The 57,671-nt window shown below is 44.6% G+C and carries 59 protein-coding genes, 1 tRNA gene, 1 pseudogene and 2 riboswitches (1 of these 63 only partly in view); of the genes and pseudogenes, 15 read left to right on the top strand and 46 right to left on the bottom strand.

Annotated features, from left to right (window positions below):
- From P855_RS0102500 to P855_RS0102400, 21 genes and pseudogenes are all read right to left on the bottom strand, one after another.
- Positions 1 to 523 carry the beginning of a sodium:solute symporter family protein gene (locus P855_RS0102500; RefSeq protein WP_028782115.1) on the bottom strand. It extends 926 nt beyond the left edge of the window, so only the first 523 of its 1,449 coding nucleotides appear in the window; it begins with the start codon at positions 521 to 523; the stop codon falls past the left edge of the window.
- Entirely contained in the window at positions 513 to 2,150 is a 1,638-nt protein-coding gene (locus P855_RS20265; RefSeq protein WP_051353048.1) for an amidohydrolase, read from the bottom strand. Before P855_RS20265 ends, P855_RS0102500 begins: the two co-directional genes overlap by 11 nt.
- A gap of 32 nt (positions 2,151 to 2,182) precedes the next feature.
- Positions 2,183 to 3,514: an aspartate aminotransferase family protein gene (locus P855_RS0102490; protein WP_028782114.1), complete on the bottom strand. Its 1,332-nt coding sequence runs from the start codon at positions 3,512 to 3,514 to the stop codon at positions 2,183 to 2,185.
- A gap of 447 nt (positions 3,515 to 3,961) precedes the next feature.
- Positions 3,962 to 4,627 carry a 5,6-dimethylbenzimidazole synthase gene (bluB, locus tag P855_RS0102485; RefSeq protein WP_028782113.1) on the bottom strand — a complete coding sequence of 222 codons (666 nt, stop codon included), beginning with the start codon at positions 4,625 to 4,627 and terminating at the stop codon, positions 3,962 to 3,964.
- 20 nt (positions 4,628 to 4,647) lie between these two features.
- Positions 4,648 to 5,157 (bottom strand): histidine phosphatase family protein, encoded by a 510-nt coding sequence (locus P855_RS21460; protein WP_051353047.1) that lies wholly within the window; start codon positions 5,155 to 5,157, stop codon positions 4,648 to 4,650.
- Between the two features lies 1 nt (position 5,158).
- Positions 5,159 to 5,590, bottom strand: coding sequence for a bifunctional adenosylcobinamide kinase/adenosylcobinamide-phosphate guanylyltransferase (locus P855_RS0102475; RefSeq protein ID WP_028782112.1), 432 nt, complete (start codon positions 5,588 to 5,590; stop codon positions 5,159 to 5,161).
- The gene (locus P855_RS0102470; RefSeq protein WP_028783513.1) at positions 5,542 to 6,162 is read right to left on the bottom strand and encodes a histidine phosphatase family protein; all 621 of its coding nucleotides are present in this window, start codon (positions 6,160 to 6,162) and stop codon (positions 5,542 to 5,544) included. Before P855_RS0102470 ends, P855_RS0102475 begins: the two co-directional genes overlap by 49 nt.
- Positions 6,114 to 6,884, bottom strand: a complete 771-nt coding sequence (gene cobS, locus P855_RS0102465; protein WP_028782111.1) for an adenosylcobinamide-GDP ribazoletransferase — start codon at positions 6,882 to 6,884, stop codon at positions 6,114 to 6,116. Before cobS ends, P855_RS0102470 begins: the two co-directional genes overlap by 49 nt.
- On the bottom strand, positions 6,885 to 7,418 hold the full coding sequence (locus P855_RS0102460) for a bifunctional adenosylcobinamide kinase/adenosylcobinamide-phosphate guanylyltransferase (protein WP_028782110.1): 534 nt from the start codon (positions 7,416 to 7,418) through the stop codon (positions 6,885 to 6,887).
- The gene (cobD, locus tag P855_RS0102455) at positions 7,415 to 8,494 is read right to left on the bottom strand and encodes a threonine-phosphate decarboxylase CobD (protein ID WP_028782109.1); all 1,080 of its coding nucleotides are present in this window, start codon (positions 8,492 to 8,494) and stop codon (positions 7,415 to 7,417) included. The genes P855_RS0102460 and cobD overlap by 4 nt, the downstream gene beginning before the upstream one ends.
- A 12-nt stretch (positions 8,495 to 8,506) precedes the next feature.
- The gene (gene cbiB / locus P855_RS0102450; RefSeq protein ID WP_028782108.1) at positions 8,507 to 9,460 is read right to left on the bottom strand and encodes an adenosylcobinamide-phosphate synthase CbiB; all 954 of its coding nucleotides are present in this window, start codon (positions 9,458 to 9,460) and stop codon (positions 8,507 to 8,509) included.
- A complete protein-coding gene (locus tag P855_RS0102445; protein WP_419177261.1) occupies positions 9,461 to 10,420 on the bottom strand; it encodes an adenosylcobinamide amidohydrolase in 960 nt (319 codons plus the stop codon).
- Positions 10,421 to 10,435: 15 nt separating this feature from the next.
- A pseudogene (locus P855_RS22730) lies at positions 10,436 to 10,864 on the bottom strand (ABC transporter ATP-binding protein); the annotation flags it as partial.
- A gap of 64 nt (positions 10,865 to 10,928) precedes the next feature.
- Positions 10,929 to 12,008 carry an iron ABC transporter permease gene (locus P855_RS0102440; protein ID WP_037985578.1) on the bottom strand — a complete coding sequence of 360 codons (1,080 nt, stop codon included), beginning with the start codon at positions 12,006 to 12,008 and terminating at the stop codon, positions 10,929 to 10,931.
- Positions 11,956 to 12,957 carry an ABC transporter substrate-binding protein gene (locus P855_RS0102435; protein WP_235062599.1) on the bottom strand — a complete coding sequence of 334 codons (1,002 nt, stop codon included), beginning with the start codon at positions 12,955 to 12,957 and terminating at the stop codon, positions 11,956 to 11,958. Before P855_RS0102435 ends, P855_RS0102440 begins: the two co-directional genes overlap by 53 nt.
- Before the next feature lie 172 nt (positions 12,958 to 13,129).
- A riboswitch (cobalamin riboswitch) is annotated at positions 13,130 to 13,320 on the bottom strand.
- Positions 13,321 to 13,381: 61 nt separating this feature from the next.
- Positions 13,382 to 14,434: a nicotinate-nucleotide--dimethylbenzimidazole phosphoribosyltransferase gene (cobT, locus tag P855_RS0102425; RefSeq protein WP_152526168.1), complete on the bottom strand. Its 1,053-nt coding sequence runs from the start codon at positions 14,432 to 14,434 to the stop codon at positions 13,382 to 13,384.
- Positions 14,434 to 15,945 carry a cobyric acid synthase gene (locus tag P855_RS0102420; RefSeq protein WP_028782103.1) on the bottom strand — a complete coding sequence of 504 codons (1,512 nt, stop codon included), beginning with the start codon at positions 15,943 to 15,945 and terminating at the stop codon, positions 14,434 to 14,436. The genes cobT and P855_RS0102420 overlap by 1 nt, the downstream gene beginning before the upstream one ends.
- Positions 15,935 to 17,308, bottom strand: coding sequence for a cobyrinate a,c-diamide synthase (locus P855_RS0102415; RefSeq protein ID WP_028782102.1), 1,374 nt, complete (start codon positions 17,306 to 17,308; stop codon positions 15,935 to 15,937). The genes P855_RS0102420 and P855_RS0102415 overlap by 11 nt, the downstream gene beginning before the upstream one ends.
- A complete protein-coding gene (locus P855_RS0102410; protein WP_028782101.1) occupies positions 17,305 to 17,844 on the bottom strand; it encodes a cob(I)yrinic acid a,c-diamide adenosyltransferase in 540 nt (179 codons plus the stop codon). The genes P855_RS0102415 and P855_RS0102410 overlap by 4 nt, the downstream gene beginning before the upstream one ends.
- 148 nt (positions 17,845 to 17,992) lie before the next feature.
- Positions 17,993 to 18,135, bottom strand: a riboswitch (cobalamin riboswitch).
- 185 nt (positions 18,136 to 18,320) lie between these two features.
- Entirely contained in the window at positions 18,321 to 20,144 is a 1,824-nt protein-coding gene (locus P855_RS0102405) for a hypothetical protein (protein WP_028782100.1), read from the bottom strand.
- Complete coding sequence (locus P855_RS0102400; protein ID WP_028782099.1) at positions 20,144 to 22,087, bottom strand: efflux RND transporter permease subunit; 1,944 nt, start codon at positions 22,085 to 22,087, stop codon at positions 20,144 to 20,146. The genes P855_RS0102405 and P855_RS0102400 overlap by 1 nt, the downstream gene beginning before the upstream one ends.
- 274 nt (positions 22,088 to 22,361) lie before the next feature.
- Between P855_RS0102400 and P855_RS0102395 the strand changes: the two genes are divergently transcribed.
- Positions 22,362 to 22,928, top strand: coding sequence for a TetR/AcrR family transcriptional regulator (locus P855_RS0102395; RefSeq protein ID WP_028782098.1), 567 nt, complete (start codon positions 22,362 to 22,364; stop codon positions 22,926 to 22,928).
- A 224-nt stretch (positions 22,929 to 23,152) separates the two neighbouring features.
- On the opposite strand, the gene P855_RS0102390 is transcribed toward P855_RS0102395, so the two are convergent.
- The 3 genes from P855_RS0102390 to P855_RS0102380 form a co-directional block, all read right to left on the bottom strand.
- The gene (locus P855_RS0102390; RefSeq protein WP_028782097.1) at positions 23,153 to 24,511 is read right to left on the bottom strand and encodes an MFS transporter; all 1,359 of its coding nucleotides are present in this window, start codon (positions 24,509 to 24,511) and stop codon (positions 23,153 to 23,155) included.
- 84 nt (positions 24,512 to 24,595) lie between these two features.
- Positions 24,596 to 24,889: a Dabb family protein gene (locus P855_RS0102385; RefSeq protein ID WP_028782096.1), complete on the bottom strand. Its 294-nt coding sequence runs from the start codon at positions 24,887 to 24,889 to the stop codon at positions 24,596 to 24,598.
- Positions 24,890 to 24,905: 16 nt separating this feature from the next.
- On the bottom strand, positions 24,906 to 26,156 hold the full coding sequence (locus P855_RS0102380; RefSeq protein WP_028782095.1) for a flavin-dependent oxidoreductase: 1,251 nt from the start codon (positions 26,154 to 26,156) through the stop codon (positions 24,906 to 24,908).
- Positions 26,157 to 26,423: 267 nt separating this feature from the next.
- On the opposite strand from P855_RS0102380, the gene P855_RS0102375 reads away from it, so the two are divergent.
- Positions 26,424 to 27,476: a tellurite resistance/C4-dicarboxylate transporter family protein gene (locus P855_RS0102375; protein ID WP_037985576.1), complete on the top strand. Its 1,053-nt coding sequence runs from the start codon at positions 26,424 to 26,426 to the stop codon at positions 27,474 to 27,476.
- A 192-nt stretch (positions 27,477 to 27,668) separates the two neighbouring features.
- On the opposite strand, the gene P855_RS0102370 is transcribed toward P855_RS0102375, so the two are convergent.
- Positions 27,669 to 27,741, bottom strand: a tRNA-Val gene (locus P855_RS0102370).
- A 254-nt stretch (positions 27,742 to 27,995) separates the two neighbouring features.
- Here P855_RS0102370 and P855_RS0102365 point away from each other — a divergent pair.
- The 4 genes from P855_RS0102365 to P855_RS0102350 all read left to right on the top strand — a co-directional run bounded on the left by P855_RS0102365 (position 27,996) and on the right by P855_RS0102350 (position 30,552).
- On the top strand, positions 27,996 to 28,721 hold the full coding sequence (locus tag P855_RS0102365; RefSeq protein WP_028782093.1) for an alpha/beta hydrolase: 726 nt from the start codon (positions 27,996 to 27,998) through the stop codon (positions 28,719 to 28,721).
- Positions 28,722 to 28,838: 117 nt separating this feature from the next.
- Entirely contained in the window at positions 28,839 to 29,351 is a 513-nt protein-coding gene (locus tag P855_RS0102360) for a YjcG family protein (protein WP_028782092.1), read from the top strand.
- 4 nt (positions 29,352 to 29,355) lie between these two features.
- Positions 29,356 to 29,781 (top strand): GNAT family N-acetyltransferase, encoded by a 426-nt coding sequence (locus P855_RS0102355; protein ID WP_028782091.1) that lies wholly within the window; start codon positions 29,356 to 29,358, stop codon positions 29,779 to 29,781.
- Positions 29,782 to 29,877: 96 nt separating this feature from the next.
- Positions 29,878 to 30,552: a DUF421 domain-containing protein gene (locus tag P855_RS0102350; RefSeq protein WP_028782090.1), complete on the top strand. Its 675-nt coding sequence runs from the start codon at positions 29,878 to 29,880 to the stop codon at positions 30,550 to 30,552.
- Here the strand turns inward: P855_RS0102350 and P855_RS0102345 are convergent.
- The 5 genes from P855_RS0102345 to P855_RS21995 form a co-directional block, all read right to left on the bottom strand.
- Positions 30,549 to 31,460: an MBL fold metallo-hydrolase gene (locus tag P855_RS0102345; RefSeq protein WP_028782089.1), complete on the bottom strand. Its 912-nt coding sequence runs from the start codon at positions 31,458 to 31,460 to the stop codon at positions 30,549 to 30,551. The two genes, P855_RS0102350 and P855_RS0102345, sit on opposite strands and share 4 nt — an antisense overlap.
- A gap of 31 nt (positions 31,461 to 31,491) precedes the next feature.
- Complete coding sequence (locus P855_RS0102340; protein ID WP_028782088.1) at positions 31,492 to 31,764, bottom strand: hypothetical protein; 273 nt, start codon at positions 31,762 to 31,764, stop codon at positions 31,492 to 31,494.
- 72 nt (positions 31,765 to 31,836) lie between these two features.
- Positions 31,837 to 32,040 (bottom strand): hypothetical protein, encoded by a 204-nt coding sequence (locus P855_RS0102335; RefSeq protein WP_152526167.1) that lies wholly within the window; start codon positions 32,038 to 32,040, stop codon positions 31,837 to 31,839.
- Between the two features lie 136 nt (positions 32,041 to 32,176).
- Complete coding sequence (locus tag P855_RS0102330; protein ID WP_028782086.1) at positions 32,177 to 32,518, bottom strand: DUF1360 domain-containing protein; 342 nt, start codon at positions 32,516 to 32,518, stop codon at positions 32,177 to 32,179.
- A gap of 120 nt (positions 32,519 to 32,638) precedes the next feature.
- Positions 32,639 to 33,031: a hypothetical protein gene (locus tag P855_RS21995; protein WP_161628799.1), complete on the bottom strand. Its 393-nt coding sequence runs from the start codon at positions 33,029 to 33,031 to the stop codon at positions 32,639 to 32,641.
- 189 nt (positions 33,032 to 33,220) lie between these two features.
- On the opposite strand from P855_RS21995, the gene P855_RS0102320 reads away from it, so the two are divergent.
- Positions 33,221 to 33,676 carry a CotY/CotZ family spore coat protein gene (locus tag P855_RS0102320; protein WP_028782084.1) on the top strand — a complete coding sequence of 152 codons (456 nt, stop codon included), beginning with the start codon at positions 33,221 to 33,223 and terminating at the stop codon, positions 33,674 to 33,676.
- 51 nt (positions 33,677 to 33,727) lie between these two features.
- On the opposite strand, the gene P855_RS0102315 is transcribed toward P855_RS0102320, so the two are convergent.
- From P855_RS0102315 to mgtE, 5 genes are all read right to left on the bottom strand, one after another.
- On the bottom strand, positions 33,728 to 34,231 hold the full coding sequence (locus tag P855_RS0102315; protein WP_028782083.1) for a CotO family spore coat protein: 504 nt from the start codon (positions 34,229 to 34,231) through the stop codon (positions 33,728 to 33,730).
- A 133-nt stretch (positions 34,232 to 34,364) separates the two neighbouring features.
- A complete protein-coding gene (locus P855_RS0102310; protein WP_028782082.1) occupies positions 34,365 to 35,237 on the bottom strand; it encodes a DMT family transporter in 873 nt (290 codons plus the stop codon).
- A 156-nt stretch (positions 35,238 to 35,393) separates the two neighbouring features.
- On the bottom strand, positions 35,394 to 36,170 hold the full coding sequence (gene fabI, locus P855_RS0102305) for an enoyl-ACP reductase FabI (RefSeq protein WP_028782081.1): 777 nt from the start codon (positions 36,168 to 36,170) through the stop codon (positions 35,394 to 35,396).
- A 277-nt stretch (positions 36,171 to 36,447) separates the two neighbouring features.
- Positions 36,448 to 38,313 (bottom strand): monovalent cation:proton antiporter family protein, encoded by a 1,866-nt coding sequence (locus P855_RS0102300; RefSeq protein ID WP_028782080.1) that lies wholly within the window; start codon positions 38,311 to 38,313, stop codon positions 36,448 to 36,450.
- A 20-nt stretch (positions 38,314 to 38,333) separates the two neighbouring features.
- Positions 38,334 to 39,698 (bottom strand): magnesium transporter, encoded by a 1,365-nt coding sequence (gene mgtE, locus P855_RS0102295; protein WP_028782079.1) that lies wholly within the window; start codon positions 39,696 to 39,698, stop codon positions 38,334 to 38,336.
- A 1,086-nt stretch (positions 39,699 to 40,784) separates the two neighbouring features.
- On the opposite strand from mgtE, the gene prpE reads away from it, so the two are divergent.
- Complete coding sequence (gene prpE, locus P855_RS0102285; RefSeq protein WP_028782077.1) at positions 40,785 to 41,522, top strand: bis(5'-nucleosyl)-tetraphosphatase PrpE; 738 nt, start codon at positions 40,785 to 40,787, stop codon at positions 41,520 to 41,522.
- Here the strand turns inward: prpE and P855_RS0102280 are convergent.
- Genes P855_RS0102280 through P855_RS0102270 form a run of 3 tightly spaced genes read right to left on the bottom strand, consistent with a single transcriptional unit; the run spans position 41,519 to position 43,869 of the window.
- Complete coding sequence (locus tag P855_RS0102280) at positions 41,519 to 42,406, bottom strand: RluA family pseudouridine synthase (protein ID WP_028782076.1); 888 nt, start codon at positions 42,404 to 42,406, stop codon at positions 41,519 to 41,521. The two genes, prpE and P855_RS0102280, sit on opposite strands and share 4 nt — an antisense overlap.
- Positions 42,403 to 43,206 (bottom strand): NAD kinase, encoded by an 804-nt coding sequence (locus P855_RS0102275; RefSeq protein ID WP_028782075.1) that lies wholly within the window; start codon positions 43,204 to 43,206, stop codon positions 42,403 to 42,405. The genes P855_RS0102280 and P855_RS0102275 overlap by 4 nt, the downstream gene beginning before the upstream one ends.
- A gap of 33 nt (positions 43,207 to 43,239) precedes the next feature.
- The gene (locus tag P855_RS0102270; protein ID WP_028782074.1) at positions 43,240 to 43,869 is read right to left on the bottom strand and encodes a GTP pyrophosphokinase; all 630 of its coding nucleotides are present in this window, start codon (positions 43,867 to 43,869) and stop codon (positions 43,240 to 43,242) included.
- A gap of 149 nt (positions 43,870 to 44,018) precedes the next feature.
- Between P855_RS0102270 and P855_RS0102265 the strand changes: the two genes are divergently transcribed.
- The 4 genes from P855_RS0102265 (at position 44,019) to P855_RS0102250 (ending at position 47,283) form a co-directional block, all read left to right on the top strand.
- Entirely contained in the window at positions 44,019 to 44,591 is a 573-nt protein-coding gene (locus P855_RS0102265) for a CYTH domain-containing protein (RefSeq protein WP_028782073.1), read from the top strand.
- Positions 44,592 to 44,657: 66 nt separating this feature from the next.
- A complete protein-coding gene (locus tag P855_RS0102260; RefSeq protein ID WP_028782072.1) occupies positions 44,658 to 45,059 on the top strand; it encodes a globin in 402 nt (133 codons plus the stop codon).
- On the top strand, positions 45,056 to 45,955 hold the full coding sequence (locus tag P855_RS0102255) for a ClpXP adapter SpxH family protein (RefSeq protein WP_028782071.1): 900 nt from the start codon (positions 45,056 to 45,058) through the stop codon (positions 45,953 to 45,955). The genes P855_RS0102260 and P855_RS0102255 overlap by 4 nt, the downstream gene beginning before the upstream one ends.
- Positions 45,956 to 46,113: 158 nt before the next feature.
- The gene (locus P855_RS0102250) at positions 46,114 to 47,283 is read left to right on the top strand and encodes a tetracycline resistance MFS efflux pump (RefSeq protein WP_028782070.1); all 1,170 of its coding nucleotides are present in this window, start codon (positions 46,114 to 46,116) and stop codon (positions 47,281 to 47,283) included.
- Positions 47,284 to 47,489: 206 nt separating this feature from the next.
- Here P855_RS0102250 and P855_RS0102245 read toward each other — a convergent pair whose 3' ends face one another.
- On the bottom strand, positions 47,490 to 48,323 hold the full coding sequence (locus tag P855_RS0102245) for a cupin domain-containing protein (protein WP_327084769.1): 834 nt from the start codon (positions 48,321 to 48,323) through the stop codon (positions 47,490 to 47,492).
- Between the two features lie 334 nt (positions 48,324 to 48,657).
- On the opposite strand from P855_RS0102245, the gene P855_RS0102240 reads away from it, so the two are divergent.
- On the top strand, positions 48,658 to 48,843 hold the full coding sequence (locus P855_RS0102240; protein WP_037985574.1) for a hypothetical protein: 186 nt from the start codon (positions 48,658 to 48,660) through the stop codon (positions 48,841 to 48,843).
- 66 nt (positions 48,844 to 48,909) lie between these two features.
- Here P855_RS0102240 and P855_RS0102235 read toward each other — a convergent pair whose 3' ends face one another.
- The 5 genes from P855_RS0102235 to mecA all read right to left on the bottom strand — a co-directional run bounded on the left by P855_RS0102235 (position 48,910) and on the right by mecA (position 54,923).
- The gene (locus P855_RS0102235; protein WP_028782067.1) at positions 48,910 to 49,317 is read right to left on the bottom strand and encodes an NUDIX hydrolase; all 408 of its coding nucleotides are present in this window, start codon (positions 49,315 to 49,317) and stop codon (positions 48,910 to 48,912) included.
- A gap of 125 nt (positions 49,318 to 49,442) precedes the next feature.
- On the bottom strand, positions 49,443 to 50,471 hold the full coding sequence (locus tag P855_RS0102230; RefSeq protein ID WP_028782066.1) for a DUF3231 family protein: 1,029 nt from the start codon (positions 50,469 to 50,471) through the stop codon (positions 49,443 to 49,445).
- Positions 50,472 to 51,007: 536 nt separating this feature from the next.
- Complete coding sequence (gene pepF, locus P855_RS0102220; RefSeq protein ID WP_028782064.1) at positions 51,008 to 52,816, bottom strand: oligoendopeptidase F; 1,809 nt, start codon at positions 52,814 to 52,816, stop codon at positions 51,008 to 51,010.
- A 91-nt stretch (positions 52,817 to 52,907) separates the two neighbouring features.
- The gene (locus P855_RS0102215; protein ID WP_028782063.1) at positions 52,908 to 54,044 is read right to left on the bottom strand and encodes a competence protein CoiA; all 1,137 of its coding nucleotides are present in this window, start codon (positions 54,042 to 54,044) and stop codon (positions 52,908 to 52,910) included.
- A 189-nt stretch (positions 54,045 to 54,233) separates the two neighbouring features.
- Complete coding sequence (gene mecA / locus P855_RS0102210) at positions 54,234 to 54,923, bottom strand: adaptor protein MecA (RefSeq protein WP_028782062.1); 690 nt, start codon at positions 54,921 to 54,923, stop codon at positions 54,234 to 54,236.
- Positions 54,924 to 55,243: 320 nt separating this feature from the next.
- On the opposite strand from mecA, the gene P855_RS0102205 reads away from it, so the two are divergent.
- Positions 55,244 to 55,906 (top strand): TerC family protein, encoded by a 663-nt coding sequence (locus P855_RS0102205; RefSeq protein ID WP_028782061.1) that lies wholly within the window; start codon positions 55,244 to 55,246, stop codon positions 55,904 to 55,906.
- 39 nt (positions 55,907 to 55,945) lie between these two features.
- On the opposite strand, the gene spxA is transcribed toward P855_RS0102205, so the two are convergent.
- Positions 55,946 to 56,341, bottom strand: a complete 396-nt coding sequence (gene spxA, locus P855_RS0102200; RefSeq protein ID WP_028782060.1) for a transcriptional regulator SpxA — start codon at positions 56,339 to 56,341, stop codon at positions 55,946 to 55,948.
- A gap of 383 nt (positions 56,342 to 56,724) precedes the next feature.
- Positions 56,725 to 57,315, bottom strand: a complete 591-nt coding sequence (locus P855_RS0102195; protein ID WP_028782059.1) for a GNAT family N-acetyltransferase — start codon at positions 57,313 to 57,315, stop codon at positions 56,725 to 56,727.
- Positions 57,316 to 57,471: 156 nt separating this feature from the next.
- On the opposite strand from P855_RS0102195, the gene P855_RS0102190 reads away from it, so the two are divergent.
- Positions 57,472 to 57,657, top strand: a complete 186-nt coding sequence (locus P855_RS0102190; protein ID WP_028782058.1) for a hypothetical protein — start codon at positions 57,472 to 57,474, stop codon at positions 57,655 to 57,657.
- The last annotated feature ends 14 nt before the right edge of the window (positions 57,658 to 57,671 follow it).

Below are 57,671 nucleotides of genomic sequence, written 5' to 3'. Positions count from 1 at the left end.
ACGTTTTCAACGTTAAAAGTACCCATCCTATTAAAATCCCGGCAGTCATATTAAGGTCTATAGTCAAATTCAAAATGGTGGCGATTGCGACAAACTGCATACCTGTTATAGCAGAATAAGCGCAAAGAATACTGATAACCGTCGGAACCCTCGCACCTTCTCCGTAACGTAACGCCGTAAAGTCCCCTAATGTAACCATATTGTATTTCTCGCCAAGCAGACGAATCCGCTTTAATAAAAATGCCGCTATCACGATGGAAGTCAATGTGAATCCTATCGCAAGCCACTGCTGTCCCATCCCAAAGAGATACCCTTTTGTCATGTATCCAAGCAGAATCGAGCCCCCAATCGCCGTCCCTACAAAAGTCAATATGAGCGGCATCAATTTGGTAGAACGGCCAGCGACATTATAATCTTCATATGTTTTGGTACTCCGGTTGACAAATAAAGAAAGTCCAAATAAAAACACAAAATATACAGCGATGATCGTAATTAAAATCGTCTCTTGCTGGTTACTGAACAATAGACTCACCCTTTCGTGTTGTTGACTTACTATAAATCTTCTTACCTGCTAAGTAAGTTTCTTCTGTTTCGATGTCAAGCAGCTGTTCCGCTTCGATTTCCAGTGGATTTTGGGAAAGGACCATGAGATCAGCTTTTGCACCAGGTTTGATGACTCCCAGGGTCTGTTCTTCAAACGAACTGTATGCTGCGTCGATGGTAAAGGCTTTCAAGGCTTCCCATACACTTATTTTTTCTTCTGTCCCGGCGACTTGTCCATTCGCGGTTTTTCTAGTGACAGCACTATAGATGCCCATCCATGGGTTGCCATCGTTCACGGGTAAATCAGAATTTCCAGGTGCTACAACGCCTGCCTGTTTGAAGGACTGATGAGGGAATGCATGCTTCATCCGTTCTTCCCCTGCCTTAGCCAGGTAGTTATCACCGATATGGTAAAGAAATCCTATCGATGAGCCTGCAATTAGTTCGAGATCTTTCATTTTCCGGAGGTGCTCTGTGGTAGGAAATATGCAATGTTCAATGCGGTTGCGCATATGCTTGATAGGTGTCTTTTCGTTGATTCGTTCATAGGATTGGATGGCGACATCAATGGCTCGATCACCGATGGCATGGATGGCAATCCTTAAACCTGCTTCAATCCCGCGTTGTATAAGAGGAGCGATTTCCTCAACAGTGTTATAAAGGATTCCTGTTTCCTCTGTCCCGATGTAAGGTTTTGACACAGCTGCCGTTTTACCACCGACACTGCCATCAAGCATGAACTTCAATCCCTGGATTTTCAGCATGTCATTACCAAAACCGCTACGCAGGCCGACTTTCAAAACTTCTTCCATCGAGCCGTCGAAACCATTCTGATCAATCGCCCATATCCAGGGTCTGACCCGGACATTCAAGGTTTCCTGTTCTAATAAGGTTTGATAAACCTGCAAATCAGCGGTTTGCGTGGACATACAATGGACGGTAGTGACTCCCCAGGCGGCAAACTGGTCCTGGGCTAATTTCATTCCTCTTGCCATATCCTCCGGTCCATATTTTGGCGCTTTCAACAACCCCTGGGCTTTCTCCTGCAGCAGTCCTGTCAGCCTGCCTTGCTCATCCCGCTCGATATTTCCTCCTTCCGGTTTTGGCGTATCTTCTGATACCCCGCTTAATTCCAGTGCTTTGGAATTCGCGACAGCCATATGGGCGCATGCCCTTTTCAAGACAACCGGATGATTCGGCGCGGCCTGATCGAGATCCCAGCGCGTCGGATTACGCTTATCCACCATTTTGCTGTCATCCCAGCCCCATCCCATTATCCATTCTCCTTCCGGGGTATCGGCTGCTTTTTCACTTATTTTCTCTGTAATAGCCGCAATTGACGGAGTAGCTGTCGGCTTACAATCTACTTCTAGTAGAGTTAAACCATAAATGGACGGATGTATATGGCTTTCTATGAAACTGGGCATAAGCGTCTTGCCTGCCAAATCGATAACCTCTTTCTTTTCCTGCTTCCAGGCAAGCGCCGCTTCTGTTTCTCCGACATAGACAACTTCTCCATTTTTTACGACCACCGCACTTGCTGCAGGCGCCGTATCATCCATGGTCAATATAGTTCCGTTGATAAAAATCAGATCAGCTTCATCCATATTTCCTTCCTCCTCAGACATATTCATGTGCTTCATAGTTGTTTTTGTATGGATAAAATGGAATCATGCAGCTTATCCAATAGATCATTGATTTGCTGCTCCTTGATGATCAGCGGGGGTGCGAAGCAGATGATGTTACTGGATTCGTAGGTGACTGCTCTGCATATGACACCCCTTTGATGCAATTCCTCAATCACTTTCGGAGCCACTGCCTGATCTTTCGCGAAACTGTCATTCGTTTCCGGACCTTTAACCAGTTCGACAGCTCCCAATAATCCCTTGGCTCTTACCTCACCTACGATGTTCAAGTCCTCTTTGATCTTATTAAAACCTGCTAACAGCTTTGCTCCCATGAGCCTGGAATTCTCAACAAGTCCCTCCTTCTCGATCAGTTCAATATTTCTCAACCCCACAGCTGCAGCAGTTGGATGGCCGCTATAGGTGAATCCATGAAAGAGGGTACCTTTGGAATGGGCTTTGAGCACTTCATGAATCGAATCAGAAATTACCACCCCGCCAAGAGGCATATACCCACTGGTCACCCCTTTGGCGAAGGTCATAACGTCCGGCACAACGTCCGAATGTTCCAGCCCGAACATCTTTCCTGTCCGGCCAAAACCGGTAATGACTTCATCCGCGATAAATAAAATCCCATATTCATCGCATAATTGACGGATCTCAGGGAAGTAATCATCAGGCGGAATCAGTACTCCCCCAGCTCCCTGGATCGGTTCTGCGATAAAAGCCGCAACTGTTTCCGGACCTTCCGCTTCGAACTTTTCCCGTAACGATGCCACCGCTTCTTTCGTCGTACTTTGATAAGAAGTTTCCGCGTGGGTAAAATCATCCATCATGTGACCAGCCATCTCCCAGAACTCAGGGATACCCGTCGCACTGGTGGAGGCAGCAGCCACCCCATGATAGGCCCGCTTCAAGCCGACGATTTTCCTGCGGTTCGGCTCCCCTTGAATTTTCCAGTAGTGACGGACCAGCTTGATCGCTGTATCATTCGATTCCGAACCTCCGGAGGTGAAGAAGACAGCGTTCAAGTCAGCAGGAGCGATTGATGCTATTTTTTCAGCGAGCAGGATTCCGGGCTCATGGGTGAAGGTAGAAAATGCCGAACTGAACGCCAGCTTTTTCATCTGGGCCGCTGCAACATCCGCCAATTCCTCTCTGCCATGTCCGATATGCACATTCCATAGCGACGACATCGCATCAATATAAGCTTTTCCTTCCCTGTCTTTCAGATAAATCCCTTCCCCGCTTTCCACCAGCAGCTTGGCACCTTTCGTCTGCTGAGCCTGAATGGACGAAGTTGGATGTAAAAAATGCTTTCTGTCGAGTTCAATAAGATGATCCAAAGCACTACCTCCATTTCCTTTAGAAAACCTGTCTTGCAGCCAGGTACTTATAACGAAAGCCTTCGTACTTTCGTATACTTCAAACCTTTAAAGAAGTTAAACTTTCTTAAAGGGAAATAAAAAACCAGTCCTATGCACACGAGCAGTATTTTGAACATACTTATCTCCAGGCATAAAACTGGTTTCTTTCTAATGAAACGCTCTACTTTGAGCCAGTAGAGTCGATTAGAATAGACAGTTTTTTTACACTTCCTATGTAGTGTTTTTTATTCTAGCAAGATTCTTTTAACAGCGCAACAGATAATTCCAAATTTTCTAATAACTATACCGTGGGCGGTTTACATCTGCTATGTTACCGAATTGAATTTTTTGTTCAAAAAATAACAAAACCCCTAACCAATGCCTGAGCATCAATTAGAGGCTACCATACTTGCCTGCGACCTATAATTACTTGTTTGAAATCTGCCAGCTGCTATTATCTCCCCATCTATTTTCAAAAATAAGCTGATCTATATTGGCACGCTTTTCCCAGTTGGCTGTTTCTAAAATGGGTTTATCAGGGTAGGCATCTGTATATCCCACAGAAAGCAGGGCAATCGGGTCCACATGCGGTGGGATATCGAGAATATCCCTGATATCATTCTTTTTATAAAAACTCACCCACCCCATTGCCAGTCCTTCTGCACACGCAGCCAGCCACATGTTTTGAATCGAACATGCCGTTGATAATGCATCGGTTTCCGGAATGGAATTCCTTCCTAATACATGCGCCCCGCCTCTTGTCGGATCACAGGTTACACATATCGTCAAAGGTGCTTCTTTCAACCCTTCCACTTTCAAGCTAAGAAATTTCGATTCTTTTTCGCCTTCAAAATGGATAGCCATCGCACGTCTTTCTTTGTCAGCTGCCCAGGCTAATTTTTCTTTGATTGCTTCCGATGAAATCAGGATATAATTCCATGGCTGCATAAAACCTACAGACGGTGCATGGTGGCCGGCATGGAGAATATTTTCGATGACACTTCTCTCGATAGGTGTCTGCAAAAAGGTGCGTATATCCCTTCTCGTATAAATCACTTTATAAATAGCCTCTTTTTCTTCTTGTGTGAACATAACTCGCCCTCCTCTTTGTTTTATACCTGGACATTTATGAAACTACCATTGGAAATGACCTCACTGTCTGGTTGCGACTTTCTGTTTAGCACCTTTTCTATTTGCTGAATCACTAAACCATGCGTAACTACAATGACGGCGTCATTTTTGTATGTATGAATAAGGGCCTCCCATTCTTTTTTTACGAGCTTTTCCAACTTGTTTATTTCAATTCGATACCATTTTATAAACGTATGATTCGTTATTAACAGTTCCTTTTTTTGTCCATTCCACTGACCATAATCCAGTTCTGTAAAAAGAGGAGAAACGAAATGAGGGACCCCGGTATAGGCAGAAAGAATATGGGCTGATTCCCTCGCCCGCTGTAAGGGACTGCTGAGAATTACATCCCATCCTTCACCGACTAACCGCTCAGCACACTGCCTGGTCTGCCAGATACCAGTGGCATTGAGCGATGTCGCTGTATGACCCTGGAGTCTGCCTTCTCTATTCCAATCCGTTTCTCCATGTCTGACAAAACAAGCCCTCATCTTATTTCAACTTCCTCGACAGGCCATGCCAGCAATAATGGACAGATTCCGCTTTGTCTGCCGCTGCCTGTAGTATCCAGCCTGATAAGTCCCGCCAGGCCCGATCGCCTTTGGCCATGGGGACAACCCCACGACCCATTTCCAGCATGATCAAAATTATCGGCTGACAGGTCTGTTTTTCGAATTGATGCATATCTGACAATATAGATTCGAAATGATTTCTCACGGATTCCAGCTCGCCGGCTTTCTCCCGTTCCTCACGGATCCATACTTCCCATCCTTCGATTACGACAGGCAGACCAGCTGTTTTAAATTTTAATTTCCATTGATCCAGTGACTGGTTTTCATAGGCGGAAAGCCACTGACAATCAGGAAACTCTCTGTTCACGAATTTTCTTTTTCCACTATAGGCACCACCGACCACGAGCTGCATTTCCAGTCACCTCCTTCCTGGTTGAAAACCATACGAATGCCACCCCCGTGGGGGATGTTTGTAGCTGTAAAAGATAAACCTTGAATAAAGCCGTTCATGATTTCACGAATGACTCCGCCATGCGTCACTACTAACACGTTTCTACTGATATTATTTTTCAGTAATTCTATTAAAAATGAACGAACCCGCCTTCTGAACGAATGATAGTCTTCCCCATTTGGCGGGGACGATGTCTTCCACTGTGAAATCCAATGCTGATAACCATGGTCGTTTTGGAGTTCCGGATGCGTATATCCTTCCCAATCACCAAAATTCATTTCACGCAGGTTCGGATCGGCACATGCAACCTTTCCTTGAACAAGATACTCTGCCGTTTTTCGGCAACGTTTCAGATCACTTGTAAAAACCTGATCGAACGCCAGCCGCGATAACTTTTCCTTTAACGAAAACAAATCAGGCAAATGTTCCGGCAGCAGCGGCTCATCCGAATGACCGAGATAACGCTTTTCCTTATTCCATTTGGTCATCCCGTGACGAATAAAATAAATAGATATGTGATCACAAGCCCCCATAACTCTCCTCCTTCGATCGCGGTGCCCAGCATATCACCATTGATTCCGTTGAATTTGCTAAGAAACCATCTCCGTAGCAAAATGAAAAATAGTCCATAACCAGCCACGAGCAGCCAGGCATGCGGCACCGATACTGTGATGACAACAATCGGTATCAGACCAATGAGGACATCCGCAACAGAAAGGTGCTCCTGCCACGTGTAAGCAAGGCCTTCCCGTTTGACCGTCGGGGTCGTTTGTAGCAGGAGAATGGCCAGGTACCTGCTACAGGCCGGTATCAGTATGAACATCCCTGCAAGTTGAAGGTCCATGGAACTTGCGGTCACAAGTGCATAAAGGAGTGATAGTTTCCATAACAGATAAAAAATAGCTGTCAGTATCGCAAAGCTTCCGACGCGAGGGTCTTTCATAATTGCCAGCTTCTTTTCGACGGGTGCATTCGAGCCGGCAGCATCTGCTACATCCATCAGCCCGTCCAGGTGGAGCCCTCCTGTCAGCGCAGTCCAGACAGAAAGCAGCACAAGAGCCGCAAACCACCCCGGCAGCCAGCCAACTATGAGCGCATAAACCGCAATTACCAGGCTACCCAGGATAACCCCTACTAAACTGAAAGACTTTAATGCTCCCTTTAGAACAGCTTTTTCCCAAGGGACGGACATGGGCATAGGTATCCGGGTCAAAAATTGCAGAGCAAGCACCAACCCAAAACTTAAACCTTTCATTCAACCACCCTTCCATTTCACAGGAAGCCCGGCAATCACCTGATAGATTTCCTTTGAGCTTGAAATGATAAGCTGGTGCAGCTTCTCCAGCATATAAATATAGGAAGCAACACTGCGTGTCCTTGCCGGCATCCCTTCATTAATGTCATTGGACACCAAATACAGGTTCAATTGCCGAGCCCGGGCCGCCTGAAGCCAGCCGCCCACTTCCTGGCTGATGTCCTCCCAGTCTGCTTTATCGATGTAAAGCCTATTGCCGAGCCATACCGTCAGGCAATCGATCAGCACGGTACTTTCTTTTTGTAAATCAAGTAAGCCATCTTTTATATGTATCGGCGCCTCGATGGTCTGCCATTCTTCTCCCCGATCGTTGCGGTGGCGAGCGATCCGATCCTCCATTTCTTCATCAGATGGCAGCGAAGTTGCAATATAATACAAGTTTCCACCCTTCTGCCTGTGGTAGTTATCCTGAGCAAGCTTTTCTGCAAAGCTGCTTTTCCCCGAACGGGCCCCACCGGAAATAAATGTGATCACGGTGCTTCCCTCCATTTCCTCAGCACGTAAAGAAGGTAATCATTTTCTTCCGCACTCCTGACAGCAAGCCTTAAATAACTACCGTCCAATCCCTTGAAATTATCCGTATGCCTGGGAATGATATGATTTTCCACCAAAAAACGGAACAATTCCTCTGTTTCATCAGGTCTCTCGCCATCCTTCAGTAAATAGAAGTTGACGCTTGATACGGTATGTATAAACTTGAGAGCCGACAGGTTTTCCGCAAGCTTTTTACACTCTTTCTCCAGCCACGCTTTCGTCGCTGCCATATAGGATTTATCAGACAGTAACACGGGTAGTATGTTTGCCGTAATCCCATTCACGCTCCATGATGGCTGCTTTTCTTTCAATTTCTGAATATAGTCCTTAGAAGCCATCATATAACCTGCCCGCAGACCGGGAATGGCAAAGATTTTTGTTAACGACCGAAGGATGATCAGGTTGGGATAGAAAGCGAGCAGCTGCTTAACGGAAAGCTCCTCTTCAAAAAGAAAATGCACAAATGCTTCATCAATGACGAATGTTGTGCCTATTTCCATTCCGAGTTTCAGTAAATGTTCCAATTCTGTGAGAGGCAGTATCGTTCCCGTCGGGTTGTTCGGATAGCATAGGAATACGACATCCACATCAGGCATTACCTGTGCCATCGCTTCCACTGGAAAACGGAACTCCTGATTTAACCGGAGATGTGTCAGACCTATATTGAATGCCTGGCAGGCCCGCTCATATTCTGTGAAAGTGGGATTGATGGTCAACGCTTTTTTGCCTAGAAACAGCTGGGTGATCAGAAAAATGGCTTCCGCTCCTCCATTCGTCAAAAGCAGCTGTTCCGGATCCATTCCTTCATGTTTAGCCAGTGCCTCGTACGCCTCTAGATAGTCAGGGTCCGGATAGTACGCTACTTCTTCCATAAGCCGGGGGAGTTGCTCGGACAGCCAGGACGGCGGACCATTTGGATTAATGTTGGCACTGAAATCATAGACTTTCCCTTTCACTTCCATACCAAAAGAAGCGGCAATACGACCAGGCTGTCCGCCATGTGCAGGTAGTACCATAACGATTCCTCCTTAACTTACGATTAACCATCCGATTATAAATAGAACAAATACCAGCCAGCCACCATGCATGGTCAAGATTGACTGGGCAATATGCTCCTGTTTCAGTTCTGTTAATGGGTTGCCAAGTTTGTTGCCCTTCGATACTCTCCCTTTATATGTATTGATTCCACCAAGCTGCACACCGAGGAGGCCTGCCGTCATTGCTTCCGGCCAGCCGCTGTTCGGGCTTGGGTGCTTGCCGGCATCACGTAATGTGACCCGCCAGGCATTCCCTTTCTTCAGTGTGGGGTAAAACCAGGCAGCGAGCCACATACAAACAGCCGTAGCTCTGGCAGGAATCCAGTTGACGATGTCATCAAAGCGGGCAGAAGCAAATCCGAATTTTTCATATGGCTCCTGTTTGTACCCGACCATTGAATCCAGGGTGTTCACTGCCCGATAGGCCATGGCAAGAGGTGCACCGCCAATCAATGCCCAGAATATTGGAGCGGTAATGCCATCTACGGTATTCTCTGCAACCGTTTCTACAGTGCCACGGACAACCTCTTCTTCCGATAGGTCTTCCGTGTCGCGCCCCACGATATAGCCGAGTTTCATCCGCGCTAAAGGCAGGTCACCATCGCACAACGGTTTCCGCACTTCCTCACCTGCCTGCTGCAAGCCTTTGATAGCTATCGTTGAGGAGATAAAGTAAACTTCCAGCGCCGCTCCTGCCCAGAAAGAAATTCGTCCAGCGAGAAAAACAACTATGCCGATCAGTACATATGCCGACACGGTAACCACTCCAAGCAGCAGGAATCCTTTCGCTTTTCGGTGCCTGCCCCTGTTCCATTTTTCATCAAAAAAGGAAATCAATTTTCCTATCATCACAACCGGGTGAGGGAAAAATTCAGGATCGCCAATAACTAACTCGAGTACGATCGCTGCCACAATAAGATACAAATGATATTCCAAAAAATCCATCTAACCACTAATCCTATGTCGATAATTTTCAACCGCTTCGGTGACAGCACGGTAGACACTTTGTCCAATTGCCTTCCCAACCTTAGTCCCGGAACCTGCATACGGGGTTGATTCTCCTTGCTGTGTAGCTGCAATGGCAATGCTGTCGGTTGATGTACCAGTTGCCATGCTGCCTGTAGCCGGGTCGGTCACCTGCATGTCCGCAAGTGCCTTCGTTTTTGCTTCGGTTGCGGACTGGACTGCATTGACGAATGCCCCATCCGTCAAATGGACATCAAGAAACACCATGATATTAATGGTACCGACTTGCCATTCTTCCTCTGCCGGGTGATTTTCTGTAATATCTACTGCGTTTCCAACACCGCCGGTAACGACCGTGAAAACAGCCGTGTCCATGATTGTTTCCCTTACGAACGCCTGGTCAGCAAGTTTGACTGCTGTCATCATCCCCATTGTGTCACCGACAGAAATGTTCGCTTCTTCCAGCCACCCGAGGACATCGGCGGCAGGGTCCTCGCAATCGTAATTTTTTGGCACATGGAAATTACAAAAATGCCTGAACCACTGCAATCCACCGCCCACTACAGCATTGGATAGCACCCGGAGTGGACGAGGATAGGCAATACGAATGTACTGCTCGTTCTGCTCAACCTCAGCCTCGAAGGCAGGAAGTTTCGGATGCTCCATTTTTTCCGGAGCTACGAGCATCTGCGGTTTAGCTAGCGTGGGATGACTATGGTGCTTGATATCGACCTCATATACCTTTTGCAATAAGGTCTCATTTTTTAATACAGACAGGTCACCTTTTTTCATCAGCCGGCCTTGATGAAGAGCAGCAAACTTGTCGGCAAACAAAGCTGCCGTATTCAGGTCATGTAGGATGGCGATAATCGTCATTTTGTTTTTTTTCTGGTGTTCCTTCAAGTGCTGCAACATGTCGACGGTATGTTTGACGTCCAGATGATTGGTCGGTTCATCTAAAAACAGGATACTCGGCTCCTGAGCAAGTGCTTTTGCCAGCAGTACGCGCTGCTTTTCCCCGCCACTCAGCCACTTGAACGGCTTGTTTCGATAATGATAGACTTCCGTCTGCTTCATTACTTTTGAAACCACTTCCTTGTCTCTGGAGGAAATATGCTTAATCAGCCCTTTCTGATGTGGGTAGCGCCCGAGCATAACGATTTCTTCCACAGAAAAATCAAACTCCACATGAGAACTCTGTGCCAGAACCGCCATAATCTCGGCTTTTTTCCTGAAAGAGTAAGACTGAATCGGTTTTCCAGATACATATACGCTCCCATGGGAAGGCTCTAATGCTCCCGTCATCAGCCTTAACAGCGTCGTTTTGCCGCTGCCATTCGGTCCGATCAAGGCAAAAAATTCCCCTTCTTCTATCGTCAGGCTGATATCTTGCAGGATATCTTCCTTCTGGTAACCGCCGGACAGGTTCTTCACTTCTATCATTTCTTCACCCCTTTTTCATCCGTTCACGAACCAGTAACACAGCAAAGATCGGTGCACCGATCAGAGCGGTAATGACACCAATCGGCAGTTCCTTCGGTGCGATGATCGACCTGGATATCAAATCGGCAAGTACGAGGAACCCTCCTCCGGTCAGCATCGATAACGGCAGGACATGCTTGTGGTCAGGTCCTATTATCAGTCGGACAAAATGAGGGATAACAAGACCGACGAACCCGATTGAACCAGAAACTGCTACAGAGGCTCCGGTCAGCAACGAAGCTCCGATTAAAATCAGTACTTTCCCGGCATGGACCTTCACTCCTAAATGCCCTGCTGCTTCCTCCCCGAGTGCATAGGCATTAAGATCATGTGCGCGGGACACTAACAGGATGACCCCCACAATGAAAAACGGAATAATCAGTTGTACATGATTCCATCCCCTCATGCCGATATTCCCCATCAGCCAGTATAGAATCTGCCGCATGTCTTCCCTGTCACTGAGTGCGATGACCAGGGAGATGATCGCACCTATGAATGCACTGATAATGATCCCTGCCAAAATGATTGTTTCAATATTCAGATCCCGGCTCGAAAGCCTTGTAATGATAAAAACAATCATCATCGTGATAAACCCGCTAAGGATAGCAACGACAGGAAGTGTGTAACTTCCAAGAAATGCGATGGATAGCTGAAAATAAAGTACAGCAACCGCTCCAAGTGCCGCTCCGGAGGAAACTCCGATCGTATACGGGTCAGCCAGCGGATTTCTGAGAAGCCCCTGGAAAGATGCCCCGGCAATGGATAATGACGCTCCGACAAACAGCGCCAGTATTACCCTCGGAACACGTATTTCCCAGATTATAACGTCAATATTCTCTGCAGCTTCATATCCGAACAACTCGCTCCCGAGGATTTTCTCCGCAATCACATCCAGGACAGCAGTCAACGGAAAAGATACGCTGCTGACAAATAAACCGAGAAGAGCTGTACTAAGTACAAAACATACACTGAATAGATACATCCAAACCGTTTTATTCACCGAAAACTTCCGGATAAATGAGTTCTCCAAGTCTTTCAACTCCATCAATCAAACGCGGTCCTGGCCTTGTGACGGTATCATTGTCAACATCGAATATCTGCTCATTCTCGACCGCAGGCACTTCGCTCCACCCTTCCCGGTTCAATACCTGCGCTTCAGGATTTTCTCCATAATAGCCGTATGTAGTGATGATTACTTCCGGTTTCAGATTCACGGCCTCCTCTTCGGTAAATTTGACCCATCCTTCTTCCTCTGCAGCTACGTTTTTCGCATTGATGGCTTCCAGCATTTCATGCATGAATGTCCCTGTCCCTGTCGTGAAAATATCAGGAGCAGGGGCAACCTCGACCCAAACCTTTTTCTTTTCTTCCACTTGTTTTGCTTTTTCTTTTACTTTAGCTAAGCGGGTTTCCATATCTTTCACAATTTGATCCGCTTTATCTTGACTACCTGTTGCTTTTCCAACAAGTTGAATATTTTCATACACATCTTCGAACGAGGTAGCATCATCCACGACAACCACATCAATGCCAGCTTTCTTGAACTTCTGCAGTACAGCAGAATGGTTCTCAAAATGGAAAGTGGACACTAGCACCATATCCGGATTTAAAGACAGAATCTTTTCGACATTCATTTCCTGCCCGCCGACCTTTTCAATATTGGCTGTCTCTTCCGGGTAATTACTATAATCCGAGACACCGACCATTTTTTCTCCCTGGCCTAAGGCAAAAGCGATTTCCGTGTTGCTGGCCAGTACCGATACAATCGTTTCAGGCTCTGATTTTATTTCCACCTGTTCACCTGATCCATCAGTTATCGTTACCGGAAAAGCTCCATCCGATGATTCACCTTGCGTTTCTTCACTGGTATCTGTTTCACTTGGACTTTCTTTGCTTTCATTTCCTTCTTCTGTTGCCCCGCAGCCGACCATTACAGCTAGCAGGATTGCCAGCAGGACTGAAAATAACGTTTTTTTCATTTTGCTTTCCATCATTCTTCTAAACACTCCCTCATAGTTAGTTATTAGATTTTATAAATACCGATTAAATGCTTAAAACTAAAAAAAACGCCTATCCCAACGGAAAAGGCGAATGGATCAATCCAGGCTGGTATGAACTATGTATCCATGACATACCTGAAGCTTATCCTTTTCCCCGAAGGATGTTACTCTGATAAGAACAGCAGGCAGGTCTCCTGGCTTGCGTATCGTTGTAAAAGCTTTTCCTTCCCGTTTACAAACAGTGGATATCAAAAGCTTTACTCCTCGCTTACAGTGGCGGGACCGCGTTGGATTGACACCAACTTCCCTATTATCCTTGAAACTGTAATTTCACGGACCTGCTGTTCGGAATATTCATTTTTTGTTAGAACGATTTTTATGTCAGCAAAGTGAACTTGTAATTTAGATTAGCTGGGAGTTACTTATTCGTCACTCCAGCATTATCAAACGTCGCCATTTCATTCCGCATCCTGACCGCTGCTTCAAGAACAGGAAAAGCCAGTGCTGCGCCCGTCCCTTCCCCAAGCTTCAACCCGAGATCCAATAATGGCTTTATCCCTAAATCCTCGAGAGTAAATTGATGGCCTGGCTCTTGTGATAGATGTCCGGCAAACAGATAATCATTGACGTTTGCATTAAGCCCGCAGGCGATGAGTGCTCCTGATGTGCAGATGAACCCATCCAGGATTACCGGGATCCTTGCTTTTGCTGCTGCCAGTATCGCTCCTGTTATTGCAGCAATTTCATAACCACCCAGCTTTTTGAGCACGTCTAATGGGGATTCGTTATCCGGTTTACGGCGCTTGATTGACTCTTCAATAACATTCACTTTATGCTGCTTCATGTCATTAGAAATCCCCGTGCCGTACCCGACCGCCTGGTCCACACTGCATCCAGTAAGCACAGCAGCCAGCGCGCTTGCAGGTGTTGTATTTCCAATTCCCATCTCACCTAAGAGGAGACATTTTATTCCCCGGGCAATCATCCCCTTCGCTGACTCGGCCCCAGCCAGTATCGCCGTTTCCATTTGCTCTTGCGTCATGGCATCTGTTTTCAAAAAGTTCTCTGTTCCTTGAGCTATTTTCCTGGAATCCAGGCGGTTATCCTCTATCTCACTGGCTGTACCGACATCGACTACTTGAAGTTCTGCATCAATCTGTCTGGCGAATACATTGATAGCCGCACCGCCATCGAGAAAATTCCTGATCATCTGAACGGTCACTTCCTGAGGAAATGCAGATACTCCCTCTTCCACAATGCCATGGTCTGCGGCAAAAATAAGGATGCCTGGCGGGGACACTTGTGGTTCTTCCTGGTTGGTAATCCCCGCTAGCTGCCTGACGATCCCCTCAAGTTGACCCAGGCTTCCCGGAGGTTTTGTCAAAGTATCCAAATAGCTGACCGTTTCACCCATTCTTTCCTGGCTGACCGGTGCAATCGATTGGACCAGATCCTGCAATTGTTTATTCATCATACCCCTCCGACTGTATTGAACATAGTCATTCGATCATAAAGTTTGTGCATATCTAAAGCTTCACGGACATGGGTGGCTAACCGGTCGAATTCTTGTTCCTGGTGGGCACGGAATAAGGTAGTAGTCTTAAGGGGGTCCAGTCCCTTTTCCAAGCGAAGCAGATTCAAAAACGCTGTCCGGAATACATCATTATGGAAAATCCCGTGAAAATAAGTCCCCATCACATTTCCTTTTCTTGTACCATCGGCCTGTCCGCCCATTTCTATGAAATCTTCTATGGCTTCCTTGGCAATAGTTGTCCCCATATGGATTTCATAACCGGTGACAGGAATGGTAGATCCGTTCCATTCTATGCTTCCGCTTGATCGGACTGTCTTTTTATGTCTTGCAAGCGTCGTTTCGATTGGAAGCAGTTCAAGCCCCTGTACCTCCTCCAGGCTTGTCTCTACTTGATACGGATCGCTTACTTTATTCCCGATCATTTGGTAGCCCCCGCAAATGCCGAATACATAGGCACCTTGCTCCTGAGCCGTCTTAATTGCCTGATCGATCCCTCTATCTTTCAAATAGATTAGATCCTCGATCGTATTTTTGCTGCCAGGAAGTATGATGGCATCCGGTTGTTTGAGCTCAGCCGCTTCCTTTACAAACCGTAGATGGCAATCACGCTCAAGCTGGAACGGATCAATATCGGTAAAATTAGAAACCTTCGGATATTCGATGACTGCGATATCGATAGGTTTGTCCGAGTTTTGAATTCTTGTATATTCACTCAGGCTTAGCGAATCCTCTGCATCTATATGAAGGTCCTGAATAAATGGAATAACACCAAGCACCGGCTTTCCGGTATATTCCTCAAACCATTTCAATCCTGGCTCAAGCAAAGTTTTGTCACCCCGGAATTTATTGATGACCACCCCAATCACACGGCCCCGGTCTGCTTTAGGTAAAAGCTGGAGCGTTCCGACCAGACTGGCGAACACCCCGCCTTTGTCAATGTCTCCGACTAAAATGACCGGAGCATCTGCCAGTTTTGCAATGCTCATATTGACGAGCTCACGGTCATTCAGATTGACCTCAGCCGGACTGCCCGCTCCTTCGATGACAATGCGATCATAATTGCCGGCAAGCCGGTTATATGCATTCGCGATTACCTCTTTAGCGGTTTCATAATAATCCGTTCGGTAGTCACTCGCTTTCATGTTCGACACCGGCTTCCCGTGAACGACAATTTGAGCATCATTATCGCGATTCGGCTTGATCAGGACAGGATTCATATCAGTGGTCGTCGCGATTCCTGCCGCTTCTGCCTGGACTCCCTGGGCACGCCCGATTTCTTTCCCATCTGTTGTTATGTAGGAATTCAAGGCCATGTTCTGGGACTTGAATGGCGCTGTCAGGTAACCATCTTCCGAGAATATCCTGCACAGGGCAGTAACAAGTATGCTTTTCCCGGCATCGGAATGGGTTCCCTGCACCATCACTGGAAACGCTTGTTTATCTTTCATGCAGCTGTTCCTCCTTGCACACCTGCAAAAAATTCTCCAGCACCTCTGGATTCGAAGCAAAATGAATATGCGTATAACCGGCGACAACATTTTTGTACATAACTCCTTCTTCCCCCGTACCGAACCTGCTGTTCACACGATAAGCACCAGGAAGTGGTCCGGCAGGCTTAAAGATAGAATAATGGAACTCATGCCCGCGGGCTTCCATGCCATTTTTAAAAAGATAGTTATTGGGAAGTCCGTAGATTTCACGATAGCCAAGGGATGCAAGCTTAACCTGCATTTCTGTTTTACCCGGCAAAACACCTGCCATCGGGCAGGTCTTACCGTCGATGGTCGTAATCGAATCAGATAAATACATCAGCCCGCCGCATTCTGCCAACACAGGAAGCCCTTCTTCAACCGCCTCTTTTATCGACTGCTTGACATCTTCATTTTTAGCCAGCTGTTCTGCAAACTGCTCAGGAAAACCACCACCTAAGTAAAGTCCATCCGCTTCTTTGGGGAGCACCTCTCCTTTTAGAGGAGAAAAGAAAACAACTTCAGCCCCATAAGCCTCGAAAAGCTCAAGGTTTTCCTGATAATAGAAATTGAACGCCTCATCACGTGCTACTGCAATTGTTACACCGATTGAATCCTTTCTTTGAAACAAAGAAGGCTCTGCTGTCAGGGCTGGCTGTTCGCTAATCTGATGGATTTGATTCACATCGATGGTTTCCGCTACCGCTTCTCCCAGCTGGTCCAGTTGTTGATCGAGTTCCCCGCGCTCTATCGAAGGTACCAGTCCCAAGTGCCGCTCCGGCATCTCGAGGCTTTTGTTTTTCAGGAGATAACCACAGACCGGAATGCTGCACTCCTGTTCCACCGCTTCCTTGATCAGCTGGTAATGCCCTTTGCTGCCGACTTTGTTGGCGATAACACCTGCAATGTTCACTGCAGGATCCAGCTCCTGGAACCCTTTGACGACGGCAGCGGCACTCCGGGCCATTGCCGAACAATCGACAATCAGAATCGTTGGACAATCCAATAATGAGCTGATTTCCGCCGTAGAGCCTTGATTAGAAGTCGGCGACTTGCCATCATAAAACCCCATCACACCCTCAATGAGGGAAATGTCCGCACCTTCACTTCCTTTGACAAACACTTCTTTCATGATATCCGCTGGAAGCATCCAGCTATCCAGGTTGCGGGAGGGACGATTGGTTATGGCAGCATGATAAGAAGGGTCGATGTAGTCGGGACCACATTTAAAGCCCTGTACTGTCAGCCCTTTTTTAATAAAAGCAGCCATTAATCCGATTGTGATGCTTGTTTTACCGACCCCGCTGGAAACTCCTGCAACTACGAGGCGGCGGGCAGTCAAAACTCAACACCACGTACGGCGGGAATGCCTTCATCATAATAATGCTTCTCCACGTCGATCACGGACACGAGATCGGCCGCATCCTTCACCGGCTGTGCAGCGTTCCTGCCGGTTATCACAAGATGGACATGCTCCGGTTTGTTGTTGATCAGCTCAATAACTTCTGCAAGCGGCAGCACATCATCAACTGGAAAAGAATCAATCGCAAGCGCATTGTTCAGTTCATCCAGAATCACCACATCGTACTCACCGGACAATACCGCTTCCTTAGCGACAACCCATGCTTCCTTCAATGCTTGCCGGTGGATTTCCGGTGTCTTTGTCCAGGTGAATCCCTCTCCAAGCTGGATGATTTCAGCTCCCAGCTTTTGCAGTGATTTCCTTTCCCCATAAGGCCGTTTCGGAGACTTGATGAATTGCAGCATTTTCACCTTTTTATCGTGGCCTAATGCCCGGACAGCAAGCCCTGTTGCAGCGGTCGTTTTCCCTTTTCCATCACCGGTAAAAACCAGTGTCAATCCTTGCTTCTTTTTCATGAATTCTCCTCCTCCGTCAATACCCTACTTGTACATTACAAGCTTTAAAATTAAAAAAACACCTTCCTCAAAGGAAGGTGCGATTTTAAATAGGCAGAATATGTACCAGGTATTCCACGTACTTAAAAGCCCCCTTTTCCTCGAAGGGTCAACTTTGCAACAAACAGGCAGGCATCCTGACTTACATTTTAAATAAAATGCTTACAGTGGCGGGACCGTGTTGGACTTTCACCAACTTCCCCTTTTCACCTTAAAAGCTTCCCTTTAAGGACCTGTTCGCGTGGTATGAAATTAATCTTATTGTAGCCGAAGCTACAATTCTTGTAAACAACTCTTTTTTGTAAGTCTTTGAGAATCTTGCTTGATTTCTTTCCCCTTTATAGAGCAAATTCCAAAATATCTGCATGTCCTTATTTTAAAAAACACTTTTGCACAAAAAACTCCTCCCATTTTTTTACAACGGGAGGAGTTGTATATTAGCTGAACAAGCTCATAAATCGATCCCAGAAGCTTTTTTCTTCTTCCTTCTTCGGTTCTGCCTTTTCGTCTTCTTCTTTCTTAATGCTTTCTGTTTTGATCACAAATTGTACCGTGTCTACTTTTTCATTTTTAGCAGAAACGAAGGAAACCGGTTCAAAATCGGATTTATCATATTGATTGATCATTTGATCGATTTCTTTTTGCAATTGATCAGGAAGGTCAGCCGTCTGCTGCGCTAACTCTGCGGTACCATTATGAAGTTTACCGGCACCATTTTCCAGTTCATTCGTACCGTTCGTCAAGGAAGCGATGCCGCCGTGTACTTCCTCATAGGAGCCTGCTAATTGCTGGACACCGCCGGTATAATCCACCAGGCCGGAATGGAAGCTATTATAATTGGAAGACAGTTCCTGTAATCCTTGCTGTAGTTGTTTCATAGATTCATTGATATCACTATTTTCCATACTGCCTGCCACGTTATCCGCCATCGTACTAAGGCTGCCACTCATTTCATTCAACGATCCGGATACTTTCCCCAAGGTTGGATCGACTGCAGCGAATGCTTCCTTCACACTCGCATACGTTTGTTTCGCAGTCTGAGCTGCTTTATAATTGGCTACCAGCTTATCGACCACCGCTTTATCGGCACCACTTTCATACAATGCCTGGATTTCTTCTTCGGAAACATTCTGAACCGGGATCGACTGGATGGCCTGATCCAGAGCCTGATAGGCTTTGCTGTAATTATATTTCAAGTTCGTAAGCCCGGTCTCTGTTTCAGTCAATCCGCTGGCAATTTGACGAAGGCCGCCTTCCAGCTTCTTGAACTGGCTCATGTCCATGTCACCGGATCCAGCGCTGACCGACTCACTCATTTTTTGCAGTGCTGCCTTAATTGACGCAGAACCATCTGCTAATTCGGACGAGCCATTGTTCAGCTCGATGATGCCATTTTTATATTGAGCCGAACCATCATATAGCTGAGAAACGCCATCATTCAGTTCCGCGATCCCATTTTCCAGTTTCCCGACACCACGATTGATTTCTGCCGTGGCATCAGACAATGATTTCATGTCCTTTTTCATATCGCCGGTATCCGGTTCTTCAATCGGCATCGAGGATGGCATCGCCGCGATTTCAATGGCTTCCATTTCCAAATCCGATACGAGGGCACTTACCTTGAAGCTCTCTTCTTTTTCCGGCATCGCAGTGAACGTCACCTGCCGGGTCTTTCCGGCGTTGGCCACAGTTGCATCTTCTGCCTGGATGTTTTTATATTTGGCTGAATCGAATTTCAAGGTGATTTGCAGAAGATAATTCTTAAAAAAGCTTTCCTCTCCTTTTTTGTTTTTAGCCGTATCAATTTGTATTTCCAATTCGCCATCTTTTCCTAACAACTCTTCCGGGTTCATTTTCTTCCCGTCTAACTTATAGGAAACATTGATGTCCCATGGCAATGGCTTGCCTTCCAAGTTGCCTTGATAATAAAACTCATCTTCTTTTGCGGTGAATGCGACGCGGTTGTCATCCACTTGGATTTCTGTCAAGTCAGTAAGATTCTCCACGTTGCTATAAGGACCATAATCGACGATCTTCCCTTGATCCTTGATGGTGAAATTGTTGACAACATACATATCTTTTGGATCACCGGACCCGTCGAGTGTGGCGTAGACGACTTCATTTTTTTCGGAGTATGACCCCTTCCCTTGTGGAGCCTTACCTTCGGAAGATGTTTCATCATCGGATTCCGCAGATACAAGAAACGTCGGCAGCACAAGCATCGTTGACATAAACATCGCGGTAATACGTTTCAGTCTCATTATCCTCTCTCCTTATAAAAGTTTGCTTTCCATGTTGTTTTTTCAATCAATTTGTCGAATACCACCAGTAACGCAGGCAGGACAAATACGACCATCAGAAATGCCAGCAATGCCCCGCGGCCTAACAGAAGACCGATTGCGGAAACGATCGGGTTCGTGGAGGTTGCTCCTAAAATGAATCCGACACTCGATAAAATTGCAGCCGATATGAAGATAGCAAAAATCTTCCCATCAATCGTTTTCCTGATTGCCTCCATGGCAGGCATTTCTTTTCGCAGCGTATAGTAATTTTCCGTAAATAAAATACCATAATCAACTGTCGCGGCAAGCTGGATTGTACTGATCAACAGGTAGCCGACGTACACCAGCGGCGTATCGGTAAAATATGGTACGGCCAGGTTGATCCACACCGATGTCTGGATTGTCAAAAGCAGTACCACCGGAATCGATAGCGAGCGGAATGTAATTAATAATACAATCGCAATGGTTATGACAGTCAGTAGGTTGACTAATTTATTATCTTTTTGCACGATATTTTTCATATCGTATAAAGTCACACTCTCACCGAGCAGGTACGTTTCATCGTAATAGGAATTCGCGGTTTTCTTTACCTTTTCAATCAAAGAAAACGCCTCTTTCCCTTCCGATTCCGTTTCCGTATAAAGTGTGATCCGGGCATAATCACCGGAATAAAACTGTTCTGTGACCGATTTTTCTAAATACTCCGGAGGAATCGCGGAACTGACTATATTCACGTAAGACACCACACTGGATACATTTGGCAGTTCTTCTAACTGATGAACCAGGTTTTCCTCTTTGCCCCTATCCCCCTGCGGCACCAGCAGCACCACCGGAACGTTCTTTCCGAACTCTTCCTCAATTGCATCCGCATCCTGTCCTGCCCGGGTATTATCCGGCTGTTCACCTGTCCCGTAAAGGAAAGTCGTGTTGCTTTGTGCTAAGAACGCAGGGACGATTAACAGCAGTACCAGCAGCAAGCTTGGGATGCGAAGTTTCATGACGTATTTGCCGATATTATTGAAGTCCGGAACAAACTGGCGATGTTTCGTACGATCGATCCAGTGATAAAGCATCAACGTCAGCGCAGGCAAGAATACCATGACACTGATGAAGCTGAGCAGGATCCCTTTTACAAGATTGAGTCCTAAATCTGCACCGATTCCAAATTCCATGAATGTCAGTGCCATGAATCCGAAGAAAGTCGTTGATGCACTGGCGACAATTGCCGGGAATGACCGCTTCATCGCAAGCTGCATCGCTTTAGCCGGATCGTCTACATCCTTACGGAAATCAGAAAAGCTATGCAGCAGGAAGATTGCATAGTCCAGTGATACAGCCAGCTGCAGGATCGGCGCCACCGACTGGGTAATGAACGAAATTTCCCCGATAAAAATATTCGTCCCTAGATTGATCACGATCGACACACCAATGGCAATTAAAAAGAACACGGGTTCCATCCAGGAATTCGTAGATAACACTAAAATAATAATGATGATCGGAACGAGTAAGGCAGCCGCATTCATCGACTCACTGCCAGCCATTTGCTGTGAAGTAGCCGTAGTCACCGCTTCCCCGGTAATCGCATTCTCTTCCCCGATCAAGTCATAAATCTTATCCGTCACTTCTACCTCGTCGCCTTCGCTGATGTTCAGCGAAATCAAGGCGTTTTTATCCTGGTAATACGTTTCCACGGTATCCTCATTGGCCATTTCAAGTGGTTTTTTTAAATCGACGACATCATCCAGCCAGGTTACTCCGCTGACCCCCTCGATCGCCTCGAGTTTTTCTTTGTACTCCAGTGCCTCGGTTACCGAGACATCTTTGACCATCACGCGCGCATTGGCGATTGGCTCATCAAACTCTTTTTCCATCAAATCCATCGCTTGCATCGACGGAGAGTCATCTGGCAGATAATCTGCCATGTTGTAATTGACCGAAACGGCAAATTGCGCTACCGCACTGATCAAGGTAAGAAGTATAAATATAATGACAATAATCTTTTTATGTTTAATGATTCGTGCTGTCCAGTCGATAAGGCTTCATCCTCTCTTGCAAATCCCTTTTACACATTCTAATATTGTATTGACACCGTGTTGGATTTTCAACAAACAGTTTTGGAAATTGCGTCTGTTTCCCAACAAAACACTATGAATGTGTTGGATTGTCACAAAAACTTAACAAAAGGAGGGCATATCTGTGAGTGAAAAGCTGGATCGCCGCAAGAAGTACACACGGAAAGTATTGAAGGAAGGACTGATTACGCTGCTTGCCCAAAAGCCGATTTCCGATATAACGGTAAAGGAAATCTGCGAGCTCGCCGATATCAACCGTTCCACCTTCTACACCCATTACAACGACCACTATGACTTATTGAGTAAAATTGAAGAAGAAATCACCGAAGATATGAACGAATATTTAAATAGCTACAACTACCCTGCTGAAGAAGAATCCATTCAGATGACCCGGAAAATACTAGAATATGTCATCGAAAACAAGTTCATGTTTCAAACCTTGCTGAAAAAAGATGCAGCCCCTACCTTCGAGAAAAGAATGATGGAATTGACGCGTGGGTTCATGATGAACAATTGGAGGGGCGACAATCATTTGGGAAAGGCAGAAGTGAACTACTTAAGCACCTTTGTTATCAGCGGGGCGATTCATGTCATCAAAGACTGGATTGCGCATGACATGGATCAGTCCCCGAAAGAAATGGCTTTAATGATCAACAACTTCATTAATTATGGGTTTTCTTACTTGGAATGACCTGCTCCTTTCTCTGATTAAGTCAGAAGTTACCTGCGTTAAGGAGGAACATCACTGCGTTAAGTCAGAAGCAGCTCGCATCAGGGCAAAATAACACCGAGGAAAAGGGAACACCCTGCCATGATCCATCACAGGATCCCTCCTTCATAAACAAAACAAGCTGGGCTATAGCAGCCCAGCTTGTTGTTCGATTCAAATTATTTACCACAAGCTCTATCTGTCAGTTACACCACTTTTTCCCTGGCAGCATCCACATCAGACTCTTGGTCCTCTACCCTGTTATAATGTGCATGCTTTTCCTGAACAAACAGAATCGCGATGCCCCCAAGGACAGCTGCCATAGCGATGACGGTAAAGTTTATTTGGGAAGGAAGGTCCATCGTCAACAATATACCGACGAATGTTGGTGCGAAAATACCGCCGATCCGCCCGAATGCCATTGCTGCACCGATTCCCGTAGAGCGCATGGAAGGCGGATAATATTGAGAGACGAATACATTGCTGATATTCTGGACACCAACAGATGCAGCTCCGATCATGCCAATCAGCAGGTAAGCGAGTAAGATGTTCTTGGTCAGTCCAATGCTGGCAAGAGCAATCGCCCCCACAATATAAAGAGGGACCATCACCTTTTTAAAGCCCCATTTATCTGCAAACCGGCCAAAAACAAGCGTACCAGCAATCGCCCCGACGTTCATAGCTGCCACAAATATTAAGCTGGAACTTAGACTGTATCCCGCTTCAATCATCAATTTCGGCAGCCAGATATTCATCGCATAGATCAGCACAAAACAGGAGAAACAGGAAATCCAAAACATGATTGTACTGACGGCACGCTTCTTTTCAAATAGTTTCACCAGCGGGGACCCCTGCTCCTTAACTGGAGGTATTTCAAACTTAGCTCCACTATCTATCGTATAAGAGGAGTCAATTTTATGGAGGATTTTCCTTACATCTGCTTCTTTTCCTTTTGCTAAAAGGAAACCGGTAGATTCAGGCAGACTTTTTACGATAAAGGGAAGCAGCAATATTGGTAAGGCACCGAGCAAGAATATCGGTTTCCAGCCCAGTGTCGGAAGTACCGATTTACTAATAAGTGCTGCCGCTATCGCTCCGATAGAATAACCGCAAAAAATGAAAGAAACCATGGCAGCTCTAACTTTTTTAGGAGCATATTCCGTCGATAACGCGATGACATTCGGCATAACGCCGCCAAGACCCAGTCCCGCCAAGACCCTAAACAGGCTGAATACCATAGGCCCTGCGGCAAAAGCAGACAGCGCAGTGGAAAGACTAAACAGCACGGTACACAGGATAATGACTTTCTTTCTTCCGAGTTTATCTGCCAATAATCCGAACAACACAGCACCGACAGCCGTACCTGCTGCGGTGTAACTTCCGATCGCTCCTGCGGTTACGGAAGAGATATTCCACTCCTCCATTAATGAAGGTACAACAGAGCCATAAATGACTACATCATATCCGTCCATCAGAATAATGAAAAAACACCAAAAAATTATAGAAAAATGAAAGGAACCGAAGCGACTGTTATCAATGATTTTTCCTGCTTGTAAAGTTTTCATATAATCCCCCTGTGCGAATTTCATCTTAATACTTAAAAGCTAAAACGCGTTTAAGCACTAAAGTATATAAGTAAAAAAATAACACTAGAATTCAAAATCAACGATAAGGCTGTCTTCAAGACCAATCTGCTTCAAATATGCGACAATTTCCTGGTGTGCCGGATGAGGACCATAGTTTTCCAAAGATTTTCTATCCTTAAACCGGACCGTCAGCCCAATTTCATACCCCTTGCTCCTGGTCGAAAAATTGATTCCCTGCTGAATATCCACTATTCCTGGAATGATATTTTTCAATTTTAACGTCCGTCGGATCAATTCTTCCTTTTGTTCATCCGTTGCTTCCTGCGAAAGTTTGACTAATACAATGTGTTCTACCATAGCTGCACTCCTATTATTATTTGGTATTCAGTGTTTCCCGATCAAAGCCGGCAATCTTCTTATATTTATTTGCGATATCCTCCAGTTCTTTGTAAGAAATGACATCTTCCAGATTTTCAAAACCCTCAGGTGCCCGTTCTTCAACAATTTGCATGACAACTTCCGGACCGTTTTGGCGATTGGTCAGGACGATATTGGCTGTTGGTTCAAGTCTGGCTTGCTCATATGCCTGCAAAGCAGCTTCTATATTCGGATGTTCTATCAGGGCTTGTCCTAATGCATCCGCATCAAGAATCGCCTGCGAAGCCCCGTTTGATCCGATCGGGTACATTGGATGCGCTGCATCCCCGAGCAAGGTTATGCGCCCGAATGTCCAGCGCGGCACCGGGTCACGGTCCACCATCGGAAATTCGTAAACGGCATCTGTTTCCTCGATCAGCTGAGGAACATTCAGCCAGCCAAAATCCCATCCGTCAAAATGAGGAGCAAATTTCGCCTTATCTATTTTCCGATTCCAGTCGGCACGCGATAACAGTTCATCCCCTACTGTAAGCTCGGCAATCCAATTGACAAGTGATCGTCCATCAGCTGCTGCCTCAGGACATACAGGGTAAGCAACAAATTTCTGGTCCTGATATCCAGCCATTATCATGGACTTTCCTGTTAAAAACGGAGCAGATTCCGTAATACCACGCCATAAAATCCTGCCGCTGAACTTCGGCTCGCCTTCATGAGGATAGTAGAATTTACGAACCGCTGAATGGATACCATCAGCTGCAATCATTGTATCTGCGCTGTAAGAGCCAATACGCTCACCCGTTTTTTTATTCTCAAAGTGAGCCGTCACCTTGTCACCGAACACTTGGAATGAAGTCAGATGGTGACCGGTATAAACGGCGTCTTCACCCAATTCCTGTTTGACTGCATTAAGCAGAAGCATTTGAAGCCGGCCACGATGGATGGAATATTGAGGCCAATTGTAGCCTGCATCCAGTCCCCGATCCTCCTGCCAAATCTTCCTGCCGAATTTGTTGACATACATAAGCTCTGCAGTGGGAAGTCCTGCTTTTTTCAGCTCATCCGCCAACCCCAGTTCTGTCAGAACTTTTACCGCATGGGGCAATAAATTAATCCCGACACCCAATGCTTTAATCGTTTCCACACTTTCAAATACACGCACTGACACACCAACGCGGTGAAGTTTAAGAGCAGTCACAAGACCGCCAATCCCCCCGCCGACAATCAATGCCGTCCTCGTATCAGACATCTCGATCCCTCCATGATGAAATTTAATAATATTTCATTTTTTCTAACTATTTAATCTGTTTTTCCATTATCACATAAAAAATTGATATTTCAATATTAAATTTACATGCATTTGGAAAAAGAAGGCGTACAATAAGAGTAGTCTTGACATTGTGTCAGTTTCCGTCAACCATTGATAGATGTATGGTTGTTGATTAATAATAGAGGAAGTACAAAAAAGCAAGACCTGTTTATAAGTCATTAAACAGGTCAATTCGAGGTGAGCTTGATGTTAGTCTTTTTGAAGCGGAATTTTGAAGATTTTTTCCCCGGTTATTTTGCACTTGTTATGGCTACAGGAGCTTTATCTATTGGTGCATATCTCCTTGACTTGGTTTTATTTTCAACGACTCTGTTATACATTAACATATTTGCATATATTACCTTGTGGCTGATCACTATACTGAGAATACTACTATTTTCCAAGAAAATACTTGAAGATATAACCAGTCACATACGAGGCCCCGGTTTTTTTACCTTAGTGGCTGGAACATGTGTATTTGGAAGTCAGCTTATCATTGTCGCTGAAGCATATTTGATTGCAACCTTCTTATGGGGACTTGGGATTATATTGTGGGTGCTGGTGATGTACACATTTTTCACAGCCGTCACAATTAGAAGGGATAAACCATCTATAGCTGAAGGAATTAATGGAGCATGGTTGATCGCAGCTGTTGCGACACAGTCAATATCTATACTTGGTACCCTCCTTACATCTCACCTGGATAACGGGAATTCTGTCATTTTATTTACCACGTTATGTATGTATTTTCTTGGCTGCATGCTTTATCTAAACATTATCACGCTTATATTTTACAGGTTCACATTTTTAAAGTTGGAATTTGCTGCGCTCACCCCACCGTACTGGATTAACATGGGAGCAGTTGCAATTACTACCTTAGCCGGCTCTACCTTAATACTTCATGCAGAAAGTTTCCCATTATTATTTGAGATCACTCCATTTTTAAAAGGGTTTACATTATTTTTCTGGATTACAGGAACCTGGTGGATACCATTACTGATTATTTTAATGGTATGGAAACACCTGTATAATCGATATCCACTATCATATGACCCGCAATTATGGGGGATGGTATTCCCGTTGGCGATGTACACAACAAGCACATTCCAATTAACTAAAGCATTGGAATTTCCACCATTAATAGTAATTCCGAATATTATGATATACGTTGCCATTGCAGCCTGGATATATGTGTCAGTAAGTCTTTTAAGCCATATTTATACCAATATGATTCGATACTTTAAATTATCAGTTCATTAGATAAGTAAGAATAGCAGGCGTTACCCAACATGCAAAATAGAAAGCTTGCAAAACAACTTTTAATACTTAGAACATTTTCCATATGCTCAAGTTTTTCACTATTTGAAAGCTGTACTTCCTTTTTAACTTACATCAATAATAAAAAGCCCCTGACCGTTGCAGGATCAACGGCCAGAGGCTTTTAGAACTTAGTGATTCCGATTGGGCTCGAACCAACGACCTCCACCCTGTCAAGGTGGCGCTCTCCCAGCTGAGCTACGGAATCATGGGATAAAGTTGTTTTGAATTGGACAAGTACTAATATAATATGATTTCAGTTTTGTGTCAATAACTTATCGACAATTTTTTATACTTTCCCTTAAACCTCTGTTCTGTCGGAGGCCCATGCACTTATACTCTAACAAAAGAGTTTTCAATTCGATGACAATCGTCAGAGCTGTCCTACTTTTTTGACAATGATATGATAAAATAGGTGTGTTACATTTATAGATAAGTTGTCGTTTTTTGGAGGTGTTCGCTTTGGGACGTGATGGTACGTTCAAGGATTTTGAGATCAATAGTTCCTATTTAGATGAAACATTGACATTGAAAGTATTTCTGCCGGAGAATTATTCTCCGCTTTATAAGTATCATATCGCGATCATGCAGGATGGCGACGATTATTTTCAAATGGGGCGCGTCGCAACATTAAGCGATAAGCTTCATAAAGAAAAACGGATCGAGGACACGATTTTTGTCGGCATCCATTACCGGGATAAATTTGACCGTCAGGATAAATATCACCCGAACGGTGAAAAGCAATCCGCTTATATCAAATTTCTTGTCAACGAAGTGGCGCCGCTTCTGGATGAAGAGCTGCCGGGTTATCACATGGGCAGCGGCAGAACATTGATGGGTGATTCGCTCGGTGGAACAGTGGCTTTAATGACGGCACTTAAATATCCAAATACATTCGGGAATGTCATCATGCAGTCCCCTTTCATGAACGATGAGGTGATGGATAAAGTACAGAACAGCAAGGACATGTCCTCACTTGCTATCTATCACACGATCGGCAGCGAAGAAACGGATGTACCTACGACAGATGGGAATCGTAAAGATTTTGTGACACCGAACTATGAATTGAGAAAGCTATTGAATAAGAAGCCGCTCACTTACATTTTCCATGAACTTGACGGTGATCATACGTGGAAATATTGGCAGCAGGACATGGAGCGCGCCCTGGTAACGATGTTCCATCCGTAAACCTATGTAAGGAAAAGCAATAGTTTGGTATAATAATGACAGCCTGAATAACTGACTAATCCACTTTGCATTCAACACGAATAAAAACAGTACTATTAATTATAGGAGGGTTTTCCAATGAAGTATGGTATCGCCATTTTTCCACCGAAAAAAATACAGGATGTCGCAAACTCCTACCGTAAACGTTACGACCCCCATTATGCATTGATTCCGCCACACATCACGTTAAAAGAGCCATTTGAGGCAGAGGATAATGAAATCAAAGAGATGGTACCTTATCTGAAGGAAATTGCGAAAGAAACGCAGCCATTCGAAATTGACATCAACAAAGTCAGCTCCTTTACACCAATTACGAATACCATCTATTTAAAGATCGAGCCTGATGACACCATCATGGCACTGAACGAAAAGCTTTATGCCGATCACCTTCCTGGTGAGCAGGAACACTCTTTTGTGCCGCATATTACGATTGCCCAGAAGCTTTCCGATGATGAGTATTCCGATGTTTACGGCACGCTTCGTATGAAAGGGTTTGACTTGAAAGAGACGGTCGACCGCTTCCAGCTCCTTTACCAATTGGATAACGGCTCCTGGACAGTATACGAAACATTTGTATTCGGTGAAGGGTGATCTGATGCTGATTGAAACGGTAGAGAACGACCAGCAGCTGAAAGATGCCTTCGGTGTCCGCCGCACGGTCTTCATCGAGGAACAGCAGGTACCTGAGGACCTGGAGCTCGATGAGCATGATGATTCGGCCGTTCATTTCATTGGTTATGAAAATAACGAGCCAATTGCCGCTGCCCGCCTTCGTTTTGTCGAAGAGAATGGGAAGCTGGAGCGGATTTGTGTAAAAAAAGAATTCCGCGGCCGCTCATTCGGCAGACAGATGATTGAAGCGATGGAAAAACGGATCGAAAAAGAAGGCTTGAAGCAGGCGAAATTGAATGCTCAGACACATGCGGAAGAATTCTATCGATCCCTCGGATATGAAACGATTTCCAGCCAGTTCATGGATGCGGGAATCCCCCATGTTACGATGATTAAAACGTTAAACTGATGTTCGACCTGGAAGAGAAATATCTTCCAGGTTTTTGTATAGCTCCTTCTATCTCTGTCTACAATGGTAACAACAGATAGAAGGATCGTGATGAATATGGACTATTTTCGTATATTATTAGAAGCTTCTTTTGGGTTCGCTGCCCTGTTCGTATTAACCAAGGTACTGGGAAAATCACAGATTACCCAGCTCACGCCGTTTGACTTCATTTCCGCTATCATCCTCGGTGAGCTTGTCGGAAATGCCCTCTATGACCCCGAAGTCGGGTTATGGCAGATTGCGTTTGCCGTATTGGTATGGGGAATACTGATGTATGTAACGGAAATTTTGACAGAAAAGGTAAAAGCAACACGGGGGTTTTTGGAAGGGCAACCCTCGATTGTCATTCATAAAGGAAAAATCATACGGGAAGAATTGAAACAGAACAAACTCGATATCAATCAGCTACAGCATTTGCTCCGTTCCAAGGATGTCTTTTCCCTCCGCGAAGTCGAATATGCGGTCCTGGAAACCGATGGGTCGATTTCTGTATTGAAAAAATCACTGGATCAGACACCGACTCGTGGCGACTTGAACCTCACACCCCAGACGACTCCTTTGCCTATGGCCTTTATCAGCGATGGTGAAGTGCTGTGGGATAACCTGGAAGAAGCCGGGTTCGATAAACAGTGGCTGTCTACCCAGCTCCAACAGCAGGAAATAGCGGATTACACCGAAGTTTTATATGCAGAATATAAAGAAGGAGAGGATTTGTATGTGCTACCATACTAACCCTCTCCTTTTTCCATCTTTTTGAACACCCAGCGGTTTCCTTCAATGGCAAATGTGATGGCTCCTTTTTTGATGAGACCGATCAGATAAGCCGTGACAGCCGTGCGATACAACAGCCACTGGGAAAGCTGGTTGTTATCGACACCATAAGCATCGCACATCTCCCCAATCACCCGCTCGTGGCTGACGCCGTCCGGATGATCCGAAATATATTCCTCCAGCCAGGTGGAAAGCTGCTCATGATAGGCGATGTTTTTCCTGACCGTGTCCTGAAAATTGGTCTCAAATTCCCCGTGACCGGGAACTGCGCCATCACATTCAATTTCCTTTACCCGGGTGAGACTGGCTATCGTCAACGCGCAGTCTGTAATATAAGGAATCTTATGTTTTTCAAGCTGCGCTTCCGCAAAATAACTGTCAGCCGCATACAGAACATCATAGACTTTCACAGCCAGCTGGTGGTAGCTATGGCCTGGAAGTAAAAAAGTTTCCAGTTCGTATTCTCCAAATGTAAAGTTCCCTTCCCACACTTTATCATCAATCCGTACCGGTGGCCCTTCCAGGAATTTATTTCGTATTTCATCCAGGGGATCATTCCCTCCGAATAAGTATAACGGTTCGAGTGACGGATTTTCCAGGATAGCAGCCTCGTATTTGGGAGCAATCGTACGAATATCAAAATTATCCTGGAGATATTTCGCTCCCCCGTAGTGATCGGCATGCGCATGAGTAATGAATAAATGGGTGATTGGCAGCTTGTGCTGCTTCAAACCTTTGATCACCTTTTTAATCGCAGACTTGTCGATACCGGCATCAATGATCATGCCATCATTGCCATTGTGGACATAGCCTATGTTGACAGCGCTATGAAAATAGTAGCAGTGACTGTTAATCTGTTTCATTTCCATAAAAAAAGAACGACTCCTTTCAGCGAACTTACTAAATAGTTTCGCTGAAGTGCCGTCCTTTTCCTGTCAGATCAGAATAAACTTTTTCCGGGTAAGCTGCATGGATGTCATCCGGTCCATGCAGTTTCTTCTTTTTATGAAATGTTTTTTTATTGATCTTATCATTAGCTCTCGTGTGCAGCTGTCTGGTGTCCCATGTCACTTTATGAACACTGGAATACTGGAAAGGTGACTCTTTCGGCTTTACGGTTCGCTCTTGGTAATCGTCGTACTGATACATCGTTACTGGCAGAATATAACCCATGAAGCTCCCCTCCTTACAGCATACATACCCTTTTTGTAATAGAACTATACGTGTAAATGCCCTTTTCAGAGGCTATTCAAAAAATTTTCTTATACGGTCCGCTTTCGTTTCTGTCCGTTTCTCGAACTCGCCCATTTGCTTCGTGAACAGTTTCTCCAGTGATACCATCATCTGTTCGAATTCTGTCATCGTCTTTTCAGGCTTTTTCAAGTTCGGTTTTGATGTAATCAAATAATCAATTTCATCGATCATCCGTCGCATATGGCGAAAGTTCATGATTTCGCCTTCTTTCCGCAGCCGCAACCCTTCCGCTTCCTCGGCCTTGTGCGCTTCACTTGCTTTCGTCTTTCTCTATCCATGATGATCAGTCCTTTTTTCTATAGCTTATTCCATAGCGCAACGCCGGTGTAGTTCATTTATCCAGAAAAACGCGAAGAATAGCCGATGCGCCGGCGATTCCGAGCATCAATATCACCCAGTCAAAGTACGGGATAAATACCCACCCAGCCAGCAGGATTCCGCTCGCCCAAATGCCAGTACACCAATGACAGCTAAGTAGTTCGCCAACAAATGCCTGGAATCCTTTCCCTTTTACTTCGATGTACGTTTCCACGTTTCCTTCCTGATCGGTTTCTTCTATATAATGATGAAAAGGTGCACGAAGCCAATCCGTGATTGTATCGTCAACAAGCAGCCTGGTCAAGCGAAAACAAGCAAGTGTCAATAGCACGAAGTCCATCCATGTAATATCCAATCAGCCAGCCTCCTGAATGAAGATGATTTATGTAGCCCCATCCATCGGTATTGGATGGGAGATTTTTTTTGGAACCAGGCCGGTCCGCCGTGGCTGTCTTATTCTCCACGGCAGTCCTTATCAGTGACGACGGGAACTGCTTTCCATGTCATCGTGACGACGCCTGCGGCCAAAGAATGGATCTACCCGGTCGTCATCGCGACGGGAACTGCTTTCCATGTCATCGTGACGGCGCCTGCGGCCAAAGAATGGATCTACCCGGTCGTCATCGCGACGGGAGCTGCTTTCCATGTCATCGCGACGGCGTCTGCGCCCGAAAAATGGATCTACCTGGTCATCATCGTGACGGCGCCTGCGGCCGAAGAATGGATCTACCCGGTCATCATCCCTGCGATCATCGTGTCCCCTGCGGCCGTGATGGCGGTCCTCATCAGACTTGATGATGACTTTATCAGCCTGGATGACAACTTCATCAGCTCTGATATAGTTTTTATTCATGCAATTATCAGACATGCCCTTTCCTCTCCTTTTACTTCTATTGTTCGTTATTAGTCTATGAATTCGTGATGAATGCGTATGGGCTTTATCCGCGATATTTATTGCGCGATTCCCTAAAACCGCGACGAATGCCCACACCATAAGGGCGAGTGTTCATATTCTATTAAAGACAATACGTCAATAAAAGACGAAAGGGGAATTATAATGGGCTGTGGAAAAAAACATGACACAGGCAACTGCGTTTGCGACATTCTAAGAGAGATCCTCGATGCTCAGGAAGACGTCGTTACGATGGAATGTGAAACCAGCTGTGAACAATCCATTAATGATCTACTGGGAGAAATGGCTCCAACAGGGAAAGATACGGTTCCGGTACTGCTATACTGTAAAGGTAACTGTAAACCATTCAAAGGCTTCGGAGCCCCTAGAGGTGATGTGGGTGACGTGATGGGAAGCTTCTACTTCCGAGTCAAAGACGTGGATAAGGATTGCTGCGCAACGCTTGAACTACTGCGTGACGAAGGTGACAACAATGATAATCCTGATAATCCAGTCGAGCAAAAAACAGGCAACCTTCGAACTACCGGCATCTGCATTACAGTCGACTTAGACTGTTTCTGCCACGTCACTTGTCTTCCAGCAATCGATGCATTCTCGTAACATCTAAAAAGTCGCGTCCAACCTGGGCGCGACTTTTTCTGTTTGTACGATTTAAAATCCGATTAAATTAATATCTTTGATATCCTCAAAATTGATTTCTTTTCGAAACGGGCGCTGGAATGTTTTCATATGGACGATTCCATCCTGATAAGCGTTGATATATCCGCGCAGCTTTCCCTCTTCTGTTTCCACTTCACACTTCATTTTTGGAATCTGGGATGGAAGATTGACAAAATACGTCACCTTTTCTTCTAAAGTCATATCCCGAAACCGCTGTCTCCTGTCTCTGGCAGATCCTGTTTGAGACTGACTTTTGGTTTCCTGTTCGGCCTCCGGCTGGTGATGTTCAGTCTTCTGCTTCATCCGGGCAGGTTTTTCTTCCGCTTGCTCGCGGTGCTGCTTCCCTTCAGGTTCGGGCGCGGCTTTTGCTTTTTCTTGTTCCTTGGCTATTTTTTTTCCATGGTAAGTCGTCTGCATCGAAGCCTTGCTAGGGGCGAAATCCGGCTGTGCAATATAAAGCATCGGGCGTTGTTCAAGCTTACTCTGCTTGCCCATAGATGTGCTCCCTCCTTAGCCTGTTCTCCGTCTTTTCATATATATGCCCAGTTTTAATGAAATGTGCATGCGAATATAAAAAAGGAACCCCCCCTCGCTTCCGGAAGTTCCTTCTCTTGTTCGGGATATTCGTTTAGCTTCTTAGCCGTGTACTTAATATGGTAATGGTAATCAATATAATGCCGATTCCTATCGTTTGAGTTAAGTTGAGGACTTCCCCTAAGACCACCAATCCAAATAGAGAAGCTGTTACCGGCTCCACCATTGCAATAATAGAGGCAGCAGTTGGAGAAGTTCTTTTCAACCCCTCCATATAAAAGAAGAAAGAAATTCCTGCACCGATAATCCCGAGGACTATAAACCAAACTAAGTCGCTCGAATAAATCACAGCCAGCGCCTGGCCATGATCGATAAAAATAAGTAATATGATGGTAAAGGCAATAAAAGCCACGCTTAATACAAAGGGAGGATGGCCATCTTCCGAAGCATACTTAAAGCCGAAAATAAAAAGAGCGTATGAAAGACCAGACAATAGACCGGCAGCAATTCCTAAAGTATTTAAGCTGCCAATTCCTATCTGATAAACATTCGTCAGCATACTAATTCCAACCATTACGATAAGTATCGAAATTAACTTAAATGGGGTTGCGCGCTCCATGCGAAATAAAAATGATATCACAAATACAAACAAAGGAGCCGTATACATCAAGGTAGCAGCTACAGCTACGCCAGTTTCAGAAATGCTCAGAAAATAAAAGCTGAAATTCCCAGCGACGCCGATACCAGCCAGTATAGACCAGGTAATCACCTTAGAACTGTTTTTTACTGTATTTCGTTTAGAAGAGATAAGCAGCCATAACAAAAGGCAAACAAGGCCAACTGCCCCTCTGTAAAAAGAGATTACGAGAGGATCCCACCCCTTGTCCATCAATATTCCTGCCAATCCTCCGGATACACCCCATAACATGGCTGCCAGTATAACAAACCCTATCCCGAATAATCGCAATCAACATTCTCCTCTAATTGAGTATTACTTTCTTGTTCAGGTGGTAATACCCAGAATTCCTTCAGATAAAACTTTAGACAGATGGCAGAAAGCTATTTTTAAGCAGTAAAAAAGCTTGAGGGGTGTACACCTCAAGCTCTCTGGACAGTTATTTTTTTAGAATCCGATGATATTGAAACCGGAATCGACGTGGATGATTTCACCAGTCACCCCGCGGGATAGATCACTCAATAGATAGTAAGCTGTGTCGCCTACTTCTTCCTGGGAAACCGGACGACGGAGGGGAGCACGCTCTTCGATTTCTTTCAGAATCGTGTTGAAGCTGCCGACACCTTTTGCGGATACGGTACGGATCGGGCCAGCGGAAATGGCATTGACACGGATACCGTGCTTTCCAAGGTCATTAGCCAGGTAACGCATGCTCGCATCCAGGCTCGCTTTTGCCACACCCATGACATTGTAATTATTAACGACTTTTTCGCCGCCAAGATACGTCATGGTAACGATACCGCCGCCTTCGGTCATAAGCGGATAAGCTTCTTTAGCTACGGCAGTCAACGAATACGCGCTGATATCATGCGCCAGCTTGAAACCGTCACGTGTGACGTTCATATATTCACCGTTCAACTCGTCCCGGTTGGCAAACGCGATGCAGTGCGCCAGACCATGAATCGTGCCAACATCATTTTTGATGTCAGCGAACGTCTTTTTGATCGCTTCATCATCGGTTACGTCACATTCATAGAATAAAGCATCCTGCCCTTCCAGTGATTCGCCAAGATCTCTGACCGGCTTTTCAAAACGTTCATTCGCATAAGTGAAAATCAGACGTGCCCCTGCTTCATGAAGGGAACGTGCAATTCCCCACGCAATGCTTCGCTTGTTCGCTACGCCCATGACGACGTATGTACGGCCTTCTAAAGAAAAATTCATACCATTAACCTCCTTGAGGTGATTTTTTTAAGTATTATGGTTTGTTATTAGTACCTGCTACTATTTTATCGGAAACCTTTCCTAAATACAAATAATGATGCAGTTTTAGCAAAAGAAAATCAGCAGTTTTCCCATTCTTTTTTATTTACGATTGTTTAGCATGTAGCCGTGAATAGCACACAAGCCAATTCCTGCCAATTTTGCAATCAAAAAATCCACCTGACTCTAATGGCCAGGTGGATCATCTTATCGTTACTTTTGCCTACCGTAAATGTGCCTAACACCATTCACAGTATTCGAGCTGCATTTTCAGTTCCTCCACGTACTCGGGTGAGCCCGTGACAATCAGGTGATCGAACATTCGCAGTTCGGTATCCCCGTGCGGGACAATCGAGTCCTCACCCCGGAAAATCCGCACCATGATGACATCGCCGGTAAATGGAAATTCACGCAGACGTATCCGGTCATACATAGGATTGTTCATATTGATCTGGAACAAGGCACTGTCCTGGTCTGTCAGTATTTCTACCACGTCCGGTGCTACGATCATCGCTTTCAGCAGCGCTTTGGTCGATAACATAACAGAGAAGACTTCTACTCCGAGATTCTTCAACTCCTGGTCAAGTTCCGGAGACTCAGCCCGCGCGATGACCCGTTCCACGCCGTTATTTTTGGCGAACTTCGCAATTTCAGCGTTTTTCACCTGGTCACCGGTGGAGGCCACGATAATATCAACGTCGAAAACACCTAGTTCTTTCATTCTCCCCAGATCGTAATCGGTGAGTTCCTGGATATCAAAACAGGAGCGGCTGATATTTTCGTCGACTTTATCAACCTTCGTGTGATAAAGGTGAGTCTCATATAAATTTTCATCGAGCTCACGAACGACCGGTAATGTCTGGCGGTTGGAGCCAATGAAAGAAACGGTTTGCTTATGATTTTCTTCCTCAAAACGTCCGTATATTTTCTTAAAAGCGATCGGCGTAATCAGACAAGTCAGGACAGCAACAAGAATCAGCGCCCCCTCCATCTGCTTGTCGATCATTCCTTCCCGCTCTCCGATAGTGGCAGCAGCAATGACCAACGATAAGGTGGAAGTCAGCAAAAATCCCGATCCGACCACAGTTTTCCAGTCATACCATTTACGCAAAATCAAAGCAGGAACCATTTTAGATAAGAACAATGCGATCAATAATAACGGAATCAACAGAACTACCTGAGGATTGCCGAACAATTCCCAGATATCGATTTCCACCCCGACCATAACAAAGAAAATCGGGATCAGGAACCCATAACCAAAGCTATCCATCCGCTTCACGAGCTCAGGGTTAGGAGATAAAAGGGAAACCAGTGTACCAGCAAGGAAAGCACCCAGTATATTTTCTGCACCAACTGTTTCTGAAATAGCCACGAGCAGGATGATCAAGGTGAAAACTGCCCGGGTGTCGATCTGGATTGTCCCTTTGGTCATCGTTTCCATAAAGGATTGATGACGATAATATTTTCCGACGAAATAAAGCAGGACACCTGTGCCAAAGAGAACAAGCAGCAGCCACATATTCCCGCCGCCTTCTCCGTAGATTGAAACGAATACAGCAAGTAAAATCATCGTAGCCAAATCGGCAATTACCGCAATCATAAGAATGGTCTGGCCGATGGTTGATTTCATCATCTGAGCATCCTTCAATGTTGGCACGACTACCCCCAGGGAAATGGTCGATATGATCAGAGTCATCAGGAACAGGTTATCAATAAAACCGACTAAAACGAACAGATAAGACAACCCTAGGGAAAGGACGAAAATAGCAGCAAATACCATCAATGAAATCCACAGTGGATTTGGTGGCTCGATGCCTTTATTTTCCGGTTTCTTTGCTTTCTTCTTTTTACCGAAAATCGAAAAATCGATTTCCAGGCCACTCAGGAACATGAGAAAAATGAAACCGAGTGTCGAGAGGATCTCGATCCAGCTTCCTGATTCATTGACGATATCGAAGCCACTTTTCCCAATGATCAGACCGACAATGATTTCGGCGACTACTACAGGAATAGCTCGTAACTTGAATCGATGCATAAGAATCGGAGTGAGGAAAGCTGCTAGAATTACAATAACTAATGAGGTGACGGAAGCGCCATGCGCCATTTAATCGTCCCCCTTTCTATTTATGTCAATAGGTTCATGAATGCTGTCGCCATCCCGAAATAAATGAGAACTGATATGATATCATTAATGGTAGTGATAAAAGGGCCAGATGCTACAGCGGGATCGATATTGAGCCGATCCATAACTAAAGGAACGAGTGAACCTGCCAACGTAGCCACAACAAGGGTAGCAAAAATAGATAGGCCGACTAACAAACCAAGGTAAATATCGTTCTGCCAAAAGTAGATGATGAGCGTAGCTAAGACCCCGCAGGAAGCTCCGGTAATTGCTCCAGTTGCCGCTTCCCTCATGATGATTTTCCTTTTTCCCTGTTTGTCAATCTCTCCAGTCGCCATCCCGCGTACAGCGACAGCGAGTGCCTGGGTACCGGTATTACCTGCCATCCCTGCAATCAGCGGGATGAATATCGCTAAGATCGGTACGACATCCAGCGTATCCTCGAACCTCCCGATCAGACTGGCCGTCAGACTGCCTAAAAACAAGAGGATAATCAGCCATGGAAGCCGTTTTTTCGCTGAGGCGAAAGCATGGTCATCAGGACTGTCGACATCACTGATACCGGCGAGTTTAGAATAATCCTCGCTTGCTTCCTCTTCCATGACATCCAGCACGTCATCGACTGTAATGATCCCAAGCAGATGATTTTGAAAGTCAACGACAGGAAGCGCAAGGAAATCGTAGTCCCGAAACATACGCGCGATTTCTTCCTGGTCTTCACCTACAGCTACAGAAACAAGCCGCTCATTCATTACTTCAGAAATCAACCATTCATCTTCCGCAATGATTAAGTCTCTTAATGATATGACACCGACTAAATGTTTATCTTCATCTATGACATACGTATAGTAAATTGTTTCTGCATCTGGTGCTTCCCGGCGCAGGTGCAGCATCGCTTCTCTGACGGTCTGGTTCGCTTTGACGACAACGAACTCAGTCGTCATGATACTACCCGCTGTCTTCTCCTCATAATGCAACAAGTCTTTGATTTCATCGGAATCGGTATCGTCCATGATTGTCAAAAAGCTTGCCACTTTGTTTTTATCTAAAGAATTGAGAATGTCGACCGCGTCATCCGTCGACATATCCGCAAGTACCTGTGAGGCAAGGCGTGGATCCATTTCCGAGAAAAACGGCTCGACATCTTCATAATCGATGTGTTCCATCACTTCTGAAATTTCTTCAGGAGATAAGTACATATAAACTTTCATACGGACCTCTGTGTCCATATCCGCAAAAATACTAGCTTGATCATATGGATGCATTTCCAGGAATTCAGCACGGAACTGATCGATCTGGTCGTTCAGCAAAGCCTCTTGCACTTTTTCCCACATTATTTCCCGTTCATCTGTTTCCAAATGTTCCATCAGAAATCCCTCCCCAAGTTCAAGCCAGATTCATTTTGACCGTTATATCGTAATGGCAGCGACAGGCTTTGTCAATAAAATTATTCATTAAAAATACATGGTAGTAGTTTATCAAATAAATGTGCAAAAATGGAACTGATAAGACCAGGGATGCTATCATACAATTCAGTTTTCCGGACTTACTTTCTAGTGTGACCTATCGTGCCATTCTTATTGAAATTTCACTTCTAACGATTTTAATGAGCGAGGAATGGAAATAATAACAGAAACAATTCTTACATAAGGCTTTGTATAAGATGTTTATTATGCATAAGACGCTTATTCAACAAAAGGGCCGTATTGTGGAAGACTCAGTTTCAAGGTTCTTTACCATAAAAGCGTTAGGGGTGGCTTGGAAACTACTCGCTTTCCAGCTTCATCGCCTAGACACTCGCGACATAAGCAGTCCATCAACGGGAAGAAAGAACCCTTCCCTTTTGCTGTTCTGCTTATGCGTGTCGTGTCTCCCAAGGCGATTATGCATTCATTTCTTTCCTGCGGGGGACCTGGCGAGCTTCCTCGGGCTATCGCCCTGCGGGATCTTGCCTAGCTCCTTCTCCCGCGGGAGTCTCGCAGTTTCCCAACCACCCCATCCGAAGGATGAGAGAAACGAACCCCTGCCATAAATGAAGATGTCTTCCATAAACCATATAAACCTATGATGCATGTTATAAGCACATTTTTATGAGTAGCTCTCCCTATGCTTGAAGGACGGCATACCGAAGTTTCCGTTTTGCTCACTTAACGCAAGGAGGATCGGGAAATTGCGAGTCCTCGAAAATGCTACGCATTTTCTTCGTGCGGTGTCTATTCAAGAAGCTCATTCAAAGTCCAATGGGAGGATAGGACATGGTGAGATCCCGCAGGGCTTTAGCCTGAGGAAGCTCACCGTCCGCCCATGGAAAGCGAGTGATTTCCCGGACCTCCAAATGCCCATCACCATAACGGAAACAGTTTCTCTCGAAACTGAGTATTCCATAAAAGGGAGCTTATCTGTAACATCAGCAGGGAGATATAACAAACCTTACATAAGGAAGGAGAATTTCTATGAAAGTAGATATCATCGGGGACATACATGGATGTCTCGACGAAATGAAAGTTTTATTCTGTGAAATGGGCTACGAGGAGGATGATGGTGTCCCTGTGCATCCGGATGGCAGGGTACCGGTTTTCCTTGGCGACATTACCGACCGGGGCCCCGATTCGATTGGCTGCATCCGATACGTCTATAAGCTGGTAGTAGAAAAAAATAAAGGAAAATATGTCCCGGGAAATCATTGTAATAAGCTGTACCGCTTTTTTCTGGGAAACAAGGTACAGGAAAAACATGGCCTCGAGACCACGACCGCAGAATATCGCAACCTTTCCTCAAAAGAACAAAAGGAAATACGCCATCACTTCATGAAATTATATGAAGAAGCACCGTTATACTTGGAGCTTCGTGAAGCCAATGCTGTCGTGGCTCATGCCGGCATCAAAGAAAGCTTTATCGGACAACAAGGGAAAAAAGTTCGTACATTCGTGCTCTATGGAGATATTACCGGAGAGAAACATGAAGATGGGAGGCCTGTGCGCCGCGACTGGGCGCAGGCCTATGAAGGTAACCGCTGGATCGTCTACGGCCATACACCGGTACGAGAGCCGCGGTTCGTTAATAATACGGTAAACATTGATACCGGATGTGTATTCGGAAACAAATTGACCGCTTTCCGGCTGCCCGAAGAAGAAATTGTCAGCGTTCCTTCTGAACAGCCATTCGTAGAAGAAAAATTTCGACTGGATTAAGCTTTATTCATAGCCGAAAACATATCCCGGGGAAGTTCTTTCTGGCAGACGACTGTTTCCCTGGTCAATGGTTGCGTAAAGGCAAGCCTGTGGCAATGCAGGGCTTGCCTTTTCATTAGGTAAAGCGACCCTCCATACAAATCATCGCCGGCAAGGGGATGTCCAAGGTAGCTCATATGGACACGAATCTGGTGAGTCCTACCTGTAACCAGCTCTACTTGTACCAGTGAATGCCGTTCGAAAGATTCGAGAACCTCGTAACGAGTGGTGGCAGCCTGGCCATCTTCACGGACCTCTCGTTCAATGATAGAGCCATCTTTTCTTCCGATGGGAGCTTCGATAGTTCCCTTCGACTGACCCAGGTGTCCATCTACCAGTGCCAGATACGTTTTTTTTAATGAACTTGGATGAGGGGCGGCAAGCAGGGAGTGGCTGTAGGCATGTTTGGCGATCAGGACCAGTCCCGACGTATCCCTGTCGAGACGGGTGACAACATGGATCGTACTCGGAATTCCGTTCTGCTGATAATAAGCGATGATGCCATTTGCGAGTGTGATATCATGGTTCATCGAGGGCATGATTGCAAGGCCTGCTGGTTTATCGATAACCAGCACATCCTCATCCTCATAAACGATAGACAGCTCCATCTCGACCGCTTCCAGCCGCTTCGCTGGTTCCACAGCCGGAAGAATCACTTCCAGTTCGTCTCCAGCTGCAAGTTTTTTTCGTACCGTAACAGCTATTCCGTTCAATTTTAATCCTTGCCCCTGCTTGATCTGTTTCAGCAATTGGCGAGAAAATGCCCGCACAGCAATCAAATATTCCCGTACGAGCATCCCCTCATGCTGCTTTGTTATTTTCCACGTCCAGCTCCAGTGCTTCATTCTTTATCATCCGCCACGAATGAATCTCTGACCCGTTTCCAAAATGGGAACGGCCGGAACCTGGCAAACCGGACTTTTTCTCTTGCAACTCGGCACTGGATCGATTTTACTTCTTTATACGTATGGGTATAGTGATCGACCGTGATCATGAAACTCTTATCTGAGGTCGGCTTCAGCAGGCAAGTATGGTGGCTTGGTAAAATCAACGGTGAACCGATGGTACGGAAGACGCGATTGTTGATGGAAGCCATTTCCGCAATCTGAATTGATTCCAGTGATGGATGGATAATGGCCCCGCCAAGTGCTTTGTTATAGGCGGTACTGCCTGAAGGTGTTGAAATACATAACCCGTCGCCGCGGAACGTTTCGAAATGCTCCCCTTTGATATCGACATCGAGCACCACGGAGCCTTCCGAGGTCTTGATGGTACATTCGTTAAGCGCTAAATATTGTCCTTCTTCTCCGCCGTTTTTCAGCCGGATAATCAGCTCAAGCAATGGATATTCGACAACCTGGAAAGGCGTACGTGCGACATCGATGATCAGCTTTTCCACTTCATCAGGAGTCCAGTCGGCATAGAACCCCAAGTGTCCGGTATGTATCCCCATGAAGGCTGTCTTGTCCAGCCGATGATTGTAGTTATGAAAAGCTTCCAGAAATGTTCCGTCACCGCCAACAGATATCACGATTTCCGGTTCTTCATCACAATACTCCATATCAAACTCTGACAAATAATTTTTTATTTTTGAACGGATTTCATTCGAATTTTTATCGCCTCTTGATAAAACGGAAAATTTCATACGCTATGTCTGCTCCTTTCCAACTGCAGGCTGCTATTCTGGCTGATTCCCTTGTTCTTTGCGGTTAAACGCTTTCTTCGCGTCCTGTATTTCATTTTTGATTTTCGACATTTCCTCATCCAGCCGGAAGGCAGCTTCTGCGGCTCGCTTCAAGCGCGCCTTGACTTCTCCCGGAATCTGTCCGGAATATTTATAATTCAACGAGTGCTCGTTGGTCGCCCAAAAGTTCATCGCGAGGGTACGAATCTGAATTTCAGCAAGCACTTTTTTCTCGCCATGAATCGTTTCTACTGGATAGCTGATAATAAGGTGATAAGAGCGGTAACCGCTATCCTTCTTCTGAGAAACATAATCTTTTTCTTCAATGATTTCGAAATCGTGGCGGTTGTGGAGCATATTGGCAATGACATAAATATCATCGACGAATTGGCAGACGACCCGCACCCCTGCGATATCCTGGAGTTCCTCCTCGATATTAGCCGGGTTAATCCCACGGCGTTTCATTTTTTCAATAATGCTTGTTCTGGGCTTGACGCGACCGGTGACAAACTCAATCGGTGAATGCTCCAGTTCATATTCAAATTGGGCACGCATCCCTTTCAGTTTCACTTTCAATTCATCAACCACTTGGGTATAGGGTGCCAAAAACACTTCCCAATCCATCTTTTCCTCCCCACCTTTAACCATACATCTATGTAGTAAATATGTGATATTAAGTACCCATTCATTGTATCATAAATTATTACAGGAGATAATCTTTGCAATCAACAAGCTCCCCCTTCATAATGATTGCAGAGCGCTGGAGGGATAATATGAACCAGGAAATCGAAATCGAATTCAAAAATATGCTGACAAAAGCAGAATATAACCGTCTCAAGACAGGTTTACCCTTTGAAAAAGCAGAGATCAAAGAGCAGATCAACCATTACTTTGAAACAGACAATTTTGATTTGAAAAGCAAAGGAGCCGCCCTGAGGATCAGGGAGAAAAATGGCAGCTATACACTGACCTTGAAGCAGCCCCACCCTGAAGGTCTCCTTGAGACCCATGCGACATTGACAATGGCTGAATTTGAAAGCTGGATCGCCGGTAACCCGGTCGAAAAGGAAAATGTCAACCATCAGCTCAAGGAGATGGAGATCGACTACCTTGCATTGAAATATTGGGGTGAGTTGAAAACGAATCGGCAGGAAATCGACTATCAGGACACCCTGCTGGTCTTAGACCATAGTCTTTATCATAATATAGAAGATTATGAGCTTGAACTGGAAGCGACAAACCGGGCACATGGCGAAAAGGTATTCTACCAGTTACTCAACGACCATGAAATTCCGGAGCGCGATACCGATAATAAGATCAAGCGATTTTTCCAGGCAAGGACCTGAGTCACATTATTTGAAGGCCATGCGCGGCGTTGCTACAATGAATAACAAGCAGAAAGGGTTCTGATCATGAGTGTACCAGGAACAATTTATGAAGCGATAGGCGGACAGCAAGCGGTATTCAAGCTTGTCGATGCCTTTTATGCAAGAGTGGGCAGCCACCCGGATTTAATACCGATCTTCCCGGATGACCTTACAGAAACCGCCCGGAAACAAAAACAGTTTCTGACCCAATTTTTCGGCGGACCAGCCTTATATACAGAAGAACATGGCCATCCGATGCTGCGGGCAAGGCACCTCCCTTTTCCGATCACACCGGCACGAAGGGATGCCTGGCTGGATTGCATGGCCGCAGCACTCAAAGAAGCGAATATTGAAGAGCCATACCGCACGGCGATTTTCGAACGTCTGACCATGACAGCCAATCATATGATGAATACACCAGAGGATGAGAAAGGAGAATCGATGTGAGTTGGAAAGCTACTGGAGCATCCCAGGAACAATCAAGTGCCCAGTTCGGTTTTTTCGATCTTTTGAAACGGCCATTGGAGCTCTACCTGTTCGTAGATCCCCTATGCCCGGAGTGTTGGTCCATCGAGCCGATCATCAAAAAGCTCACCATCGAATATGGACGCTTTTTTACAATAAAACCGATCATCAGCGGAAAAATGACCTCCCTTCATAAAAAAAGCGTAGAGAAGCCTTATCATTTGAAAAAAGAATGGGATAAAACAGCCAACCGGACTGGCATGTGCTGTGACGGGGACATTTGGCTGGAAAACCCTGTTTCTTCTCCGCTCATCACATCACTTGCGATCAAAGCAGCGGAACTGCAAGGGAAAAAACCAGGCATGCGATTCCTGCGGAAAGTCCAGGAATATGTCTTCCTCGATAAGAAAAACATTTCCGACGAGGAAGTATTGGTAGAATGCGCAGAAAAGAGCAAGCTCGATGTCGACGAGTTCCGAAAAGACCTTTATTCCGATACCGCCCGGCGTGCACTACAATGCGATTTCAAGCTGACAAGGGAAATGGATGTCGAATCGATTCCTGCTCTCGTATTGTTCAGCCAATCGGAAGAGGATGCGGGATTGAAAATTTCCGGTTCTTACCCTTATGAAATTTACGTAAATGTGTTGAAAGAGATGCTCCAGAAAGACCCGAAACCGTCCAGGAAACCGTCACTGGAAGCGTTCATGCAGCATTACAAATTTGTCGCAACCAAAGAAATCGCCGTCGTCTATGACTGGACCGAACAGCAGACAAAACGGGAAATGAAAAAACTCGTCTTGAAACAAATTGTCAAAGAAATACCAGTCAAATATGGGGTATTCTGGAAATACCAGCCCACTGAGCAACAATCTTAAAAGCGGCTGTCTCAAAAGGGTCTGACTTAATTGCAGACTTTCATTTTGAGACAGTCGCTTTTTTCTCTTTAACATAAGAGAAAGCATTTATTTTCCAAAGAGCTAGTGTTATGATATTTTCCGTAGTCTATTTGTTAAGTAAAGGAGTGAACATTGCTCTGGATATAAAAAAAGCATTACCTATTTTATTCGCAATCATGTTTCTAGTGATGGTCGGTTTTGGGATCATCATACCAGTCCTTCCTTTTTACGCAGAAGAGATCGGAGCGACCCCTACAGAGTTAGGGTTACTAATGGCTGTTTACTCCTTGATGCAGCTATTATTCGCCCCCATGTGGGGAAGGCTTTCTGACCGGATCGGCCGGAAGCCGGTGATCGCGACAGGGATTGCAGGCCTGGCCCTTTCTTTCTTCCTCATGGCGCTGTCAACGCAGCTCTGGATGTTATTCGCCGCAAGAATTATCGGTGGATTCTTATCATCTGCAAACATGCCGACTATCATGGCTTATGTCGCTGATATCACATCAGATGAAGATCGCGGAAAAGGCATGGGAATCATAGGAGCGGCCATCGGTCTCGGGTTTGTATTTGGACCGGCTATTGGGGGAGTCTTTTCCAAAACCAGCCTGGAAATGCCGTTTTACATAGCTGGACTTTCCTCGCTGCTGACCTTTTTACTGGTCGTATTCGTATTGAAAGAATCATTGACAGAAGAAGCAAAAGGCCGTCGAAGCGGCAAAAGAGCCCCGCTAAGGCAAGCTTTGAACGGGCCGAGCTCGATGTTGTTCTTCTTACAATTGTTTGTATCCCTGTCGCTTTCCGGGCTCGAGGCAACTTTTGCATACTTCGCTGCTGAAAAAGCCGGCCTTGGTACAGTAAAGCTGGGCTACATATTCATGATCATGGGCTTTGCAGGAGCTATAGTACAGGGTGGCCTGGTCGGGAGACTTACAAAAAAATTCGGTGAACCCTTCGTTATTCAACTCGGAATCGTCGTATCCGTCATCGGCTTCGCTTTAATCTTATTCGTACGGGATTTTGTCACAGCGGCGATCTTCCTGTCTATCTTCGGTATCGGTAATGGGGTCATCCGTCCAAGTGTATCAGCTTTACTGACTAAGCAAACGCAGTCAGGATACGGAAGTGCCACCGGGCTGTTATCATCGTTTGATTCGTTGGGAAGGATTGTCGGTCCTCCTCTTGGAGGATGGCTGTTTTCCGTCGCCATCGGTTTGCCCTACATTTCAGGAATCGCTTTATCGTTAATCGCGTTAGGATTATTCCGTATATATGTAAGACGTTCCAAACAGCCCTTATCAGCAGTGTAACGCAGCAATGCACTTACTTTCATAGTCCACTATCGAATAAACTTTCAAATGAAAGGCAAACTCTATTATATTACGAGTTTGCCTTTTTCAATTCCTTTGCTTCTGCTCATCACATATTAATTTTGTTTTGATGATACCTTACCGGAAACAAGTATGAGGTGTAAAAGAAAATAACTAACCTCGTAAAAGCATCTAAATTTCTACTTCTACATTTTCTTGCTTTCCTGAAGTAATTTGGATTTTCCGGTTCTTTCCCATTCTTCTACTGTTTCATATGCTCTTTCAGGAGAATACCCTTTCCCTACGAGAACACCCATTAGAATAAACTCTTGCAAAACGTGGGTAGCATTTATTCCTTTTTCCACGTCTTCTAATCCTTTTTTCACTAAAAAATCCGTGTACTGTACCCATTCATCTGGCGTTCTTCCAGAAACAACTGTCCTCCTGCGGCTATGCCCATGTTCTGCTTCCACTGCCATTGCCTCCGCTTTTGTTGCATGTACAGTCCCGAATGGATGATTGGGAGGCGCATAGATCGAGTAAAGTTTTAATGGAATATCACCTGTATTGGTTAGATTATGGCAGGTTCCAGCAGGAATCACTATTGCAGAATTTTCCCTTGCATTTCTTTGAAAGTTTAAATTATCTTTACTCTTTCCCATTTGGACAGTCCCCTGACCTTGTTCAATACGTAAGAACTGATCGACATCAGGATGCATTTCCAAACCGATGTCTTCACCTGGATTAAGGCTCATTAATGTAACCTGGAAATGACTTCCCGTCCACAGCGCCGTCCGAAATGTATCATTTTGCATCGTTGCTTCTTTAATATTAACGACAAATGGTCTTGGTCCATAATCAGCTAAAGTAATTCTTCCATCGTCATTAGGAGAGCAGTTAAATCCATTAGCATGGTTATCGTGAGGATAAGGCCAATATTGTCTTCCATAGTTATGCATTGGCACATTTACATAATAAGGATATAGATATGGAGACGGATAATAAGGAACATAGGACATGTTTTTCATCAATCCTTTCACAATTTTATAAACATCCTATGCACCAGTTCAGAGAGTGTCCTTTTTAAAGTTCCTTTTCTGTTTTTCTTACCGGACTTCCTCAAGGAATTTAACCGCTTTTTGGCAAAAAAATAACCAGCATGGCGGCTGGTTATCAAGGTCCTTTATAAATAAAGGAGGATGGGAGAAAGTGGTCCCTATCAAACTGTTGGGGGGTTAATGGGATTTCTTTCACATCTATAATATAGCAAGCAGCAAGCGTTGATGCAATACACTTGTTCAATGTTTCACGAGTTTGTCACAAGTGTTCTATCTTCCTGTCACTAACATAAAATTTTAGTAAGGAGGGTTGGCCATGAAAATAGCTGTAATCATAACTTTCGCTGTCCTGATGCTGGTTGCCTTTTTAATGAATCTATTCGGGCTGATGCGTCTCTATCCTATTTATATCACCTCACCCCTGTTATTTCTGGTGATTTTCTTAGCCATTAAAAGTTTGTTCCATCGTAAAAAGTTCAAAGGTTTCAAAAGTTTTCATTAACTAAGGCTGGTGATAGCTGCCATCACCAGCCCCACATTCATATCTAACCGACTAACCTCTTTCTTCTTAAAAATCCACAAAAAAAGGTTGAGATTCTTTTTGAAGGCAAAGTTCTATCCTTTTTCTGAAATTGTTCCAGGTCACTTTCTCTAACGCTTTTTCTATTGGAAAAAAACCGACATCTAAAGCTTCTGGGGTCGTTGTCAGTTTCCCTCCAACAGGCTTCCCGATAAACAACGTATTGCAGATACCCCGCTTCACATTTTGAAAAACGCCACAAAATCTGGTCACTTCAATTTCCAATCCGCATTCTTCCTTTGTTTCCCTAATTGCCGCTTCTATAAGTGATTCACCTATTTCCACCTGACCGCCTGGCATTTCCCAGCCCCGTTTCGGTCCTTTAATCAATAGCAGTTCACCTTCGTCATTCAATACAATTGCTGCAGCAGAAACAATATGCCTTGGTGGCTCCATTCCCATCTCCCCTTATGTATAATAATTGATTTTTTGATCCTCTTCATAATTATTCCAAACTAAGTTAATTATCTCAATACAAAAGAGCTTACCTGTCAGATAAGCTCTCGTGAACTAAATGTTTTTTAGCGATAAGCAGAAAGTTTATCCCGATCAATCACGATTGGCGGCTGTTCCATCCACCCGTTATCTATCAGGATATTGGCTCCATCTTCTACATACAAAGAGACGTCCAGAAGACACCGTGCATACAAGGCTCCGATATCTTTTCTCCCGTTAAGAGAAGCGCCATTAGCATATTTTCTTATTTTCATCGAAAACATATCAATTTTATGGAATACCATCAGTTTGTCAGAAAACGGCGGGATTGTGGATGGTGTCACCAAATGATCAAGCAGGCCAGGGGCAGCAATATTATCCTTCTTCAACTTATTGGTAAACTTATCAATATGGCTGACATTGATTTTCTTGCCGCGATTCAAAAACTTCACTACTTTTCGTTCCCGTGCACCCTGGCTGAAGCCAAGAATCAGTGCTTTGCTTGTGATATCATTGTGAAGGTTATCATATAAATGAGCTACTTCCATACCATGGAGCGGTCGCACGTTTCCTAAATAGCCATGCAAAAAGTTTTGCCGACTTACAAAATCCACCCCCGCCGGGCTTGGTGCCGCTGGAGCATTCCCTAATACCCCTTTATCTGTCAATAAATCGTGGACATCTGTCATCAGCTTTATTGTCTTTTTCATACTGTCCACAAAAAAGTCCCGCGTATCTTTTCTGGTCATGACCGGAACGGCCGCGCTATATATACTTATACCTGCCTTCGCGAGGTACCTCAGATAATGTAAATAAAACTCATCATAAAATAAACGTGGCGCGTCGAGGTTGACGTCCTCTTCGGTAAAACCGACCGGAATGGGAAATTCAGCTTCCGTAAACATTCGTTTGATATCCTTCGTGAATGAGTTTGTTAAATCCAGGGCACTTTCTACTACCTTCTTAATCTCAGCATCTTCCACATGGCGAAGGAAGTAACTGAGCACGCACCTGCCCATCGTATTTCCCTGGTATACTGCCCAGAGCTTGCCCATTTCCGCCGAAGTAAGCTGGTTAATGTAACGTTCTTTTTCTTCTTGTTTTTGCCTTTTCATGACATGTTACTCCCTTCCTCATAATGGGAGTTATCCCTGTTATCCGCCGCCTCCATTATGTAGTCTTGCTCCTGGGAGGAGGTAATCGCCCGTTTTAAAGAACGGAGGGTCTTGCGCCAAAAAATAATCCACTTTCTACGAATATAAAACGACCAGTATTTAAATTTATTGTTTCGCATGCTCCACAGTAATAATAGCAATATAATAATGATACCTAGTGAAAATTTCCGCACATCAAACTCTCCTTTCCCACTACCCGTTGTATCTATTATTAGCAGTTAGCCAACATTGTATGTACAAAAAGATGCGTAATGTGCGTGAAACCCTTTCAAACATTTCATAACTTTACACCTATAAGAGGGTGCTCATCTGCGTCATTAGAAAAACTTGGCTTATCGCCAAGTCTTTATGGCGAAAGCCTAAGTTTTCTTATACTTTAATCCTTTAACAAAGTTAAACTTTCTTAAAGTATAAAAAAATGTTCAAGATGGAATGAATACTCCACCTTGAACATTAAACCCCGAATAAGATTTCCCTTACTTCAATAGTTCTTCCATTTCATTCAATTTTTCCTCAAAAACATCCAACGCTGCAAGAATCGGCTCTTTGGACGTCATGTCTACTCCAGCCTGTTTTAATACCTCAATCGGATAATCGCTGCTTCCTGCTTTCAAAAACTTCTTATAACGCTCGACTGCAGGTTCTCCTTCTTCAAGAATCTGGGCAGCAAGGGCAGTAGCCGCGGAATAACCCGTCGCATACTGGTAGACATAATAATTGTAATAGAAATGCGGAATACGTGCCCATTCCAGTCCGATTTCATCATCGATAACAACATCATCACCAAAATATTTCTTATTCAAATCATAATAAAGTTCGGTCAGCTTATCAGCAGTTAATGCTTCCCCATTTTGAGCACGCACATGAATATCATGTTCGAACTCGGCAAACATCGTCTGACGGAAAACTGTACCCCGGAACCCTTCCAGGAAGTGATTCAACAAATACAGCTTTTCTTTTTTATCATCTGTCGCCTTCAATAAGTGATCGTTCAATAAAGCCTCATTACAAGTCGAAGCTACTTCCGCTACGAATATCGAATAGTTGCCATAACGATATGGCTGGTTGGCATGGGTATAGTAGCTGTGCATGGAGTGGCCCAGCTCGTGAGCCAGAGTAAACAGGTTATTGATATTGTCCTGCCAGTTCATCAGGATATAAGGGTTGGTACCATAATGTCCTGATGAATAGGCACCGCTGCGTTTTCCTTTATTTTCATCTACATCGATCCAGCGGTTTTCATAACCTTCTTTGATGATATTGACATACTCATCTCCAAGTGGCTGCAGCCCTTTGACAACCAGGTCCTTCGCTTCATCATAGCTTATGTTCATCTCGACATCTTTGACAAGCGGTGTATAGAGGTCGTACATATGAACCTCATCCAGCTCCAATACTTTTTTACGAAGTGCTACATAGCGATGGAGTAAAGGCAGTCTTTCATTAACGGCATCTACAAGGTTGTCATAGACTTTTTCCGGGATATTGTTATTATCAAGCGCGGCCTCACGTGCAGAACCGTAATTTTTCACTTCAGCATAGTAATTGTCTTTTTTCACGTTACCGCCAAGTGTTGAGGAAAAAGTATTTTTAAACTTATCAAACGTATCGTACATCGCCTGAAAAGCATTTTTACGAACGTCACGATCCTTGGACTCTAAGAAATTGATATAACGTCCATGGGTGAGATCGATTTCGTTACCATTCTCATCTTTGACACTCGGGAACGTCAAATCCGCATTATTCAACATACCGAATGTTTGCGATGGATTGGAGGCAATCTCTGAAAATCCTGCAAGTAGTGCTTCCTCTTTTTCGCTTAATACATGGGCCCGTTGACGGGTGATTTCATCAAGCGTATGCCTGTATAGCTCAAGTTCTTCTTTTTCTTCTAAGTATTTATCGATTTTACCCTCTTCTAACGATAAGATTTCCGGTACAATAAAACTCATTGCGGAGGAGATCTGGGTCAGCAGGTTCTCTGCTTTCGAGTTAAGCTCCTGATAAAAGGAATTTGTCGTATCCTGATCCGCCCGCATGTGTGCATAAGTATATAATTTTCCAATCCTGTTGGAAATTTCATCCTGCTTTACAAGCATTTGATATAACTGGTCCGCTGATTCTCCCAGCTTTCCTTTGAACGCTGTGATCTCCGGAATCATTTCTTTAATGGCTTCAAATTCTTTCTTCCATTCTTCATCAGTCGTAAAAATATTTTCAAGCTTCCATGTCCTTTCCACCGGAAGCTCTTCACGCTTTGGCAGTTCCTTGCTAGCTGTACTCATACTACTTCCTCCTTATACGCATTTCGTCACCATAAGTAATTTCTCGATAAAATAGGAAAATACCTCCTTATTTTATGATATTTTCAAGGTTTTACCCGCTTTTTAAAGAATTAAAAATAATTTCATCCTGTTTGATTGCTTCCTCGATGGTAAGCGGTGCCTTTACTTCCTGACGTTTACGGTATACTCCTGATGATACTTCTTCTGCCAGGCCAAGACGGCATAGCATTGTCAGATATTCCTGTAATGGATTAGGGTTTACGTGAACGTGCAAAAGAGGAACGATCATCTTAGCCGGTTTTATCGGGAGCAGCCCTCCAACCGGGGTTTTTAAGAATGTGTCGAGGTAATAGCGGGACTGCCAAATCCATGGTGGTTCAGTCAGTTGAATTTGGCTTGGTACGGGGAGATAAGTAATCGAAGGCAGTAATGACGGGTGATAGCTTTTGGCATACAGATACTGACGCCAGCTCTTTTCCTGCGGTGAAGTATGACCCAAAGGCCGGGTCCTTCTTTTTTTAACGAAACTTTTCCAGCCTGCAGGCATATCATTAAGGAGGAGATTGGGTTCAGCAAACACATTTTTTAAGGAAATAACCGCTAAGGGGAAATATCTGATGATGGAAAAAACGAGGTTGGAACCGCTACCCTGCAAGTGATAACCAATCATCATCTGGTCGGTGACCGGGTCGAAAAAATGAATACGGTAATCGCGGTAATGGTAGATGAAGTTCCTTTCAAAGGCGGTGAGTTGGAGGAGACCGCTCCCTTTTCTGACCACGCGATTCCCTCCAAGAATCCAGAATGGAAATATACCAATCTCATTATACTGCCTTGTGCGTTTGGCGATTTCCTTCTCTGAAATTCTGGCGCATTGATACTCGATGGCAATCCGCCTGGATTTCGTTTGTAACAATAAATCCGGACGTTGCCCGATTTCAGGCAAGTAGCCTTCCAGGACAGGATTATAACCTTGCGCTTGCAGCCATTCCCAAAGCCTGACTTTTCCCTGTTGATGATAAGCACCTTCCCCGCTTTTGCTTGATGGACAGGAACTATTAGGAAAATGGGCAAAATGCGGAACAACCTTGGAGCCAGCCCGAACCAGCACCGGGGCTTTACACTGCGGACAGAAATAACTTTCCTGATTGTGGGGAGGTATCAGTTCATGGATATGCCGACCTGGCAGTTGAATCAATTGACCCTTGTCATTTATTGCACTAAGCATATTTCACCCCCTTTATATAACTTATTCGACATCAATCGCCAAAAACCCTGCTAATCAACAGGAAAATAAGTGTGTAAGCATGGATTTCATTTTGCGCTTCATATATATTTGCCAGGCAAGCCAGTATAAACAAGGCATGGCCTACAGATAGCAAAACAAAAAAGCATACCATAGTGGCATGCTTATCAATTATAGAGGAAAGTAACTTTTTATTTGATTCAACGCATCTTCTGCAAAGATCGTTTTGCCGTATTCCTGCAGTCGGTGAATCGTAATATCCGATTCGCTTCCGTATTCTAAAATGTTGCTCAAAATATTTTCCTGCTCGTCATCATTCATATTTTCATCATTGAATTGAATATATAGATAGTAGGCATCTTCAAAATGGTACATGCTTTGCTCGAATTCTTTAACGGCCGGAAAACGGTGGCTCAATTGGATAGCATCTTCGAATTCATCAAAGCGGATCGTAAACTGCATAGGCTCCAGATCATTGCTCCAATCATTATCTTCATCTGGTGTATGCGTATCTGCTTCATTCATCTTTTCATCAAGCATTGATTCTATTTTTTCATCCACGGGCATATCGATGGTTTTACCGTTTTCAGTAGGAAGCTCGAGCTTTTGTCCATCAGAGGAAAGCTGGGCTTTTGTGACGATGACTTCCAGGCCTTTTTCCATTGCCTGAACCTGGATCCATAAGGGACCTTCAGCTTGGAAATTCTCTTTATCGTTAACTTCGTCCATCATTTCCCAGAACAGCTGCTCACTTCTGTCACGGTTATACCAAATATCTTCTCGATCAAACCCGCGTTGTTCTACATCATGGTAAGAAACATAAAATTTGATTGTGTTCTCATTTATTCTTTCGATTTCCATGCATCTCTCTCCCTTCTATATTCGGATAAGCGGAAGGGACTGCTTCACCCTCGTTGTTATTTTATAGTATACCTTACCCTATATTTCAGGACTTTAATCGCATGATTATACAGGTCAGGTACCTCTTGATTCTATTGTATGATAGCTCTGCCTTTTCTGGAAAACAAAATGCTTCATTTCCGAAAAAACAAACGAATATCACGATTTTTTAGATTATATCATCTATCTTCTCCAGGAACCACCCAATAGCAATACTCTGGTTAGTTGTCTATTCTAGCTTATTTCTAGTCATTTGTCACTACATATCAGGAGGCTTTTTTATGGAATGGGAATTGATCCAAGCAATCTTAATCATCATAGGAATTGACATTGTTCTCGGAGGGGATAACGCCATTGTCATTGCACTGGCAAGCAGGAATCTGCCAGAAAGACAGCGCAATAAAGCAATTTTCATGGGGACAGGCTTAGCTATTATCGTCCGGGTGTTTTTGACTGCCATTGCCCTTTATCTGCTGCACATTCCCTTCCTGCGCTTTATCGGGGGAATACTGCTTATTTATATCGCCATCAAACTGTTGACGGAAGAGGAAGATGAACCGAATATTAAAGCCAGTGATAGTCTTATCTCCGCAGTAAAGACCATTGTATTCGCAGACATAGTGATGGGATTTGATAATGTACTTGCCATTGCCGGAGCATCCCACGATAATATTCTGTTAGTAGCGATGGGACTGCTTGTCTCGGTCCCGATTATCATTTGGGGAAGTAAATTGATATTGAAGCTGATGGAGCGATTTCCTTCACTTGTTTATATTGGAGCAGGTATCCTAGCTTATACCGCAGCAGAAATGATCTTAGAAGAACGGCGGCTCCGTCCGTTTTTTGAGCAGTTTGATTCCCTGCATTATGTGATGCCCATTGTTATCATTTTTCTTGTCATCTCCTGGGGTTACCGTAATAATCACCCGGCTAATCAAACATAGAAAAACAAAAAAGACCGCTCCATATGCGGTCTTTTGCTATTAGTTTACCAGGCGTTGTGCTTCGCGAAGCTGGAAAGTACGAACGCTTCTTGGCAGGAAACGGCGGATTTCATCTTCATTATACCCTACCTGAAGACGCTTTTCATCAATGATAATCGGGCGGCGGAGCAGCCCAGGATTTTCCTGAATGAGATCGAAAAGATCCTTCAAAGGCATTTGTTCAAAATCCACGTCCAATTTTTGAAAAACTTTGGAGCGTGTAGAAATGATTTCTTCCGTACCATCTTCTGTCATTCGCAGAATTTCTTTAATTTCATCCAGAGTCAAAGACTCGGAGAAAATATTACGTTCTTTAAAAGGGATATTATGTTCTTCTAACCATGCTTTAGCTTTACGGCATGATGTACAGCTTGGTGAGGTATATAGAGTTACCATGGGAACTTCACTCCTCAAAAATGTATTTATCATACAAGGTTTGCATGTGCTTGCCAGTTTAAAATAACTTTAATTAACAGCCTATGTATACTATATCATAACTGTCAAGTGTTAGCTAGTAGTACTGTAAGTTTTTTATACAAAACTTGTACAGTTTCATTAATTTCCTTGTGACATTTTTAATATACCCTTTTGCACTTCCGCTAAACATCTTTTTCAAACTTTTTTTGCATCGCTTATTTTCAGTTAGCTCTATGAATTGAAAAAAGCTGTCCCCTAATAGCTTCACAGCCTTTAAGGAGCATGAAAGTTACTGATACCGCTTCCTTCCATGAAGACTGATCGCGAAGCACATATAGGGGACAACCCTGCATATTTCATTATTAAGCTTTTTCTCTTCCTAAGTCTTTCAGGATGTTTGTATTATCTGTATCTTCATCGTACGTGAGTACCTCTTCCACAGGCTCGTACGATTTGCCATAAAATTGAGTATCTTTATAAGTGTGGATTTCTTCATACATCTTTTTCATTTGTTCATAAATGTGTTCTTCAGATGCATCTTCAGGGGACCAATAGAGGATTTCCATAGAATTAGGTTCATCGGTAGCCAGAGACTTTCGTGTATATCCGATGGAGTGGGCATGCTTGAACCCTTCCCGCTGGTAGAAACGAAGACGTTTCTCCGTATCGGTATCATCATAATCGACCGGTTCAACTTCCAAGATGATCGGTTTGCCTTTATCTTTCATTTTTTGCATCAGCTTATGTCCTAACCCCTGTCCTCTTGAGGCTGCCGATACATAGACATAATCGATGAACAGGAAAGATGGGAATTCAGCATACATCAACACGTGATGCGGACCCTCATCCTTATAATAAACATCACCTTTTTCCTTTAATAATGTCTCCATATGTTCTTGTGATTTCATTTCTTCGATTGGAAAATATTGTTTCAACTTTTCATACCAATTCATAAATCTGCTCCCTTACAAGTTAGTCGTCTTTATTATAACGAATTTCTCAGTATTTGTTAAATAGCTTTTGAAAACACTTTCATTTTTACTTTTTCCAGCTTTCTTTTTTTTAACACTTCCACTAAAATAAAAGTAACCGGTAAAGGAGGGGAGCATGTGGGTGCATTAATGCTCGATATCACGTTGCTTGGTTTAGGGATAATCGGAGCGACAGCATTTCTTGGTATTGCCGTCAATGGAATAGGCAATAAGCTGTTCAGCCGGGAAAAGAAAGATGAGTTTCTCAGCAAGGCACGGTCCTATCAGGATACGTGGAGAAATGTCGGGGGAACTCCGAAATAAGCTACATAAAAAAG

This window comes from Thalassobacillus devorans MSP14, from assembly GCF_000496835.1.
GTDB classification, from domain to species: Bacteria; Bacillota; Bacilli; order Bacillales; family Halobacillaceae; genus Thalassobacillus; species Thalassobacillus devorans_B.
This window is presented reverse-complemented; position numbering and strand designations above follow the sequence as displayed.

Coding starts and splice junctions, on each gene's coding strand:
- P855_RS20265 (WP_051353048.1), bottom strand. CDS start 2,150: ATGGATGAAGCTGATCTGATTTTTATCAACGGAACTATATTGACCATG.
- bluB (WP_028782113.1), bottom strand. CDS start 4,627: ATGTTCACACAAGAAGAAAAAGAGGCTATTTATAAAGTGATTTATACG.
- P855_RS21460 (WP_051353047.1), bottom strand. CDS start 5,157: ATGAGGGCTTGTTTTGTCAGACATGGAGAAACGGATTGGAATAGAGAA.
- P855_RS0102475 (WP_028782112.1), bottom strand. CDS start 5,590: ATGCAGCTCGTGGTCGGTGGTGCCTATAGTGGAAAAAGAAAATTCGTG.
- P855_RS0102470 (WP_028783513.1), bottom strand. CDS start 6,162: ATGGGGGCTTGTGATCACATATCTATTTATTTTATTCGTCACGGGATG.
- cobS (WP_028782111.1), bottom strand. CDS start 6,884: ATGAAAGGTTTAAGTTTTGGGTTGGTGCTTGCTCTGCAATTTTTGACC.
- cobD (WP_028782109.1), bottom strand. CDS start 8,494: ATGGTACTACCTGCACATGGCGGACAGCCTGGTCGTATTGCCGCTTCT.
- cbiB (WP_028782108.1), bottom strand. CDS start 9,460: ATGGATTTTTTGGAATATCATTTGTATCTTATTGTGGCAGCGATCGTA.
- P855_RS0102440 (WP_037985578.1), bottom strand. CDS start 12,008: ATGGAGTTGAAAGACTTGGAGAACTCATTTATCCGGAAGTTTTCGGTG.
- P855_RS0102435 (WP_235062599.1), bottom strand. CDS start 12,957: ATGATGGAAAGCAAAATGAAAAAAACGTTATTTTCAGTCCTGCTGGCA.
- cobT (WP_152526168.1), bottom strand. CDS start 14,434: ATGAATAAACAATTGCAGGATCTGGTCCAATCGATTGCACCGGTCAGC.
- P855_RS0102420 (WP_028782103.1), bottom strand. CDS start 15,945: ATGAAAGATAAACAAGCGTTTCCAGTGATGGTGCAGGGAACCCATTCC.
- P855_RS0102410 (WP_028782101.1), bottom strand. CDS start 17,844: ATGAAAAAGAAGCAAGGATTGACACTGGTTTTTACCGGTGATGGAAAA.
- P855_RS0102405 (WP_028782100.1), bottom strand. CDS start 20,144: ATGAGACTGAAACGTATTACCGCGATGTTTATGTCAACGATGCTTGTG.
- P855_RS0102400 (WP_028782099.1), bottom strand. CDS start 22,087: ATGGCAGATTATCTGCCAGATGACTCTCCGTCGATGCAAGCGATGGAT.
- P855_RS0102390 (WP_028782097.1), bottom strand. CDS start 24,511: ATGAAAACTTTACAAGCAGGAAAAATCATTGATAACAGTCGCTTCGGT.
- P855_RS0102385 (WP_028782096.1), bottom strand. CDS start 24,889: ATGGTAGAACACATTGTATTAGTCAAACTTTCGCAGGAAGCAACGGAT.
- P855_RS0102380 (WP_028782095.1), bottom strand. CDS start 26,156: ATGTCTGATACGAGGACGGCATTGATTGTCGGCGGGGGGATTGGCGGT.
- P855_RS0102375 (WP_037985576.1), top strand. CDS start 26,424: ATGTTAGTCTTTTTGAAGCGGAATTTTGAAGATTTTTTCCCCGGTTAT.
- P855_RS0102360 (WP_028782092.1), top strand. CDS start 28,839: ATGAAGTATGGTATCGCCATTTTTCCACCGAAAAAAATACAGGATGTC.
- P855_RS0102355 (WP_028782091.1), top strand. CDS start 29,356: ATGCTGATTGAAACGGTAGAGAACGACCAGCAGCTGAAAGATGCCTTC.
- P855_RS0102350 (WP_028782090.1), top strand. CDS start 29,878: ATGGACTATTTTCGTATATTATTAGAAGCTTCTTTTGGGTTCGCTGCC.
- P855_RS0102345 (WP_028782089.1), bottom strand. CDS start 31,460: ATGGAAATGAAACAGATTAACAGTCACTGCTACTATTTTCATAGCGCT.
- P855_RS0102340 (WP_028782088.1), bottom strand. CDS start 31,764: ATGGGTTATATTCTGCCAGTAACGATGTATCAGTACGACGATTACCAA.
- P855_RS0102335 (WP_152526167.1), bottom strand. CDS start 32,040: ATGAACTTTCGCCATATGCGACGGATGATCGATGAAATTGATTATTTG.
- P855_RS21995 (WP_161628799.1), bottom strand. CDS start 33,031: ATGTCTGATAATTGCATGAATAAAAACTATATCAGAGCTGATGAAGTT.
- P855_RS0102320 (WP_028782084.1), top strand. CDS start 33,221: ATGGGCTGTGGAAAAAAACATGACACAGGCAACTGCGTTTGCGACATT.
- P855_RS0102315 (WP_028782083.1), bottom strand. CDS start 34,231: ATGGGCAAGCAGAGTAAGCTTGAACAACGCCCGATGCTTTATATTGCA.
- fabI (WP_028782081.1), bottom strand. CDS start 36,170: ATGAATTTTTCTTTAGAAGGCCGTACATACGTCGTCATGGGCGTAGCG.
- P855_RS0102300 (WP_028782080.1), bottom strand. CDS start 38,313: ATGGCGCATGGCGCTTCCGTCACCTCATTAGTTATTGTAATTCTAGCA.
- mgtE (WP_028782079.1), bottom strand. CDS start 39,698: ATGGAACATTTGGAAACAGATGAACGGGAAATAATGTGGGAAAAAGTG.
- prpE (WP_028782077.1), top strand. CDS start 40,785: ATGAAAGTAGATATCATCGGGGACATACATGGATGTCTCGACGAAATG.
- P855_RS0102280 (WP_028782076.1), bottom strand. CDS start 42,406: ATGAAGCACTGGAGCTGGACGTGGAAAATAACAAAGCAGCATGAGGGG.
- P855_RS0102275 (WP_028782075.1), bottom strand. CDS start 43,206: ATGAAATTTTCCGTTTTATCAAGAGGCGATAAAAATTCGAATGAAATC.
- P855_RS0102270 (WP_028782074.1), bottom strand. CDS start 43,869: ATGGATTGGGAAGTGTTTTTGGCACCCTATACCCAAGTGGTTGATGAA.
- P855_RS0102265 (WP_028782073.1), top strand. CDS start 44,019: ATGAACCAGGAAATCGAAATCGAATTCAAAAATATGCTGACAAAAGCA.
- P855_RS0102260 (WP_028782072.1), top strand. CDS start 44,658: ATGAGTGTACCAGGAACAATTTATGAAGCGATAGGCGGACAGCAAGCG.
- P855_RS0102240 (WP_037985574.1), top strand. CDS start 48,658: ATGAAAATAGCTGTAATCATAACTTTCGCTGTCCTGATGCTGGTTGCC.
- P855_RS0102235 (WP_028782067.1), bottom strand. CDS start 49,317: ATGGAGCCACCAAGGCATATTGTTTCTGCTGCAGCAATTGTATTGAAT.
- P855_RS0102230 (WP_028782066.1), bottom strand. CDS start 50,471: ATGAAAAGGCAAAAACAAGAAGAAAAAGAACGTTACATTAACCAGCTT.
- pepF (WP_028782064.1), bottom strand. CDS start 52,816: ATGAGTACAGCTAGCAAGGAACTGCCAAAGCGTGAAGAGCTTCCGGTG.
- P855_RS0102215 (WP_028782063.1), bottom strand. CDS start 54,044: ATGCTTAGTGCAATAAATGACAAGGGTCAATTGATTCAACTGCCAGGT.
- mecA (WP_028782062.1), bottom strand. CDS start 54,923: ATGGAAATCGAAAGAATAAATGAGAACACAATCAAATTTTATGTTTCT.
- P855_RS0102205 (WP_028782061.1), top strand. CDS start 55,244: ATGGAATGGGAATTGATCCAAGCAATCTTAATCATCATAGGAATTGAC.
- spxA (WP_028782060.1), bottom strand. CDS start 56,341: ATGGTAACTCTATATACCTCACCAAGCTGTACATCATGCCGTAAAGCT.
- P855_RS0102195 (WP_028782059.1), bottom strand. CDS start 57,315: ATGAATTGGTATGAAAAGTTGAAACAATATTTTCCAATCGAAGAAATG.